Below are 40450 nucleotides of genomic sequence, written 5' to 3'. Positions count from 1 at the left end.
TCGTTATTCCAAATATGAGGATGGACGTTCTGAGGCTCCTTACGAACTGCTCATCAGAATTTCAAAATATTTCAATTTGAGTATTGATCTGCTTCTCACGGTGGATATTAGAAAATACCCACTGAAAGATGTATTAAAACTTCCGGATAACAGAATTGTATTACCAGTTGTAGTAGACCAATTGGGTAATAACAGCATTGAAATTGTTCCACAAAAAGCTTCTATGGGTTATTTATCAGGGTATAGTGACCCTGAATATATTGAAAGTCTGCAAAGAATTTCACTTCCTTTTTTAACCAATGGTAAATACAGAGCATTCCCGGCTCAAGGGGATTCTATGCCCCCATTTAAAGATGGTTCGTATATTATTGGAAAATATCTTGAAAACATTGATGATCTGAAACCAAATAAAAGTTATGTTTTTGTTACGTTAAATGATGGTATTTCTTATAAAAGGTTTACTTCCAGAAATAAGAAATCAATAACTGTAGCCGCTGATAACTCATTCTATAAACCTTATGAAATTCCATTGGGAGAAATCGTTGAAATATGGCAGTATGCTTCAGGAATTTTCCCAGAGGACTTTGAACCAGATCGTCTTGAAAACTATAATCTAAAAGAAATGTTCTTAGAAATCAGAAAAGATATTCAGGGACTTGATGAAAAAATTTCAAAAAACAATTAAAAAATCCACATCCTGTTATGATTATCTCTTATTATGATTTTCAAAATTTACCAGACCGTCAAACGCAATATGACTATGTTCTTTCTCACGGACATTTAATCAGTGAAAGAACCGTTTCTCAATCAAAATATGTTTTGTACGAAATTTCAAATTTTTCTGTAGAATTGATTTACAATATTTCTCTTGATAAAATACTAGGTATGAATATATTTGAGAACAAATCTATTTATTTGGACAAAAGATAAAAATCCTGTTTTCTAATATAAAAACAGGATTCTAAACACAAATGATGAAAAAAATGTCTCTAAGATGAGACAAGATAAAATTAATTATTTTTTGCATAATAGTTATACAAAAATTATTAATAATCATGATTCTATATTCTAACTCTGCTTTTTAGTATAACATAACTATCTCTCCGATATTAAAAAATCCTGTCTTATTATTTATAAGACAGGATCCCAAATTATGTAAGAGCCTCTTGATTGAGGTATTCTAAATTAGTAATTTTTCCAGATCATTAAAAAAATTAAAAAATTTTATAATTGTTTTCTTTTTTTCGGATACTACTCCTGAAAGACTAAGCCAAATTCTTCCTTTCAATACCTTCATTATGGTATCTTAATTATACCATCTATCTTCGATACTAAATAAACATTTAGCATCATGGAAAATATTACTAATACTCAAAATCCAGATCCTTCCTTAATCAATATTTTACTGGTTTTAAACCCCAAAACCAACAAGATTGAGGCGGTAAAAACTATTGACGAAAAAGGTGACTTAAAAACAGTCCCCAACACAGAAAAAAATCAGAATCAATTTTTAAAAATTGATAAACATGGAGATATGTTCTCTAATTTTTTCTCCAACTTCTTAAGCCAGCTCAAAAACCCGACCCTATTCAATTTCTTTAAATCTCCCCTTAAAGAGTCTGAAAATATTGGAAAACAAATCCAGCACCACCTTAAAAATCCCAGTACTGAAGGGGAAGAATTTCTAAATACCTACAAAATATTAAACCCAAACACCAATATTATGAGTACAAATCCATTATCAGAAAAAGAATATCAATATTCTGCAGATCAGATTGACTGGAATATGATGTCAAAATTTGGCTTAACCCAAGAAAAATTAGAAAAAGTAAATGCTTTAGACCCCATGTTAAGAGGGTTTAAAACCAATGGCCTTGTTCCTGTTACCATTAATCTCGGAACAGCACTAACACGCATGGATGCACGACTTTCACTGAACACCAACGATGCCGGCGAGGTAATGGTTAATATCCACGGAATCAGAAAAGAACCGAATTTTAACTTTAAGTTTCTGGGACATGAATTTACTACTGAAGACAAAAAGAATTTAATAGAAAACGGTAATATGGGGCGTGTGGTAGATCTTATCAATCCAAAGACTGATGAAATCACTCCTTCCCTTATCAGCAGAGATCGATTGACTAATGAGCTTGTTGCATACAAAGTAGAGAACATTAAAATTCCAGATGAAATTAAGGGTATCAAACTAGATGACGCACAAAAGCAAACGCTTATAGAAGGTAGAGCCTTATACCTTGAGGGAATGATTTCTTCCAAAGGCGAACCTTTCAATGCCTCCGTTCAGTTTAACGCTGATAAAAAATATGTTGAATTTCTGTTTGATCATCAACAGAGCCTTCAACAATCCCCATCATCGGAAATTCCAAAAACATTCAGAGGTAAGGAATTAAATGATGAACAATATAATCAATTTAAAGCCGGGCAAACCATCTATCTTGATGGACTATTGGATAAAAAGGATCAACCCTACCAAGGGTATATCACCCTTAATCAGGAAACCGGAAAAATCGATTTCTCATTTAGCAATCCCAACCAACTAAAGGAACAGGCAAAACCTACAGAAGAGCACAAAACACAAACAGCAGTTAATTCAGAAGGTAAAACCAATGAAGCCACTAAAAATGTAAAGGAATCATTACATAAAGGCCAGCAATCTCCTAAAGACCATATTCAGCAGGCAAAGCATGACAAACCTAAAGGACGCACAAAAGGACGCAGTATATAATAATACTGACCAATCAATATTAAATTAATATGAAAGTAGTATTAGCAGAAAAACCGAGTGTTGCCAGAGAAATTGCTATGGTTTTGGGAGCAACAGAAAGGAAAGATGGATATATAACGGGTAATGGCTATGCCGTTACCTGGGCTTTTGGTCATTTAATCGTCTTGGGAATGCCGGAAGATTATGGAATTTCAACTTTTAACAAACAAGCTTTACCGATTATACCTGCCCCTTTTAAATTAGTAATCAGAAAAGTAAAAAAAGGTAAACGATTGGAAACTGAAACAGGGGCATTCAAACAATTGAAAACAATCGAAAAATTGTTTGCTGCATGCGAGAGCATTATCGTAGCTACGGATGCCGGAAGAGAAGGTGAACTGATTTTTAGATACATCTATGAATATTTAAACTGTAAAAAACCATTTGAAAGATTATGGATCAGTTCTTTAACTGAAAAAGCTATTAAGCAAGGTTTTCAAAACTTAAAACCGGGATATCAATATGATGAATTGTTCCAATCTGCTCAATGTCGTAGCAGAGCTGATTGGTTATTAGGTATCAATACCACACAGGCATTAACTATAGCAGCAGATGATGGTGTGTATTCACTAGGAAGAGTTCAGACTCCGACATTGGCTTTAATCTGCCAGCGTTATCAGGAAAACAGAGACTTTACCAGTCAGCAATACTGGCAAATCGAACTGATGCATCAAAAAGATTTTATTGAATTCAAAAGTCTTGGACAACTAAGATTCACAGAAAAAAAACAAGCGGAAGACCTTGTAAAATCGTTTGAAAGAAACCGAACTACAGCAACGGTCAATTCAATTCATTCAGAAACTGTAACAGAATACGCTCCTCTTCTATTTGATTTGACAAGCTTGCAAAAGGAGGCCAACAAGAAACTGAACTTTAGCGCCGAGGAAACCCTGAATATAGCGCAAAGCCTCTATGAAAAAAAATTCATCACCTATCCACGGACAGGCAGTCAGTACATTCCGGAAGATGTATGGCCGGAAATCCCAGCCCTCCTTAGAATTTTACAGCAAAAAGAACTTTATAAAAAGGCGGCAAGCATAATTCCTTGGGGAAACTTCAATAAAAAAATCGTGAATAATGGTGAAGTTACTGATCATCACGGATTACTCCCTACTGAAAAAATTCCTTCAGTGCTTACTGCAAAAGAAAATGCCATATATGATCTAATTGCTTTCCGGTTGCTTGAGGTTGTTTCCCAGCCTTGTATTAAAGAAATCACAACGATCCGGTTACAGATGCTTCACTACGATTTTTTTGCAAAAGGAGCTAAGATATTACAAATGGGATGGCGAGCTATCCATGGTATTTTTTCAAATATCTCCGAAATGGTTCAGGAGTTTCCAGAATTAAGAGAAGGAGTAGAATTAAAAATTAAAACGATTAGTATTCTTGAAAAGAAAACCTCTGCCCCAAGTCTTTATACAGAAGGAAGCTTACTGTCTGTTATGGAAAACGCAGGAAAAAAAATTGAAAAAGAAGACGAACGAAACATCTTAAAAAATATAGGAATCGGCACTCCGTCAACGCGGGCATCCATTATCGAGACCTTAGTTCACAGAGAGTATATCAAAAGAGAAAAAAAATTACTTATTCCCACAACCATAGGCTTACAAGTATATGATCTGGTAAAAGATAAAAAAATAGCTAATGTTTCTTTGACTGCCGAATGGGAACTGGCTATGCAGGATATAGAGAGCAATACATTGAGTGCAGCAGAATTTCAAAAACACATTGAAAACTATACACAATCTGTCACGAAAGAATTACTGCAAATTCACATTGAAAAACCTCATCTGCCCGACCTTCTCTGTCCTCAATGCAAAATTCAGTATTTGATGATTCGAGAAAACATCGTACAATGTCCTGACCAACTTTGCAATTGGCTACAGCTACGAAATATTTGTGGCATTCACATTTCAGTAACAGACATCGAAAACCTAATCAATAAGGGGAAGACATCATTACTTAAGGGGATGAAAAGTAAATCTGGAAAAAGTTTTAATGCTTATATAATATGTAAGGACAAAGGTGAATGCTTATTTGAATTCGAAAGAAACGAGAAATAAGTTGAAATGATTTTCTATGCTATCGTATGATAAAACAAACATAATTTATAAAGCTCATAGATGCTGTAAATAGGAAAACACCATCATTTGTTTTAAATTTGTACCCGATTCTCATGTTTAATTTGAGTTTTCATGGTTATTAGTTTTTATCCCCGTACATCGGGGATTTTTAATTTATAATTTATTCCTTTGGTATTAAATGCTGCAACGCTGGATTAGCCTTAATACGTTTCATTTCATGATCAACAACCTGAACAATATCCTTCTTAATCCGCAGGTAGTTTTCTTCAACTTCCTGCTTCATAATGTCCTCTCCATTCTCATTAATAAAAGATAAAATTTCCGGTATCTTATGATAATTTTTTGTTTCTGCTAAAACGCTTTCATTATCAACGATAATTTCAGCATGAAACATTTTCTGTTCAATCCGTTCATCAAAATTATCAGATACCGCTCCTACAAAGATTCCTTGACTTAATGTTGATATTTTAGAAGCTGGTATTAGACTGTCCAGTTGAGTAGATATAGAAGTGGATTTATCATTTCTGTTAATGGTCATGCTTTGTCTCTTTTGTAAAACCTTTCCAAAACGTTCTGAAAGGCTTTTTGCGGTCTCGCCTACTACCTGTCCACTAAAAATATTACCCACGGTGTTCTGAATCACCTTACTTTCTTTATCACCATAATCTCTTGTCAGCTGAGAGAAATCCTGAAACCCCAAACATACCGCTACTTTATTACTTCTTGCCGTTGCAATCAGATTATCCAATCCTCTGAAATAAATGGTCGGAAGTTCATCAATAATCACAGAACTTTTCAGCTTTCCTTTTTTATTAATCAACTTTACGATACGGGAATTATATAATCCCAATGCAGCCGAATAAATATTTTGTCTGTCGGGATTATTTCCCACACATAAAATCTTAGGTTCTTTTGGATTATTAATATCCAATGAAAAGTCATCACCGGTCATCACCCAATACAGTTGTGGAGAAATCATTCTGGATAAAGGAATTTTAGCTGATGCAATTTGTCCCTGTAATTGATCCTGTGCTCCACCCTGCCAGGCATCCATAAAAGGAGAAAGGTAATTTTCAAGATCAGGATAAGAAGTTAAAATAGTAAAAACATCGGAATACTTTTTATTCAGCAGTTCAATGGCATGAGGAAAAGTACAGTATTTACCATCTTCATAAATTTTTAAAAACCAAATTATTGCGGCTAATAGAATAATTGGTGACTCTACAAAAAAGTCTCCTTGTTTCTGTATCCAACTGCGGTTTAGGTTCAGCATTATAGTGTATGCGGCTTCATAAGCATCAGATATATCTGTCATGAAATTAGGATCTAAGGGATTACAACGATGACTTTGCTTCGGATCATCAAAATTAATTACGTAAAACTTTGGTTTAACCTTATACTTATCGTAATGTTTTAATAAGTGATTATAAGCAATAGTCGAAAGATCATCAAACTTAAAATCATAGATGTACATGGAAAAGCCTTTCTCAATCTGCTGCTTAATAAAATTGTTAACAATGGCGTAGGATTTTCCCGATCCCGGTGTTCCTAAAACAATAGTGGCTCTGAAAGGATTAACAATATTGATCCATCCCTGATTCCATTTTCCGTTGTAATAAAACTTAGTGGGTAAATTAACGGAGTATTCATTTTCCATTAACTTCGTTTCCTGCATAAAGCTTTCATTCTCATTATTGAACACATCTTCCATTAAGTTATTGGTCAATAGTCTGTGCATCCATAATCCGCCCACCATGAGAAAAATGTATCCGCCAGAAATTGAAATGAAGTAAAGAACTGTCCCTAGAAACAAATTTAGCTTCAATAAAGGAAAATTGAAAAAATACAACAGAAAACCAATGATTAATACTTTAGTAATTTTTGCCCATGTAATTTTCTCATCTTTCACTCCTTTGGTTCCAAGACAGCTTAAAACCAATAATACTAAGGCAAAAACTTTGGTATAGATTGGGTAAGAAAACAATCCTGTAGTCTTTTGAAAATTAGTCAGTATTGTATTGACAATTTCCAATGTCCAACCTTGTTCTACAAAAGCGTGATAACAGTACCAGTATAGATGCATAAGTACAATTACAATGCTTACAGCTCTCATAAATCCCATGATTTTAGCAAGCCCCCTTAAGTCGTCTTCACCCTGCATATGATACAATTTTAAGTTCAGGAATGAATGTAGAAGTCATCAGTTCATGAAAATATCAAAGGCTGTTCTTGGCATCATTTGACTATTAATGACATCGTTTAAAACATAATTTAGACACTCTCTGATGACCTGCTCTTTATTGAAAATATTTACATTTGTCATTACAACAAATCAAGATGAATACGCTACAATCAAATTATAATAATCTACTTGACAGCATTGGTTCAACTATAGAAACGGCAAGGCAAAATGCTGTGCGAGCCATCAACAGTGAATTGGTGAAATCCAATTGGGAAATCGGCAGGCACATTGTGGAGTATGAACAACATGGTGAGGAACGAGCTGAATACGGAAGTAATTTATTAGCAGTACTTTCCAAAGATTTGAAACAGCGGTATGGCAAAGGATTTGGCAGGCGTAATATACTTGATATGCGCCGCTTTTATCTGGCTTATCCAAAATGGCAGGCAGTGCCTGCCAAATTAAGTTGGACCCACATCATCACATTGTTAGCTATTTCAGATGAAAATTCCAGAAAATTCTATGAAAAACAGGCAATAATTGAAAACTGGGGTTACAGAGAACTTGACCGTCAGATCAAGTCTTCGCTGTATGAACGCCTTGCCTTGAGTAAAGATAAAAAAGGAGTCCTGAAGCTTTCTGAACATGGGCATATTGTTACCGATGTAGAAGAGGCTGTAAAAGACCCTTATATTCTTGATTTTTTAAAGATTTCACAAGAAAATATGGTTACTGAAAAAGCATTGGAACAGAAAATTATTGATAATCTTCAATTGTTCCTTCTTGAATTAGGAAAAGGATTTACGTTTGTTGGCAGACAATACAAAATATCGTTAGGGAAAAGGCATTTTTATATTGATTTGGTATTTTATCACCGTATTCTAAAATGTTTTATTCTTATTGATTTAAAAATCAAGGAGGTCGAGCATCATGATATTGGTCAAATGAACCTTTACCTAAACTACTTCAAATCAGAAGAAAATGTAGTGGACGACAATGAACCTATAGGAATTATTCTTTCTGCAGAAAAAGATGAAGTCTTGGTAGAATATGCAACGGGTGGAATTTCTAATAAAATATTTGTTTCAAAATACCAGCTATACTTACCAGACAAAAAAGAATTGCAGCGAAAAGTACAGGCTCTAATAGCAAAAGAAGGATAGATTTATTTACCATTTTACCGTTTTCTTCTCTTTTTCCGCTTCATCATTTGTTGTGCAAAAATTTCGTTCTCGTGATCCTCTCCTTGTACCAATGGTAAAAGTCCAGGGAATGAATTTTCATTGCTATAGATGTCATTATTATTTTCACCACTCAAGAACCCAAATAAAGAATGGATTTCAGTAGAAAAGGACTTCTCTTTCAGAGCAGCTTGACATTCCTGCAGTTTTAAATCGGAAGTTTTTCTATGGTTTTGTTGATTCTTCCAAAGATCATTAAATACGTTGGCTGAATACTGTTTTCCGAGACTTGATCCATTCCAGACGGTTCTGAAATTATGGTCTATAAATGTAATGCCATATATTCTTCCCGTTTCATTTCTTCGTATCACAGTATTAATACCTTTGGATTTCATTTTCTCAATAAAAGCCCTTTCATTATTACTCGATTTCAAAGCATAATCAATAATAGCACTTATTTCAGATTTATTAGAGGAGTTTAGCACAAGTTCTTTACTTTTCAAAAAATGTGATTCCAAGGCGTTCAGTCCAGCCATTTTACCGATGATTGAAGCCTTAAAGGGATGCCCAATCTTTTGCTTATTTTTATCTAATGCAAAATAGACTAAACCTCGCTGTAGTTTTCCATGCAATTCACCCTCAATTTTTTCAGCATTAATATTAAAAAGTGAAAGCAAAGCGTTGTACTCTCCAAGCGTTTTAAATGAATAATAATCAGCGACATTTCGAATTACAGAAGCTATTTGATTTTTACTATTTCCTGCCCGGTAATCAACAGGACTAAAAATCAGCTTATTTTCAGATTCTTTTCGCTGTGTTGCTGATAGTAAATTATAACTTTTTTCCAGCTTTCTACATATCTCCATTGATCTTTTTTTCTCAAATTTATCTGAGATTTTTTTACCATATTCATCCACACCTACTGAAACTATGTGAATGTGGGTTCGGTCAATATCGGTATGTTTAAATACGATATAGGGTTGTTTTCCATAGCCCATTTCATTCATGTAATCTTCTGCCATCTTTACAAAATCAGTATCGCTTACTCTATCATTCGGATCTGGATTAAGTGATATGTGCAGTGTGTGTTTTTCTGTGTTTTTATTGGCCGCTAAATAAGGTTCAAAAGATTCAATCAGCTTTGGAATTGTATATTTATTGTCTGGAGTTTCAATCATATTATTGGTAAATAATATTTTTGCATTTCCCTGATCAACTTTAAGATGATTGTAAGCCAATGCACCATATAACTTGCTGCTTCGTCCAATTTTAGCGATCATTTTCTTTCAATTTTCTATGATGAATTGAGTTAAATTCATTTGCCAATTCAATGATTTTTCGACATAAAATAGTAAGTTCAACAGTTTGTTTTTCCAATCGATATAAAAATGCAGCGGCTTTTTTTTCGGTAAAATGAGTATATAATAATTTGACAACCTGATTATAATTAACGCCTACTGCTCTGAATTGAGAATAAAAGGATGTAAGTCTCATATAAAAATCAACAGATCCTTTGTCAATCTTTACCGTTTTAATCTCTTTGGAAAATAGTACAGAAGTAATAAATCGAGCTTTATTATCCATTCCCGAAGCTTCAAAAAGAGACAAAAATTTGTTATTTTCATCATCATTCAAACGAAAAACATAACGATGAATAGAGGGATCAAGCTTAGGTTTTCTTCCTCCTTTATTTCTATTGTTTTTTTCCTGACTATCCATTAGATTTCTATTTAACAGTTATAAACCTTGACTTTGGAGAGTGTTTTAAAGCTCCCGGCAGGGCAAGTTGTTTTGAGGCACAAAAAACAGTTATGAGGCACTCAAAACACAACTTGCCGTGTTCAGGTGAACACTATTAACATAGCAGATAAAACTGCTTAAGCAGTTTACATTACATTTTAGATTACCTGGCAAAAACCAGTGGGCTCTCCTATTTATCTATACTGCAATTTAGATCCTATTTGCTCCACTTCATAACTTCCATAGTTTCCAAATAGCGCCATAAACTACCGGATAATGCATACAGTAACCCATTGATCTCAAAAGGTATTTTATTTACGGTATTATTTAAAACAAGCGGTAAAAAAAGCAAGAAATAAAAATGTAAAGTTTTAAAAATGTAAAAGCATTTTTAAATATTTAAAAACAACAGTACCACTTACAAAACCTGAGTTCATACAGACAATTAACAATATTTCAAAGTATACAAATAAGTTTATAACAGGTAAAAAAACAGACCTACTAAGAAATAATAAACGTATAGAAACAAGCAATAAAGAAAATAACAATAAAATTTCACAAAATGGAAACAATAAAGAAAACATTGAAAATAAGTTTTTCTACACAAAAGGGAGGTGTTGGAAAATCAACTATCACAACCCTCCTGGCGAGTATGCTTCACTACCGTTTAGGGTATAATATACTGGTTATAGATTGTGATTTTCCACAATATAGTTTAAGTAATATGAGAGAGCGTGATAAAAAGACAATCATGGTGAATGATTATTACAAAAAGGTAGCAATGAAGCAGTTTCAACACCTTAACAAAAAAGCATATCCTATTATTAGAACAAAAGCAGATACAGCACTAGAATCCGCATCAGATTATTTACAACAAACGACTATTGTTCCTGATGTTATTTTTTTTGATCTTCCTGGAACTGCTAACACAAAGGGTGTCCTCAGTACATTAAAAGCTATGGACTTTATCTTTGCTCCTTTAACTGCTGACCGTCTGGTTGTAGAAAGCACTTTAGGCTTTACTAAAGCCTTTTTAGGATTACCACAAACAGAAAATGACAGTAGGCAGCAATCCATCTGGTTGTTCTGGAATCAGACTGATGGACGTGAAAAAACAGGATTATATGATATTTATGAAAAGGTAATTATAGAACTCCAGCTTAACATCATGAATACTAGGATTATGGACAGCAAAAAATTCCGTAAAGAATCTGATGATATGAATAACAGTATTTTCAGATCCAGCTTGTTACCGGCAGAATCACATCTTTTAAAAGCTACAAAAATGAATTTGTTTATTGAAGAGTTTTTACAAATCATACAATTATAAAAGGAGAATGATGGCTACAAATAAAGAAAGTACAGAGCATGAAAACCCTCATGTAGACGAAGATTATTTAATGCAGGTCATCAGTGGTGAAGAACCTGCAACGTTACAACCAACACATCAAAAAAAAGAACCACCTATTCAAAAATCTAAGGAAAAATCAAAAATTAATTCAACCAAAAAAGGAACCTATGAAGATACATTCTTGATCAATCGATTTCCTTCAGGTCGTAATGGCAAAGTGGTCTACATAAGACCTGAATACCATGAAAGACTGTTGAGAATTGTTCAGATTACAAGAGAAGACCGAACGACGCTTTACTCTTATATTGATAATATTCTGGAACAACATTTCTTGGATTATGGAAATGACATCACCGATTATTTTAACCAACATTTTAAACCAATACTGTAAATCATGGAAATTATCATTTTTATATGCTTAGTCATCATAATCCTGTTACTTCTACATGATAAAATTATTATTAAGCCAGCCTCGACCCCTTCAAAAGAGAATAAGAGAGCCCCATACAACACTCATAACATCATGGGAGAAACTAAAACAATTCCAAGTCACGAGCTGCCAACCTCTCTTATCGAAAAACAAAAAAAAGAATTGGAGATTGATCCATCTACTTTAGACATAGAATATGATGTCAACGAAAACAGCTATGTTCAAAATCTAAAGGAAGAACCAGAAAAAAATCTTAATAGCGAATCTGATTTTATTGAAGAGGAAGAAGAATGGAAAAAATATAGAATTATCGATAAGGACAATGGTTTTGCGCAAGGGGTTACCTTCGAAGAATTGAGTACTACAAAAATAATCTTACAACAGGAAGTTTGTGATACATCTGAAAAGGAAACAGCAGTAGCTATAGTTCAGAAAATATATGGGACCGATTTATACACCTTAATAGAGAACTCTATAGAAAATGCTTCCCATAAAATAGCCGAACTTTTAGAGAAAAGTTTTGATGATGAATATGAAAACAGTACTCCTTTTTTGCGGAATGATAATATTAGGGAATTTGACATTGAAAAGTTCATTTGATAACAAATAGTAAAAAGCAAAAAATTAACGCTCTATAACTCTAATTATGATATTTTAAGAACAGTTAGGCATTCTTATTGTTTCTAAGAGAAACAATTCTCATGTTTAATTGAGTTTTCATGGTTATTAGTTTTACCTAGCTTCGGCTAGGTTTTTTTATGATGTTTATTTAGTATTAGTTATTTGTTCTTCTTTCCTCTTTAAAGAATGAATTTTGCTGTAGAACATTTTCGTCATTAAAATGAAGAACGTCATAAATATTTAACCTCCCGCTCCAACTTCTAAAATTCCCCCCTATTGTTAACTTCTCTCCCATAGATGTCCAAACGATGTCTAAATCATTTTTTTCTAAGGCTTCAAGCAAATCTTTCTTTCTAACTAAAAGCGATGAAATGGTGGATGTTGTAGTATTTGGATCAAAACAAATTACCTCATCACTATCATTCACATAAACTCCCTCCTTAGATGAATATTTAAGTTTAAGAATATCGAACAAAAAAGAAGTTGGTCGATGAAATGAAAGTGGTTGCGTTTTAGATGCATCAAATTCCTCTTCCCAATTATAGAAGATAGTTGTTTTTGCTAAAGAACCAATTTTATCATAAGGTGCTTCCCTATCATTTAATTCTGTCCAAGTCTCACCATGATAGTAAGGTATAGAGAATGTCTGCTCTGCGATAGACCAATAATATTCTCTACTGAAAATCTCGTATCGACTCGATACTTCAGGAATACCACTTCCTGCTAATTCTCTATTTTGCAAATAATCCAATAACTGTTGTTTTTCAGATTTTTCTATAATATAACTGCTTAGCATAAAAAATAATCTTTTTCTTTCACTGTCATATTCTTCTTCTCCTCGTTCAGAAGGTTCAGTCCAATCTGGATAAGATTCTAAAACAAACCATTCAACATCATTTTCATCAGTAACTTGTACAATATCTTTTAAACTTGGAAGATCTGTTCTATCAAAAATCCATTCATCCAAAGTTTGATTATCAGTATAACTATAATTAACCGGATTCCACCAAAAAACCTTTTGTTTATCATCCGGATTATCTTTCATTATTATTGTTGGATCTATATCGCGAACATAAGGACTCCATGGCCCTTCATAGTTAATAGGTTCAGCATCTGTCGAATAATAATTTTCATAAAGATCATAATGATCTGAAACGATAGCCAAAATTTCATAAAATGCAATCCATTGATATTTCTTTCCAATACGTTCTGTACGGTGATCATGTCTCCCTGAAGAATCAATATCATTATCAAAATATCCGTGCTTGTTAACATCATACCCATATTTTTCAAAAATCCATTGTACAGCCAAATTGCTCCAATCATTTTCATCAACTCTCCATCTACTTAAGCCGCTTTGGAAAACATATCTTCCAAAGTCACCGTATCCTCCTGTTGATCTGCCATACTCTGTTATCATTGATTTAAGAATTTGATTTTGGCTTCGATGATGCTGTTTATATCCCGTGTCATCATATTCAAATTTATATTGATCAATCTCTTCATTTGTTGGAAAAATTTCTGGTAAGACACTCTTATACGGAGGTCTTACTTTTGCAATATCAAAATCAAAATCATTTCCATTATATAACGCAAATTCTATAACTCCTCTTGCATAATCTCGCAAAAGAATGTCAGGGATTATATTTTCTTTAGAAAAAATATTTTCATAAACACGTTCCCCTAAATCTTTAAGCTGTTCTTTTTGAATTGTTCTTAAGGCACAACCATATGCTACAGCATATATTCTCTGTAAAATATAAGGATCATTAACATCACCAAATTTATTGATTACATTTATTAAAACAGGGATTCTATTTTCCAACAAACATACTAATGCTTTTGTTGCAGAATCCCTCAGAACTCTGTTTGAGCTTCCTAATAACCAAATTATTGTTTGACTTAACAGTAGAATAGATTCATCAGAAACAAAGTCCTTCGGATACTCGTTCCACGACCAATTAATTAGCCTCTTTATCTGCGGTTGTTTCATGTAATAATCTTCAAAATGCTCATTAGTGAAACGTATCCACCAAGAATCTCTATCCGCCATACTCAGCTTTGAGAGCTTATGATGAAGAAAGTCACTGTTAAAATGATTTTTAGGATTTGCACAAACTTGTAATATCGTAGAAAAAAATTGATTATAATGAATAACCCCGTTTTTAACAGTTTCATTAATGTAATCCTCCGTCGTTTTACTTATTGTATCAGCTCTTCTCCATATTATACTTTGTAATAAAGAATCAGCTACTGAACTAAATTTTTTAACTTGCCTAGGAACTAAATCATATAATTCTCGTCCGATAACTTCAGGTAGCTGTATAGATAACGCTTCAATAATCCCTTTTCTATCGTCTGCAGAATATTCATCTTTTACGAGTTCAAATAGTTTTTTTGGAGCAAACTTAATTCCTAACTTTTCTCCTATTTTTTTTAAGCCTTTAACTGAATTAGAATCTTCGATAAAGGACGATTGGGGATTTTTTCTATTTAAATACTTTTCAATATAGTACTTTGCTATCAAATGATCGCTGAATCTTTCATAAGAAATATAGACACAATCAAAATGTTCTGAATTTTGATAGAAAACGTTTTCTGTTAAAACTCCTTCAGAAATAATATCCTGAAAAAATTGCGATTTATCCTGAACAGCATTGCACTCTTTTGCCTGTGTAACAAAATTAAAAGCATGGTCAAGACGCAAGAAAGAATTATTGGTTTCCATAATTTCTTCTGCAATTTTTTGAACCACTTTTTGAACCACATTTAATTTTACAGGTATATTATGTTTATCCGATATTTTCTCATTTACTGCATCTAAAAAAAAGGCCAAAATTTCACTGATTCCTTCATACCCATCAGGAATTTCCTGCAATCCTTTTTTCCGTAATCCTTCACAAAACAGTCTTAGAAATAACGGGTTAGAAAATTCAGGATGAAGAAGGGGTATGCTTGGTTCTTTGATATTATAATTCCTAAAATATATTTTTGTTGCATCATACTCGTGATTAGCAAAACCGTAATGCTCTAAACGTAAAGCAATATTTTCCTGATATATCGTTTTAGAAACAAGTAATCTTTCATATGATTTCCGAACACTGAGAACAACACCCAGATTTGGAAACCTTGAAAAACTATCTAAAAAATTTAATAGATTATTTTTCCAGACAGTCTTACCAAATCCTTCATTAATTGCGTCAATAAATACAATAAGCCTTGAATCAGTACTTTCAGCTTTTGCATTTAAAGCACCTAAAAATTCGTTTATGCTACCAGATAAATCCAGCAGCTTCTTAATCTGAGACCAGGGATCTTCCTCAGTTGAAAAAAGTTGTCCAAGTAACAAAATAGAATATTGCTCCCTTTTTTCTCTATTCTTAGCAATGTCTGCAAGAAGATGAGATTTCCCTACTCCTGCCTCTCCTGATAAAATTAATTTAGGTGTATTTGATAAAAAAACAGTAGGACTATTTAAAAAACTGTAAAATTCATCAATAGCTGAAAGTAAATTGTTACAATCTCTAATTTCACTATGATAGGTGTTCGTATGTGAAGTGTATTGATTCTTTACTTTCCTTTTTTCTTTGGCATTGTAATCAGATTCATAAAAGTTCCTAATTAAATCTTTTACAAATTCTTCACATATACTAAGACTTTCTGTTATTTCATCATGATTAATACAAGTAATTTCGTCAAAATCAATAGCATCAACTTGACGTATTATATTCAATCCAGTGGATTGAATTTTTTCAGACAACTCTAATGCAGTCACATCAACTTTCAACGAAGAAATTTTGTTTAATTTTTTTATAAAATCATGGTAGTAAACATCAAACTGTTCTTTGAAAAAGGTATCTCTTGCAAGCCCATCAAATATTTTTGCAATAGGTAAATCAACATTATTGTCAGGTGTGTACCTCTTTTCAAGATTTAATATACTGTGATTGAGCTTTTCCTTAAACCATGAGTCTGAAAATTCATCTTTTTGAAACCAAAATTTTATTTTACCCTCATTCACCGGTTTCGCTAAACTGTCAAAAATTTCAGAATTGCCCCAATAGATAAATTCGACAGATTTACCCAAAGAGTTTGCGTGATCTGTCCATTCTTGTACATAATCATTCCATCGATCCATGAACCACTTTTGTTCTTCTAATCTTGGATCTTGCCTATCTAAAGGTATACAAATATAATATCTTGTAAGGTTAGGGTGCTTTTCTATAGCCTTTTTAAATGATTTTGTCAATTGTTTCCACTGACTATCAGCCATCGATGAAAAATACTTTGCCTGCCAACCATATTCATCCCCATTATCTAAAATACAATATGATTCTACACCTCCATCTGGAGCTGCAACTCTAATGAATTTTTTTCGATTTTGAATTTCTTCTGTTCGTGCTAATTGGCAAACCAATTCTTCGAAACCATTTTTTATATCCCCATTAAAAGGTCTTAAGTTAAGCCATTCAGTATTCATCAGTGATATTTTAATTTAACTCTCTTAATAGAGATTTTTATGTAAAAATATTAAAAAATACAATCTTAAAAAATTAAATATTTCGCTATAACAATATTCCATTGATTGCCAAACAAAGGCTACCAAAGTCATATCCTAATTTCTCATAAGCTTACAATGATCTTTGTTTCCATAGCCCACAGACAGTGGGTAATCGTAACAATTTAATCTGTATACATTATGGAAAAACAAAGAAAAAAGATGTTGATTTCAGCATTGGTTTTTATCATTACCATCCCAATAGCTGCCCAAGGAAACGGTTCTGCAGGAATCACTGAAGCAACGCAGATGGTTACTTCGTATTTTGATCCTGCAACGAAACTGATCTACGCCATTGGTGCGGTGGTCGGCTTGATTGGCGGGGTCAAGGTTTACAACAAATTCAGCAGTGGCGATCCTGATACCAGTAAAACTGCTGCCAGTTGGTTTGGAGCTTGTATCTTTTTAATTGTTGCAGCTACCATCCTACGTTCATTCTTCCTTTAAAATCATTGATGATGAATACCTATCATATCAACAAGGGAATCGGAAGAACGGTTGAGTTCAAAGGATTGAAAGCACAGTACCTGTTCATTTTTGCAGGAGGATTATTGGGAATACTCGTATTCATCATGATCATGTATATGGCTGGTGTCAATACCTATTTCTGCTTACTTCTTGGAGGAACTACTTCTGGTCTTCTCATTTGGAAGACCTTTTCTCTTAACAGAAAGTATGGAGAACATGGATTAATGAAATTGGGAGCAAAAAAGAAGCATCCAAAGTACATCATCAGCCGAAAATCCATTTTCAGGTATATCAAGGTACACTCTAAAAAAACTGTAGCATGAGAAATCAATCCAAAGCGGCAACGCTGGAAAGTAGATTTCCACTGCTGGCTGTCGAAGAGAACTGCATTATTTCAAAAGATGCTGATGTTACGGTTTGTTTCAAAGTAGGGCTTCCCGAATTATTTACTGTCGCATCAGCTGAGTATGAAGCTATCCATTCGGCTTGGTTCAAAGCCATAAAGACTTTACCTGATTACAGTATTGTTCATAAACAGGACTGGTTTATCAAAGAGAATTACTGCCCTGATTTATCCAATGACGGTCAAAGCTTTTTATCAAAGTCTTTTAATAGACACTTTAATGAAAGACCTTTCTTGAATCATTACTGCTACCTCTTTATTACGAAGACTAGTAAGGAAAGAATGAGGATGCAGAGTAATTTCTCATCGCTTTGCAAAGGAGTCTTGATTCCAAAAGAAATCAGGGATAAGGAAATGATGAGTCGATTTATGGAAGCAGTTGATCAGTTTGAAAGAATCATGAACGACAGCGGATCTATTTTCTTAGAAAAGATGACCACCGATGAAATTACAGGAACTGAAAAACAATCAGGTCTTCTTGAACAATATCTGACCTTATCCAGAGAAATCAATCCTTCTCTTCAGGATTTGAATCTAGGAGCAGAAGAAATGCGTATCGGTAACAACCGTATCACTATGCACACCTTGTCAGATACCGACGATCTTCCAGGAGCAGTCTCCTCCCATAGTCGATATGAGAAACTGAGTACCGACCGAAGTGACTGCCTGCTTTCATTTGCTTCTCCGGTAGGACTTTTGCTCAATTGTAATCATATCTACAATCAGTATTTGTTTATTGATAACAGTGATGACAATCTGAACAAGTTTGAAAAATCCACCAGAAATATGCATTCATTGGCAAGATACAGCAGAGCCAATCAGATCAATAAGGAATGGATTGAGAAATACCTCAACGAAGCTCATTCTTTTGGATTGCAATCCATCCGTGCTCATTTTAATGTGATGTCATGGTCTGACAATCCCCATGAATTGAAGCAACTTAAGAATGACACAGGAAGTGCTTTGGCACTCATGGAATGTAAGCCACGACACAATACAACAGATACAGCAACATTGTACTGGGCTGGTATTCCTGGAAATGCCGGAGACTTTCCAAGTGAGGAAAGCTTTTATACGTTTATTGAACCAGCATTGTGTTTTTTCACTGAGGAAACCAATTATCAGAATTCACCCTCTCCATTTGGGATCAAAATGGCAGATAGACTGACGGGAAAACCTATTCACCTGGATATTTCAGATCTTCCAATGAAACAGGGAATCATTACCAACCGAAACAAGTTCATTTTGGGACCTTCGGGAAGTGGGAAGTCATTCTTTACTAACCATATGGTGAGGCAATATTATGAACAGGGAGCCCATGTTCTGTTAGTTGATACCGGAAATTCTTACCAGGGTTTATGTGAACTGATCAAAGGGAAAACAAAGGGTGAAGATGGTGTGTATTTTACCTATACAGAAGATAATCCGATAGCTTTTAATCCATTTTACACAGATGACGGAATCTTTGACATTGAGAAAAGAGAAAGTATAAAAACGTTAATTCTTACACTGTGGAAAAGAGATGATGAACCGCCAACCCGCTCCGAAGAAGTGGCATTATCCAATGCAGTTAGCGGATATATCGAGAAGATCAAAAACCATGATCAGCATCCCTCTTTTAATAGATTTTATGAATATGTCAAAGAAGATTATCAGAAAGTGCTGGAGGAAAAAAAGGTCAGGGAAAAGGATTTTGACATTGCTAATTTTCTGAATGTTTTAGAACCGTATTACAAAGGCGGAGAATATGATTATTTACTGAATTCAGAAAAGCAGTTAGATCTTTTATCAAAGCGATTCATTGTTTTTGAGATTGATGCCATTAAAGATCATAAAATCCTGTTTCCTATTGTAACCATAATCATTATGGAGGTCTTCATTAATAAAATGCGAAGACTAAAGGGAATTCGAAAGCTTATCCTGATCGAAGAGGCCTGGAAGGCAATTGCTAAAGAAGGAATGGCTGAGTATATCAAATATCTCTTCAAGACCGTCAGAAAATTCTTTGGAGAAGCCATAGTGGTTACACAGGAGGTGGATGACATTATTCAGTCTCCTATCGTTAAGGAAAGCATCATCAACAATTCAGACTGTAAGATTCTTTTGGATCAGCGGAAATACATGAACAAGTTTGATGACATTCAGGCAATGCTGGGTCTTACAGACAAAGAAAAAGCGCAGGTTCTTTCAATCAATATGAATAATGATCCGAAAAGACTTTATAAGGAGGTATGGATCGGATTAGGAGGAACGCACTCTGCAGTATATGCTACGGAAGTTTCCACAGAGGAATATCTGGCCTATACCACAGAAGAAACAGAAAAAATGGAAGTCATGCATCTCGCTTCTGAACTTGACGGCAATGTAGAGCATGCTATCAAAAGGATTTCCCTTAGGAGAATCAAATCGAACACAAAAGAAACTTAAATCATTTAAAATTTTATACCAATGAAAAATCTAATCATTACAAGCGTTATGGTTATTGTATTAGCTATAACATCATTTGCAAAAGCACAATTTGTGGTTACGGACCCGGCTAATCTGGCTTCAGGAATACTCAACTCTGCGAATGAAATCGTACAGACCTCATCTACAGTATCGAATGTAGTTAAGAATTTCAATGAAGTTAAAAAGGTGTATGAGCAGGGTAAGGAATATTATGACCAATTAAAAGCAGTTAATAATCTGGTGAAAGATGCCCGCAAAGTTCAGCAGACTGTTTTACTGGTGGGTGACGTTTCCGAAATGTATGTCAATAATTTCGGAAAGATGCTAAATGATCCCAATTTCAATACGCAGGAATTAACAGCAATAGCCAATGGTTATTCAACACTATTGAACGAAAGCACTGAACTGCTTAAAGAACTAAAGCAGATTGTCACTTCTACCAATCTATCACTCAATGATAAGGAAAGAATGGAAATCATTGACAGAGTATATAAAGAGGTGAAAGATTATCACAATCTGGTAAGATATTACACCAATAAGAATATCTCTGTGAGTTATCTGAGAGCCAAAAAGCAGAACAATACGCAGAGAGTTCTCAACCTGTATGGTACCGTTAATCAAAAATACTGGTAAGATGGAACCTACTAATTTACATGAGGTACTTCGTTCCGTGTATGAAGAGATGATGCCGATGTGTTCTGACATGGCAGCAGTTGCAAAAGGTGTTGCTGGATTGGGTGCATTATTCTATGTAGCCGTAAAGGTTTGGCAGGCATTAAGTCGTGCCGAACCTATCGATCTCTTTCCTATGCTGAGACCTTTTGCCATTGGTATCTGCATTATGTTCTTTTCAACAATTGTCTTGGGCAGTATCAACGGAGTATTAAGTCCGGTCGTTCAAGGTAGCCACTCGATGCTGGAGGGTCAGGTATTAGACCTTAATGAACTCCTGCAAAAAAAAGATCTGCTGGAAAGAGAAGCTATGCTTCGAAATCCTGAAATGGCTTATCTCATTTCTGATGAAGAATTTGACAAAAAATTGGAAGAACTGGGATGGTCACCTTCTGATTTGGTAACGATGTCGGGAATGTATATTGAAAGGGAAATGTTTGCCATTAAAAAAGATATCAGAGACGGTTTCAGAGAGTTTCTGGAAATACTCTTTCAGGCAGCGGCTTTGGTTATCGATACAATCAGAACTTTCTTTCTCATTGTACTTTCGATCCTTGGTCCCATCGCATTTGCCATATCGGTCTGGGATGGCTTCCAATCAACACTTACCCAATGGCTGACCAGATACATCAGTGTATATTTATGGCTTCCTGTTGCTGATATGTTCAGTGCTATCCTGGCAAAGATTCAATCTCTCATTATCGAAAGGGACATCGAAATGCTGGCAGATCCCAACTTTATTCCTGATACTTCCAATACGGTGTACATTATCTATATGATCATTGGAATCATTGGCTATTTCACTGTGCCTACCGTTACAGGCTGGATCATTCAGGCGGGCGGAGCGGGAAACTTTATGCGTAATGTTACGCAGATGGCACAAAAGTCAGGAAATGTTGCTGGTGCTACTGCGGGTGCAGCGGCAGGTAATATATCAGGACAACTCCTTAAATAATCAAAAAACAAAAAAATGGAATTTAAAACCTTAAGAAATATAGAGAACAGTTTTAAGCAAATCAGATTGTTCACTTTTGTTTTTGCAATCCTTTGTTTTGGAGTTGTAGGCATTGTTGTGTATAAATCTTACAGTTTTGCAGAAGAACAAAGACAAAAGATCTATGTCCTTGACAATGGTAAATCATTGATGGTTGCCTTATCCCAGGATATGTCTATCAACAGACCTGTAGAAGCCAGAGAACATGTAAGGCGTTTTCACGAACTCTTCTTTACAGTGGCTCCTGATAAAAATGCTATTGAGAGCAATGTGAAAAGAGCTTTTAATATGGCTGACCAATCTGCATTCAATTACTATAAGGATCTCTCTGAGAAAGGGTATTACAACAGGATTATCAGCGGAAATATTCAACAGCGAATTGAAATTGACAGTGTGGTTGCCGATTTTAACAACTACCCCTATGCTGTAAAGACGTATGGAAAGCAATTCATTATACGCTCAAGTAATTTAACGATACGAAATCTTGTTACAAACTGTCAACTGGTCAATTCTGTCAGATCAGACAGCAACCCTCAGGGGTTTACGATTGAAAAATTCAATGTCATTGAGAACAAAGATGTTGAAACTGTTAACCGATAAAAACAGTCATATGAAAAAATTTAGAATAAGAATCGAGGAATATGTTGAAAAAGCAGAACAGAAATGGAAGTCCTTACCTAGCAAACAACAGCGCTCGTTAACCAAGGTATTTTTCATTCTTTATGCCATACTAATGCTTTTAACTGTATTTCAACTATGGTCAAATAGTTCGACTCGTAGTAATGGGCTTTCAGTTGGACATATCAATAACATTCCAAAGGATATAAAGATGCAACATCAGCCGATTGAAAACCCAGCAAATAATTCACCTTATAAAACATCACCATGAAAGATAAAGGTACTATTAAAATCACTGAAGGAAGTAGCCATTCCTCAGACGAAAATAATCCTTTGGATTGTAAGCCAAGGTGGGAAAAATTTAAAAAGCCGATCATTTACTTTTTGATGTTCATCGCTTGTATGGGATGCCTTTATTTGATTTTTAAACCTAAAGATGGTAAAAAAGCAATTGAAGACGCAGGTTTAAATGCTGAAGTGCCACAAGCTGCTGATGACAAATTACAAGCTGATAAGCAGAAGGCATATGAGCTAGAGTTACTGGAGCAGAAAAATGAAGAAAAAAGAAATGCAATGACAAGCCTGTCAGATTATTGGAATGAATCAAACGGCTCGAATCAGCTGACTACTCTATCTCCAGAATCTTATAACAATGCTCAAGCAGATCAGAATGCTTTGAACAGCTACCGCAATGCACAACAAACATTGGGTTCATTTTACAGCAGAGATGAGCATGAGGTTATCCAATTAAAAAAGGAAATTAACAGGCTTAAGAATGAAATTTCACAAAAGGATGCAGTTCCGAGTACGGGAGGAATTAATGATCAGTTAGAATTGATGGAAAAGTCTTATCAGATGGCTGCAAAATATCTACCTGCACCCAAACAACAGGAAGAACCTGAGCCAAAGAAAACTTCTGAGGCAGCGCCTGAAGAAAACAAAATCAAAATAACGGCAGTACATCTTCAAAAACGCAACGTCGTATCCAGCTTGTATCGAGAACCTTCAGACAGTACTTTTTTAGCATCCATCAATCATAACCGATTTTCGGGGTTACAGAATGAACAGGAAATTACTGTATCGCAAAATCACAGCAGTATCCATGCAGTAATACATGAAACCATGACATTGGTAAATGAAAGTATTGTGCCCTTAAGGTTAACACAAGGTTTGCTCCTTGGAAAGATAACCATTCCTTCAGGTACGGTGTTAAAAGCAGCAGGAAAGCTTCAGGGAGGAAGACTGTTATTAAAAATTTCAAGCATTGAATATAAAGGAACCATTACCCCTGTCGACATTAATATTCATGATAACGACGGGCAGTTGGGGCTTTATATTCCCTATTCTTCAGAACAGACCGCTATCAAGGATATAGCATCCAACATGAGCCAGAATTCCGGCACCAATATTATGATGACCCAATCGGCAGGACAACAGGTTGCTGCCGATCTCACCAGAGGTCTGGTTCAGGGAATTTCGGGATACTTTCAAAAGAAGGTAAGACAGCCTAAAGTCACTGTTAAAGCAGGGCATCAGGTACTTTTAGTTTCAAAAAATAATTAACCTTTAAATTAAAATTAATGAAAATACGATGTAATATATTTTTCTCAGTTTTGTTAGTACTCTTCGGTATCTGCAGATTAGCAGCTCAAGAAAATTCAGGTTTCGCATCGCTTTCTCAGGCCAAACTGGAACCTTACAAGATGGAAGTTACGTACAATAAAACCACGCATTTATTATTTCCATCCCCGATACGATACGTGGATTTAGGAAGCGAAAATTTGATTGCCAATAAAGCGGAAGATGTAGCGAATGTTCTCAGAATAAAATCCTCAGTAAGGGATTTCGAGGAAGAAACAAACTTTTCGGTTATTACTCAGGATGGTAAGTTTTACAATTTTGATGTTTTTTACAGTTCTTATCCAGACACTCTTAATTATGACCTTCTGAAATTACAGCGAAATCAGGAAAAAGAATACTCAACAGATGTTCTGTTTGAAGAACTTAAAGGAGAATCTTCATCATTGACCGAGCTTTTGATAAGAACTTTGTACCAGCTTCCTAAAAGAACAGTAAAGCATATTGGTTCAAAAAGTTTTGGAATTCAGTTTCTGTTAAAATCTCTCTATGTCCACGAAGGAAAGTTTTATTTTATTTTTCAAATTAAAAACAAGAGCAGTATTTCCTTTGACGTTGATTTTGTGACTTTCAAAATTACCGACAAAAAGAATCTAAAACGGACAGCCGTTCAGGATAAAGTATTATCCCCTCTCCGGACTTATTCTCCTAACCCTACCGTGAACTACCAATCCGATGGTGAATTCCTTTATCTCATAGATCAGTTTACGCTTTTAGAAGATCAGGTACTAGAGATTGACATAACAGAAAAGGCAGGAGGCAGACATCAAAAAATCAAGATCAACAATTCTGATTTGATTGCGGCAAAGGTTGTCAAGGACTTGAAGTTAAGACTTAAATAACCTAGTAAAAGTAATACGATAAAATTTCAACAGCATCATTTATTAACATGAAGATTGTATCTTTTTGCATACAATCTTCATATTTGATTTAAAACGATTACTTAACTTTATATGAATCCCAAAGATCAGTATTATCTTTCACTTCTTTCATTTGACTCATAAATATTTCTGATCCATTACATCTTAAATTAATCATTCCAAAAAGAATTTTTTCTTTTTTTATATCAGTTGAACGTGCCAATTCAGTAGAATATACTAATGGTCTCTTACTTTTAGAATACTTTCCTGCACATCCGATCGCATCTGCTCTTGGATGGCTGTGACCTTCATTGTCACCGGAAGATATTACTGTTGCATATGGATTTACCAGCGCCATAAAATCTTCTGAAAAATCCGAAGAACCGTGATGACAAGATTTAGCAACATCCACTTCAAAAGGATTATGCCCTTCATACTTTGCAATCAAATATTTTTGAGATTCTGTATTTAAATCTCCTCCAAGTAAAAATGTCCGACTTCCAAATGTAAATTTTAGTACAAGGCTATGCCCGTTTATGGTAATTCCGTCATCTTTCCAATAAGGAAAAACATTTCCTTTAGATGTATGTTCTGTAATAGGTGCTAACACTTCAATACTAAAGGGCTTCTGTTCAATACTCTCATTCAGTATAAAATCACCCTTCTGACATCTGCGTGATGTAGAGACTCTCCCTTCATCATTTGCATATTTAAGTGCTCTAAGAAAAGGAGTGATATCTCTATTAAATTCCTTATCCTCATTGATATTTAATAAATCATCATATATATTTAGAAGATATTTCTGCCCACCTTCCTCAATAACGTCACCTAAGCCGGTAGAATACTCATTATCTTTTTTCGCAAATTTTAGTATTCCAGGATGTATGATCTCTCCAAAAGTAAATTGAGTATCATTAATTATTTCTGTAATTCCTTTGTAATGATCAATATCAAAATGGCTTATAATGACATAGTCTATATGTATTTTTTTCTCTTCCTTTAGTAAATAGCTGTATTGATATTTTGTCAGATAATTGTACATATTGGAACCAGGGCCTGCATCAACTAGAATTTTATATTTCCCAACCTCAATCAATACTCCATCTCCTTGTCCTACATCTAAAAAAAACACCTTTATTCCCATATTGTCTGATAAATCACTCTTATGAATCCATCCATTGGGACCAGCAGTAATTACATGATACCAATCACCATCTTCTGCTGTAGCATTAACGTACGTTCCCATCAAAATTTTATTTATTGCATGGGAACCTTTGTTGGCAATAATTTTTTCATAAATTGTTGCTTCATTTTTAGAAGAATACATGTAAGTCATAGTATATTAGTTTATTACATTAAATATATTAAAAAAAATAATGCCTGAATCAAAGAGATGATAAAAATAATTAAGTAGAAAGTCGATCATCCATTGTAAGCTATTTTTAACCACTTCATCAAAAATCTACGAACAATTTCACCTTTCTATTTGAAATAAAATACGATCATTTTGCAACATTTTTTAAAATATGATAATCAAAATTTATTTTATTTTGAAAGTTGTTGCGCCTCATAAATCGCAAAAAGAAGGTTCCTACGAACGTAGGTATTATCTTTTTGCCAAAAATTTAATAAACAGCAATTCCGGAATTACCGTTTATTTGATTATAAAAAGAATAATTTACAATTTTCCTTCTTCTGCAAAAGATATATGATTCTCAGAAGTCAGTATACAATGATCTAACAAATGAATATTTAGAAATTTTGAAGCTTCTTTTATATCACGTGTAATTTTTAAATCTTCCACTGAAGGGGTAAGATTTCCCGATGGATGATTATGGGCAAGAATAATTCCTGATGCATTACACAAAAGCGCTGTCTGCATAATAATCCTTACATCAACAAGTGTAGAAGAGATCCCTGATTCGGAAATTCTTTTAATACCCAACACTTTATTGGCCTGATTAAGATATAAAGTAAAAAATGATTCTCTATAATCCATTTGTTCACTGTCAAAATGTTCACGAAAAACTTTAACCGCGTCTTTAGAGTTTGTAATAACTCTTTCAGAATTTCCTTTTCTTGAATAAATTAATTTTATTTCATTAACAATATCAAATTTCATCTTGGTCGCTCTGAATACGGCAGAGACTCTATTTTTCCCGCACTTATAGCTTTAATTAATTTCGTTCTTTACAATCAGCACTTATTTCTAAGATTATTAATCTCAAAAACTTTTCGATCTTTTAGCGGTCTTACTTTAAAAATTTCTATGAACTTTTCTGAATATTTTTCAAAAGAAAAACCGGAAAAAAGAAAGCAGATAATCTTATAGGACAATAGAAAAAGCCAAAAGGAAACGGAATAATTGGAGGGTACCTTTAGGGAGGAAACCGTTTATGCCGTAGTCTTTTGACTGGATTAAGCAAGGGCTGAACTATATACCTTAGCTGCCTTTTTACCGGTTTATTGAGAAAATATATTTATCTATTAAAATTTAGCATTGTTTAAATGTACAACTGATATTTATCCTACTGAATTCGACACACCCTTTACTACAGCTTTAAACCTACAAGAAAATCTTCCAGTTTTCAGTTCACATAAGAGCCTTGGGAAATTGTTAATAGTAAAGATGGCCAACAATAGACATTAATATCCAAAAAAAGCAATTTTCACCTTTTACGCTGTCAATACTTATAATTTAAGTCAGAATAAAAATGAATACTGTCGATATCTCTACAAACACATAAAATTCATGAAGAGAAATCACCATATAAAGACAAGAAAGGGTACTTCTGTTACTAAAGAATTACCACAATCTTTACATCGGTACAATGGTATTCAAAAGCTTTCATTCGAAAAGTCAAAAAAAATACTTTCAGATTCTGGCTTCAAATTAACAGATGAAGAAGTAAAGGAAATCTCTGATATTATGCATAAGATTGCAGAACTTATAATAAAAGAATTCATTTCTAAATAATTCATATATTGCACTGATTACTATCACTTTGAATAAAAACAGAAAGATTATGCAGATAGCAGATTTATATATAAGAGTGTCTACTGATGAACAGGCTGACAAAGGCTATTCTCAACGTGATCAGCATGAAAGATTGGAAAGATATTGTCATCAAAATCAAATTACGATTGGACAAGTAATCTTTGAAGATCATTCAGCTAAAAACTTCAATCGCCCCGAGTGGACTAAATATATCAATTATATCAAAAAAAGAAATCTAAAATCCAATTTAGTTTTATTTACAAAATGGGATCGTTTTAGTAGAAATGCAGGTGATGCCTATCAAATGATAAAATTACTCTTAAGTAATAATATTTCACCTCAAGCTATAGAACAGCCATTGGATATGTCTATACCGGAAAACAAAATGATGCTTGCTATTTATTTAGCGGCTCCGGAGGTAGAAAATGATCGAAGAGCGCTTAATACATTCTATGGGATGAGAAGAGCTCAAAAAGAAGGAAGACTGATGGGCACCGCATCTTATGGCTATATTAACAAATGTACTGAAGATGGAAGAAAGTTTGTAGCCTTAAAAGAACCTGAGGCTTCAAATATGCGATGGGCATTTAATGAAATTGCTAAGGGTAAATATGCGACCAACCAGATAAGACTTAAAATGAATAAGATGGAAGGCGCAAAAATTAGCAGTACTTCTTTTTACAGAGCAATAAAAAATCCGGTTTATATTGGTAAAATATATATTAAAGCATACAAAGACGAGGATGCCTGTATTGTTGAGGCCAATCATGAAAGTTTGATATCAGAAAGTCTATTTTATAAAGTCCAAAATGTTTTAAGTGGAAAAACCTTAGCTGAAAGACCCAAAGGTAAAATTATCGCTGCAAATGAATTTCCACTGAGAGGCTTTTTAAAATGTCCACGATGTGGAGGACATATTTCGGGTAGTGGATCTAGAGGCAAGAAAAATGTTTATTATTACTATCACTGTAATTCTAAGTGCGGCTATAGACATAGCTCAAATAAAGTTAATTCTGCATTTGAAAAGGAATTAATAAAATATGATTACCACAAAGGCATAAATAGCTTATTAAAAGAAATAATTTTAAGCAATTTTAAATATATACAAGAAAATATTGATGGAAAGAAAAAGGAACTTTCCGAACAGATTGTTAATTTAACCAATCGACTGGATAGCGCCAGAGAAAAATATCTCGAAGACCGATTAGATTTTGAAGATTATCAGATTATTAAAAATGAAAGTAAGAAAAAAATTGATGAACTTGAAATAGAACTTCATAATCAAAAGCTATCGCGTAAAAATATAGATATTCGAGCGAAACTTGACCAGGTACTAAATATTTTACCAAACCTTTCTCAACTGTACATTAAAGGCGATAATGAGACAAAAAATTCTATCCTTTGTTCGATTTTGGCCGAAAAACTTGAATTTCAAGAAAATGCTTTTCGAACACCTAAATTAAATTCCACACTTGCTCAAATAATACTGATTAACAATCAGTTACAAAGTAAAAAAAAAGAAAAGAGCACTTCTAAAAGTGCTCTTTCCCGCAGAGTGACTTCGGAGGGGTTCGAACCCCCAACCCTCGGAGCCGAAATCCGATATTCTATCCAGTTGAACTACGAAGCCAGTTTTATATAATTGATAAATGATAATTTACAAGTGATAGAATAATCATTCATCAATTATCATTTATCAAAAATGTTTAGAATGTAATTTTCACCCCTCCCAAAATCTGAGCACCAAGAACTTTATATCCTTTGTACGTTTGATATTTTGAGCTTAGAAGGTTATTTCCGAGTGCGAAAATACTGAAATTTTTGTGAATTTTATACTCTGCCGAAAGGTTTAAATCTGCATAGCCACCTACTTTGTCATTGATATTCTCAGTAGATTGATACATCATCGGACTTCCAACTCCCTCAAGCATAAATGAATTCGTTGTTCTGTCGCTTGCAAAAATCCCTTTGAAACCTAGTAATAATTTTTGGTCAAGCATCGTATATTTTGCACCGATTGTTGCTGTTAACAACGGAACATTATAGATATCCGAATAGTTTTTCAAGTCAAACTTTGTGAATTTAGCTTCAGCATCCAAGACTAAATTAGCCAATGGGAAGTACTGTAAGCTACCTTTGATGTCACTTACATTTCCGTCATCATAAACTGCCGAGAATGTATTCGCGAAGTTATAAGCAGAACGGTTTAAAGTATAGTCGTTATCGAATAAACTATTTGCCTTAAAGAACATAATATCTCTCATTTTTCCATATCCTGCAGAAACATCATATTTAAAAGTTTCATCGATGTCTCCTCTCAACCCAACATAGAAGTGATATTTGGTTTCTGTTGGTTTCAAATACTGATCTGAAACAATGAAAGGGTTTTGCTGTAATAAATCTGCGTACGTGTTCAGTTTCAGACCTCCGTCAACTCCCCCATAGAATTTAAATCCGTTGATCGCAGCATATTGAAACTCCGCTTTAGGAAACCAGTATGTTTTATTGTTTTTCAGCTGTTCAGACATGAGATCATTTGAATTTTTCGCATTTAAAAACTCAAATGAAGAACCTAACATTAAATAAGAATCTCCTTTTCTGAACGTTACTTTTGGAGCTAAATTGGTATTGAAAAAGTTTGCCGAGTTTTTATCTCTTATCGCAAATTCACTTTTTACCGCTTCTAAGCCTACTCCTAAATCAGCATTCAGATTGATCCCAGATTTACCGATCTCAACAGCATGTTTAGAAAGATTCGCCAATACGGAAACCTGATTCTCCTGTGCATCAAAATGATCTTTTAAGAAAGAAGATTTCACTCTGATATCATTCAGAATTTCATTGGAATAGAAGTCGTAATATCCATTTACTTTAAACTGATTTACTCGCTGATCCAAATCTACATCTCCCGGTTCTAATGCGTAGATTCCGTAATAGTTATAGCTGTTTAAATTATATTCAGCATTTAAATTGAATTTTCCTTTGTCTCCGTAAGAATTAAGAAAAGCTCCAAGAGTCGTAGCACTTTGTTTGGAATCCCAAACATATTCTTTTTTCAGTCCCTGAGTAGAAAGAAAATGAGCATCTGCACCTACTTCGATCTTATTTTCTAAGGTCTTCGAAATATTGGCATCACCTAAAATTTTCCCGAAATTCCCCATTCCGAACTGGATATAATTGTTCTGAGCCGTTCCGTCAAATTTAGGCGTTACATCTGCTCCCTGAATGGTTGAAGTTTTGAAATCCGAAACCGCAGGAACATCTGTAATCATATATTTTACAGGATTCTGAGATTTCTCTTCCGGTGGATAGTTTTTAATGGTCTCCACAGAAGTTTTCTTTTTTTCGATCTTCTTTACTTCCGGTTCTCTTTTTTTATTAAGAATCAGTTTTTCTTCTTTGATCTGGGAAAACGCCACAGACGAAAACCCTAAAAATATGATGGATAATAATTGAATTCTTTTATTCATTACTTTTTGTATTTAAGTATTTGTGTAAAAAGTATTAATGATTTTTCAGTTATATAAATACATTCTACGTAATACATTAGTACACTTTTTTACTTTTTAATCGACTTCTTTACTTCTTTTGCTTCTGCTACAATTTCAGGGAAATCTTTATAGTTTTCAATAATCTGATCACATGTATAACTTGCCTGATAATTGTCTTTTAATCCCAGATAATTTTTCGCCATCAATACCAATGCTTTTGCGCCCCAATATTCTTCGGAAGCGTAGTTATTAGCCAATTTAAAGATGGTTTCATTAGAAGATTTGAACGCCTTTCCTTTGTTCTGATAGAAAGCTTTTGCATAAAGCGATTCTGCTGCAACCGAAGTATTTGAAGATTTTTCAAGAGAAGCATAAGCTGCTTGTGCATCTTTATCTTTTCCTGAATTCATCAAACTTCTTGCCTTAATCACTTTAGCTGTTTCAATCACAGCTGCTGAGTTTTTGGTATTTGCGATTACTGCATCTGCCAATTTTTCAGCCTGAGAGAAATTCTTTTCATCTGCGTAAATTTTCATTAATTCTACATTCGCATAGTTCTTAATGTTTACGTTTGATGAATTTTTAATGTTTTCCAGATACTTCTTAGCCTCTTGAGTATCACCTTGTGTTACATAAATCTGTGCTAAACGGGTTTGTGCATCATCCTGATAATCATTTTGAACATTCGCAACTTCCTGTAAAACAAGCAATGCTTTTGTTGTATTATTGGTTTGATAATAACTTTCTCCTAATTCATATTTCGCCTGATAAAGCCCTTCTCCTATTGGATTCTGCGTTAAATATTTCTCGTAATAAGAAATCGCATTCTTATAATCTTTCTTCGTGAAATACTGTTTTGCCGTAGATAGGTTGATCTCGTCAATTTCTGCAGCATCTACATTAATTCCGATATTTTTTGCAAAGCTTTCATATCCTGCAACATCACCATTTTTCGTAAAAATAGGTTTTGCCGCCTGAACAATTTTCTCAGCATAAGGAGTGTTTTTATATTGCTCTCCAAGAGATCTTAATTCTGATAACGCTTTATCATTCTGATTTTGGTCTATATAATTCTGTGCTCTGTAAATAGAAGCATTGGCCACCAAGTCTTTATCAGAAGAAGTTTTTATTACTTTATTAAAGAAATCATTTGAATTATTAAAATCATCCTGAGCTGCATATGCTGTTCCGATTTCATATTGTGCATCATCATAATATTCAGAACCCGGATATTTTGATAATAGACTGTTCAGGTTGGTAATTTTCGCCTGAGTATCTCCTTTAAATCCTAAAGCCATCGCTTTTTGATATAAAGTATAATCTGTAGCGTCTTCGTTCTTATCGTAAATGGCAATCGCTTCATTCAGGTCGTTATTTGCATAATGAATATCTGCCAAACGAAGTTCTGCATCATTTTTAAACTCAGGTTTTGGATTCGTTAAGTATTGTTTAAAATACGTTGCTGCCTGATCGAATTTTTTAGATTTAAAATAAGCATATCCTAAATCATAAGGAAGTTGTTGTTTTTCAGGGAAAGTTTCGTTCAGCAATTTTTCATAACGTACAATTGCAGAAGGATAATTTTCTTTTTGATAATATACCTGACCTAGCCAATAAAGTGCTCTGCTGTGGAATTCTTTATTAATATCAAATTCTAAGCTTCTCAACAAATACTTTTCTGCTTCATCATAGTTTCCTTTATTAAATTCCTCTGTTCCCAATAAATAAGAAACTTCCTGATCTACTTTATCAATATCGGGAGACGAACTTTGAAGTTTGTCAATCGCGTTCAATGTCTCCTTAAAGTTTCCGGAATACAGATAAGATTTCACCAAAAGCGATCTCATTTCTGAAGCATTTCCGGCATTTTGATTTTCATTGATATAGTTCTGGATAACTGTAGAAGGACTTTCAAACGGGTTACCAATATCGTAGCTTAATTTCGCGTATTGTTCGTGAGCCAGTTTTTTCACCTTCGAATCATAATTCATCTGGTAAGATGAACGGAATGCAGAAAGTGCTTCCTGCTTTTTATCAACTGCCAAATAAGCATTTCCAAGCTGATAGTAAGCATTCTGAGCCAATGCAGAATTACTGTTCAGTAATTGATTGTAATAAGAAACCGCTTCATCATATTTTTTAAGTTGAGCCGCAACAAATCCCATTTCATACAAATCATTCTCAGATGGATTCTGTTGAACACTCAGATAATCTTTTAAATGTGGATACGCAGAATTATAATCATTCTTCATGAAATAACTTTCACCAATGATCTTGTGAACTTCTGCTTTATAAGAATCTGAAATATCTTCATTTAATAAAGCATTACCTTCCGTAATTGCCTTATCATAATCTTTATCATTATAATACATCTGTACATAATACGGACGCACCAATTTAGAATATTTAGGTTGGTCTTTTACAGAATCAAAATACTGGAATGCTTTATCATTCTGTCTGTTCGAATAATAAAGGTGTCCCAACATATAAGCAATATCTCCTTTTTGAGAAGCATCTGCAGTTTTATAAGCTTCTTCCAGAGCATCTGTTGCTCCTTTAGAATCGCCTAACATGAATTTAGCATATCCTAGTTTTAGAATATACTGAGTATTTTCTTCTTTTGAAAGCTGGTACTGATTTACCTTTTTCAGAGTTTCCAGCGCTTTTTCAAAATCTTTTTTAGCCAAATAATAGTCTGCCAAAGGAAGATTTGCCTGTGCAAAATAAGCCGAATTAGGATACTCTTTCATAAAAGCTGTCAATCCTTCTTCCGCATGATTTTTCTGAAGAATCACCCCAATAATATTATCAAAAAACTGTGCAGCTTCTTTTCTTGATCTTGACAGGTTTTGATTATAAAAATATTGTCTCGCATACTCAAATTGCGAGGCATTATATATTTTGGTCTGATAAAGGTTTTCAGCGAGATTAAATCTGTAATTTTCTTTTTGTGTAAAATATTGGGACTGCTGAGCCTCGGAAATTCCGAAATACACCACCGCAGCCGCTAGAAGTATTTTTTTTGATTTCATTAATATCAAATTTTAAAATGTTTAGGCCCTGAAACTTGGCTGAATATTTTAAATTGAAAGTGAATTTTATCCACAATTCATCAACGAAAATATTGAAAAGATATTGTATAAACAAGCGTTTTAACATATTGTTAAAATGTGGATTATTTTTTAATACTTCTTAACTTTTCGGACAAGAAGTATTAAGAAAATCAAAATTATTTCAGAGAAATAATTACATTTGCTTTTTTCAAATCAAATATAAGATTGGATGAGTCAACTTTTTAGAAGGAAAATCTATTCAGAATCAGATACATCGACTAACCTTTTAAGGGTTTTAGGAGTTTGGGATATTGTATTCTTTGGTATTGCCGCCATTATCGGCGCAGGAAGTTTCAGCAGTTTGGGAGAGGCTGTTTTCAGAGGAGGTCCCGGTGTTATTTTATTATATTTGATCTGCGGTTTTGCCTGTGGTTTTACAGCACTTTGCTATGCAGAGTTTGCGAGTAGAATTCCTACTGCCGGTTCCGCTTACACTTATGCTTATGCCAGTTTCGGGGAATTAATCGCCTGGATCATCGGTTGGGCTTTAATCATGGAATATTCTTTCGGAAATATTTATGTCGCCTTTTCATGGTCAGATTATTTCACAAGTTTTCTGGAACGTTTGGGAATGCATATTCCGGATTATTTAACCTGTAGCTACACTGAAGCTAGTAAAGCTTTTAAAAACGGTTCTGAAAACAAAGAATTGCTTAACGCTTGGAATACAGCTCCGTTATTAGGGAGTTTAAAATTTATCGTTGATGTTCCCGCATTGGTTATTAACGGATTGATAACTTGGTTATGCTACGTTGGAGTAAAAGAAAGTAAAAACTTCAACAATTCATTAGTCATCTTAAAACTAGCCGTAATTGTTTTAGTAATTTTAGTAGGTTTCTCTTACATTAATACTGAAAACTGGACTCCAATAAGTCCTACAACTGGAACTCCTTCTTTTATGCCAAATGGTTTTGTAGGAGTTATGAGTGCTGTTTCCGGAGTTTTCTTTGCCTATATTGGTTTTGATGCATTAAGTGTACTTTCTGAAGAGACAAAAGACCCTCAGAAAACATTGCCAAAAGGAATGATTATTTCTTTGGTTCTTTGTACGGTTATTTATATCGCTTTAACTCTAGTATTAACCGGAATGGTAGATTATAAAAAGTTTGACGGTGTAGGAGATCCCCTTTCGTTCATCTTTGAAAAAGGAAATGCCAATGTTGCCTGGATGGAACTTACGGTTTCATTTATAGCCATTGTTGCCATTACAACGGTACTTTTAGTTTTCCAGATGGGGCAGCCAAGAATCTGGTATGCAATGAGCCGTGACGGATTGATGCCGCAAAAATTTCAAGATGTTCATCCTAAATACAAGACTCCTGCTTTTGCTACGATTGTAACGGGTATTGTAGTAGGAATTCCTATTTTATTTACAGATAAAACATTCATCTTAGACTTTACAAGTATCGGAACTATTTTCGCGTTTGTATTGGTTTGTGCAGGAGTTTTAATGCTTCCTGCAAAAGAAAAAATAAAAGGAAGATTTCACTTACCGTATGTAAATGGTAAAATCATTTTCCCTGTTATTTTCATCGGAGGGCTGATTGCTTTTTATTACTGGCAACCGGAATTCTTCCAGAATTTAATGGACTGGAAAGATCCTAAAGAAGGTGAATTCAGAGCTTCAATTTTCTTTTTTATCTTGGTTAATTTGATTCTTTGCGTCTGGACTTTCGTTAAAAATTTATCTTTAATTCCTTTAATCGGATTGAGTTCTTGTCTTTATCTTTTAACAGGAATGAGCCACGAAAACTGGTTCTGGTTCGGGCTTTGGTTTGCCATCGGATTAGTTATTTATTTCTGCTACGGCTACAAAAACAGTAAATTAGGAAAATCTTAATTTCCAAAAAAATACAACTCAAAAAAGCAAAACTGTATATAGTTTTGCTTTTTTGTTTTTAATCCTTTATCACATTGGCGAACTTATTGCTGTCATCTTTTACAAACCTTAATACCATGTCTGAAAGAATTAAAACCTTCAAGGAGTTTTACCAGTTTTACCTTACCGAACACAGTAAAACAGGAACACGGATTTTCCATTTCATGGGAACACTTCTCATATTTGTAGTTATTGGCTACGTCATCAGTTCCGGAAAAGAAAGGTTCCTCTGGTATATTCCTATTTTTGGATATGGTTTTGCGTGGCTTAGTCATGCCCTGATTGAGAAAAACCAACCTGCCACTTTTAAATATCCGATATGGTCACTTATTTCAGACTTCAGATTGTTTTTTGAATTATTAATCGGAAAGCAAAAGTTCATCAGGTAATTTCATCTTATAATTCTATTATTTAAAGAATTTATTTCGGCATAAAACTTGTCTAACAAAGCACAAAATTCGAAATTATGACTATAAAATCAATCGTATTAAAAGGAGCATTGGCTTCTTCAGTATTGCTAGGAACACTACAGTGTACAACTTCTTCCTCCGTTAATTCGAGTGAGAATGAAAAAACGTTTATCATAGCTTCCGAAACTGCAGACTGTACAGGAGTAGCTCCTATGAAATGTTTACAGATCAAAGAAAAACCAACTGACAACTGGAGCTTTTTCTATAGTAATATTGAGGGTTTCACCTACGAGCCGGGTTATGAATATGTACTAAAAGTAAAAACAGAAAAACGAGAAAATGTACCTGCAGATGCTTCTTCAATTAAGTACACTTTGATTAAGCAGGTCTCAAAAACGAAAAAATAATAAAAAAACTCCGAAAAATATTTCGGAGTTTTTTTATTTATGTATTATTTGATCTATTATGATCGTGATCTTTCGGGGGTGGCGGATAGTTTCCTTTGTTAGCTTCTCCTATCGTATTTGCAGTAGTCATGGCGGCAACCAGATCATTCAACATTCCACTTGCAGCAGTAGGTGAATTCGGTAGTAAAACCAAATTACTTCTATTACTTGCTCCCACGGAATGTAAAGTATCATAATGCTGTGTAACAACGATTAATGCAGAAGCTTCATGAGAATTAATATCTACATTATTCAGCATTCTTACCGATTCTTCAAGACCTTTTGCAATCTCTCTTCTTTGGTCTGCAATACCTTGTCCCTGTAATTTTTTAGATTCTGCTTCTGCTTTTGCAACCGCCACAATTCTGATTCTTTGTGCTTCAGATTCGTATTCTGCAGCCGTTTTTTCTCTTTCAGCTGCGTTGATTCTGTTCATGGCATGTTTTACCTGCTCATCCGGATCAATATCCGTTACCAAAGCTTTGATAATATCATAACCATAACTGTTCATTGCTTCCTGAAGTTCTCCTTTTACTGCGATAGCAACATCATCTTTTCTTACAAAAACATCGTCCAGTTTCAGTTTGGGAACTTCTGCTCTTACTACGTCAAATACAAAAGAGGTAATCTGGTTTTCAGGATTTTCTAAACGATAATACGCATCTCCAACCTGAGTTCTGATCACCTGATATTGCACAGAAACTTTCATTTTGATAAAAACATTATCCAATGTTTTGGTATCAATAATTACGTCTAATTGTTGAATTCTTAAATTCAATCTCTTCGCAATCTGATCAATAATAGGAAGTTTAAGATGCAATCCGGAATGCTTTACAGCCTGGAATTTTCCAAACCGTTCAATAATTGCTGCAGTTTCCTGTTTTACCACAAAAAACGAAGCAAATAAAATAATTAATCCGAAAAAAATAACGGGGGCTAAAAAAAGACTCATAGTGTTTTAATTTTATTAATATGTCGCAATAGAATGTGTTGTGTTTCATTAAATATAATAAAAATTATTGAGGTAAGGAAGTAGGTGCTAAAAGTTGGAGGAAATTGAGGCGAAAACAAATACATCTCGTCATTCAGGAAACTTTCATCATTCACCTTCCTACTTCCAACCAATTATTATTAATTTTGATTTATAAAATTCTCCGTCATGGTTGATACTAAAGAAATATTAAAAGAGCATATTTCCAAATTCTCCTCTCTTTCTGATGAGCAGTTTGATTATGTTTTCGGACATTTTAATCTGATTCATCTAAAGAAAGGGCAAAGTCTTATCTCGGAAGGCGATTTTGTAGATCATGAATATTTCGTTTTAGACGGCTGTCTGAAAGCATTTTACCTCAACGATACGATGAAGATGTTTATTCTTCAATTTGCTATGCCGACTTGGTGGGTAACTGATTTTGATGCTCTTTACAGTAAAAACAGAGCAACAATTAATGTGGATTGTATCACAAACGCCAGTATTTTATCGATTTCTAATGAAGACCGTGAAAAGATTTGCAATGAAATTCATGAAGTGGAACATTTTTTCAGATGGCGAACAAATAAAGGGTATGTTGCCACTCAAAAACGTCTTCTTTCATTGATGAATAATGATGCAAAATTCAGGTATGAAGAACTTTTGGCAATGTATCCACAATTGTATAATCTTGTTCCAAAACATTTGATTGCGGCTTATTTAGGAGTTACAAGAGAGACTTTGAGTCGACTTCATCAATAGTTTTTCTATTATATTTAATTCTAAATTACATACATTTTAACGCTATGTTCACTAAGGTTTTTATTTTTTTATAATCTTATTTTTTGCTAGCAAGGGACACTTCGTTCAGCAAATGATAGCAATAAAAATGAAACTACGAACATTTTAATGATCTTAAAAATCCATCCTTAAACTTTCCAATATTTCGTGATGTAGCTCACATAACTTTTTCTACAAATCGGCTGAACTTTGTCCTATAATTTAAAACCAATTAGAAATGGACAAAAAAAAATTTAAAGTAAACAGCGAAAAAAGTTTAGTTGAATGGATCGGAAGAAAAGTAACTGGAGCACACAACGGAACCATTGAAGTGAAAGAAGGAAATTTCACTTTTGAAAACAAAAATCTTCTTGCAGGAAAATTTGTAATCAACACAAGATCAATTACAATCCTTGATGTAGAAGATGAAGAAACAAACGCACAATTTGCAAGCCATTTGGCTTCTGATGATTTCTTTAATTCAGATCAATATCCTGAAGCAGTTTTTGAAATTACACACACAGAACCAAGCGACAACAACCTTTACTATGTAAAAGGAGATCTTACCATCAAAGGAATTACGCATTCAATTGATACGACTTTACAGATTGTAAGAACAGATAATGTTGCAGTTTTAGACGCTAAAATTGTGATCGACAGAACAAAATTCAACATCAAATTCAGATCCGCAAATTTCTTTGCCAACCTTGGTGACACGTTGATCTACAACAATTTTGATTTGAACGTACACTTAGTTGCAGAAAGCATTTAATCAAAAATTCATTTTAACCTAAAAAATTCAACATCATGCCATTCATTACAATAGATGTTTTACGCGATGATATTAACCGCGAAACAAAAAAAGAACTCATCAGAAAAATAAGTGAAGTTGTCACTACAGTTTTAAATAAAGATCCTCATTTGACACACATTATGATCAACGAAATCGAAGATGATAATTGGGGATACGCCGGAGAACAGGTTTCCGTATTGAAAGAACAAGGATTTTCAACAGCACCAAAAAAGTAATTTAAAAATGAAAAAACAAACAGTAATTGTAACAGGAGCATCATCGGGAATTGGTTTAGAAGTTGCTCGATATTTCTTAAACAGAGGTGATAATGTGGTAATTAATTCACAAACAGAATCAAAATTAAAAGATATTTACAACGAATTGGGAGCCGGAGAAAATTTGGCGATGGTTGCAGGAGATGTTTCAAAAAAATCGACAGGAGAAGCTTTAGCAAAAGTTGCCCTTGAACAATTCGGTTCGATCGATGTCCTTGTAAATAACGCCGGAATCTACGATAACAAACCGTTTTTGGAT

Annotated in this window: 34 protein-coding genes, 1 tRNA gene and 1 pseudogene (1 of these 36 running past the window's edge); 26 read left to right on the top strand and 10 right to left on the bottom strand. The window is 34.0% G+C overall.

Going from position 1 to position 40450, the window contains the following annotated elements:
- From RM51_RS17710 to RM51_RS17695, 4 genes are all read left to right on the top strand, one after another.
- On the top strand, positions 1-685 hold a 685-nt coding region (locus tag RM51_RS17710; RefSeq protein WP_039372720.1), incomplete at its 5' end, for an XRE family transcriptional regulator.
- 17 nt (positions 686-702) lie between these two features.
- The gene (locus RM51_RS17705; protein WP_039372718.1) at positions 703-930 is read left to right on the top strand and encodes a hypothetical protein; all 228 of its coding nucleotides are present in this window, start codon (positions 703-705) and stop codon (positions 928-930) included.
- 421 nt (positions 931-1351) lie between these two features.
- Positions 1352-2746, top strand: a complete 1395-nt coding sequence (locus RM51_RS17700; protein WP_052248554.1) for a DUF3945 domain-containing protein — start codon at positions 1352-1354, stop codon at positions 2744-2746.
- A gap of 29 nt (positions 2747-2775) precedes the next feature.
- Positions 2776-4851 (top strand): type IA DNA topoisomerase, encoded by a 2076-nt coding sequence (locus tag RM51_RS17695; RefSeq protein ID WP_039372716.1) that lies wholly within the window; start codon positions 2776-2778, stop codon positions 4849-4851.
- Between the two features lie 181 nt (positions 4852-5032).
- Here RM51_RS17695 and mobC read toward each other — a convergent pair whose 3' ends face one another.
- Positions 5033-7033, bottom strand: a complete 2001-nt coding sequence (gene mobC / locus RM51_RS17690; protein WP_039372713.1) for a conjugal transfer protein MobC — start codon at positions 7031-7033, stop codon at positions 5033-5035.
- 176 nt (positions 7034-7209) lie between these two features.
- On the opposite strand from mobC, the gene RM51_RS17685 reads away from it, so the two are divergent.
- Positions 7210-8217 (top strand): PDDEXK nuclease domain-containing protein, encoded by a 1008-nt coding sequence (locus RM51_RS17685; RefSeq protein ID WP_039372710.1) that lies wholly within the window; start codon positions 7210-7212, stop codon positions 8215-8217.
- Positions 8218-8231: 14 nt separating this feature from the next.
- Here the strand turns inward: RM51_RS17685 and mobB are convergent, their stop codons facing one another.
- Both mobB and mobA read right to left on the bottom strand, forming a co-directional pair.
- Positions 8232-9515 carry a conjugal transfer protein MobB gene (gene mobB, locus RM51_RS17680; RefSeq protein WP_039372708.1) on the bottom strand — a complete coding sequence of 428 codons (1284 nt, stop codon included), beginning with the start codon at positions 9513-9515 and terminating at the stop codon, positions 8232-8234.
- Positions 9505-9954, bottom strand: a complete 450-nt coding sequence (mobA, locus tag RM51_RS17675; RefSeq protein WP_039372705.1) for a conjugal transfer protein MobA — start codon at positions 9952-9954, stop codon at positions 9505-9507. Before mobA ends, mobB begins: the two co-directional genes overlap by 11 nt.
- A gap of 583 nt (positions 9955-10537) precedes the next feature.
- On the opposite strand from mobA, the gene RM51_RS17670 reads away from it, so the two are divergent.
- The 3 genes from RM51_RS17670 (at position 10538) to RM51_RS17660 (ending at position 12356) form a co-directional block, all read left to right on the top strand.
- Positions 10538-11305: a ParA family protein gene (locus RM51_RS17670; protein WP_039372703.1), complete on the top strand. Its 768-nt coding sequence runs from the start codon at positions 10538-10540 to the stop codon at positions 11303-11305.
- Positions 11306-11315: 10 nt separating this feature from the next.
- Entirely contained in the window at positions 11316-11717 is a 402-nt protein-coding gene (locus tag RM51_RS17665) for a DUF3408 domain-containing protein (RefSeq protein WP_039372736.1), read from the top strand.
- 132 nt (positions 11718-11849) lie between these two features.
- The gene (locus RM51_RS17660; protein ID WP_228375830.1) at positions 11850-12356 is read left to right on the top strand and encodes a conjugal transfer protein TraD; all 507 of its coding nucleotides are present in this window, start codon (positions 11850-11852) and stop codon (positions 12354-12356) included.
- A 175-nt stretch (positions 12357-12531) separates the two neighbouring features.
- Here the strand turns inward: RM51_RS17660 and RM51_RS17655 are convergent, their stop codons facing one another.
- Complete coding sequence (locus RM51_RS17655; RefSeq protein ID WP_039372698.1) at positions 12532-16857, bottom strand: NACHT domain-containing protein; 4326 nt, start codon at positions 16855-16857, stop codon at positions 12532-12534.
- A 219-nt stretch (positions 16858-17076) separates the two neighbouring features.
- On the opposite strand from RM51_RS17655, the gene RM51_RS17650 reads away from it, so the two are divergent.
- The 9 genes from RM51_RS17650 to traN are packed head-to-tail and all read left to right on the top strand — an operon-like array spanning position 17077 to position 25018.
- Positions 17077-17382: a DUF4134 domain-containing protein gene (locus RM51_RS17650; protein ID WP_039372695.1), complete on the top strand. Its 306-nt coding sequence runs from the start codon at positions 17077-17079 to the stop codon at positions 17380-17382.
- An 11-nt stretch (positions 17383-17393) separates the two neighbouring features.
- Positions 17394-17726 (top strand): DUF4133 domain-containing protein, encoded by a 333-nt coding sequence (locus tag RM51_RS17645; RefSeq protein WP_039372693.1) that lies wholly within the window; start codon positions 17394-17396, stop codon positions 17724-17726.
- A complete protein-coding gene (locus tag RM51_RS17640) occupies positions 17723-20233 on the top strand; it encodes a TraG family conjugative transposon ATPase (protein WP_039372690.1) in 2511 nt (836 codons plus the stop codon). The genes RM51_RS17645 and RM51_RS17640 overlap by 4 nt, the downstream gene beginning before the upstream one ends.
- 21 nt (positions 20234-20254) lie before the next feature.
- The gene (locus tag RM51_RS17635; protein ID WP_039372688.1) at positions 20255-20887 is read left to right on the top strand and encodes a DUF4141 domain-containing protein; all 633 of its coding nucleotides are present in this window, start codon (positions 20255-20257) and stop codon (positions 20885-20887) included.
- A gap of 1 nt (position 20888) precedes the next feature.
- Positions 20889-21881 (top strand): conjugative transposon protein TraJ, encoded by a 993-nt coding sequence (gene traJ, locus RM51_RS17630; RefSeq protein WP_039372734.1) that lies wholly within the window; start codon positions 20889-20891, stop codon positions 21879-21881.
- Positions 21882-21896: 15 nt separating this feature from the next.
- Positions 21897-22520, top strand: a complete 624-nt coding sequence (gene traK, locus RM51_RS17625; RefSeq protein ID WP_039372685.1) for a conjugative transposon protein TraK — start codon at positions 21897-21899, stop codon at positions 22518-22520.
- 10 nt (positions 22521-22530) lie between these two features.
- Entirely contained in the window at positions 22531-22809 is a 279-nt protein-coding gene (locus RM51_RS17620; protein WP_131667095.1) for a hypothetical protein, read from the top strand.
- Positions 22806-24101, top strand: a complete 1296-nt coding sequence (gene traM, locus RM51_RS17615) for a conjugative transposon protein TraM (RefSeq protein WP_039372681.1) — start codon at positions 22806-22808, stop codon at positions 24099-24101. The genes RM51_RS17620 and traM overlap by 4 nt, the downstream gene beginning before the upstream one ends.
- 17 nt (positions 24102-24118) lie before the next feature.
- A complete protein-coding gene (gene traN, locus RM51_RS17610) occupies positions 24119-25018 on the top strand; it encodes a conjugative transposon protein TraN (protein ID WP_039372679.1) in 900 nt (299 codons plus the stop codon).
- 97 nt (positions 25019-25115) lie between these two features.
- On the opposite strand, the gene RM51_RS17605 is transcribed toward traN, so the two are convergent.
- Together RM51_RS17605 and RM51_RS17595 are read right to left on the bottom strand one after the other, a co-directional pair.
- Positions 25116-26372 (bottom strand): MBL fold metallo-hydrolase, encoded by a 1257-nt coding sequence (locus tag RM51_RS17605; protein WP_039372676.1) that lies wholly within the window; start codon positions 26370-26372, stop codon positions 25116-25118.
- Positions 26373-26714: 342 nt separating this feature from the next.
- Complete coding sequence (locus tag RM51_RS17595) at positions 26715-27158, bottom strand: JAB domain-containing protein (RefSeq protein ID WP_039372673.1); 444 nt, start codon at positions 27156-27158, stop codon at positions 26715-26717.
- Positions 27159-27788: 630 nt separating this feature from the next.
- On the opposite strand from RM51_RS17595, the gene RM51_RS17590 reads away from it, so the two are divergent.
- Positions 27789-28013, top strand: coding sequence for a hypothetical protein (locus RM51_RS17590; RefSeq protein WP_039372671.1), 225 nt, complete (start codon positions 27789-27791; stop codon positions 28011-28013).
- Between the two features lie 49 nt (positions 28014-28062).
- Positions 28063-29013 (top strand): annotated as a pseudogene (locus tag RM51_RS19700) (recombinase family protein); the annotation flags it as partial.
- Between the two features lie 577 nt (positions 29014-29590).
- Here the strand turns inward: RM51_RS19700 and RM51_RS17585 are convergent.
- The 3 genes from RM51_RS17585 to RM51_RS17575 all read right to left on the bottom strand — a co-directional run bounded on the left by RM51_RS17585 (position 29591) and on the right by RM51_RS17575 (position 34557).
- Positions 29591-29664, bottom strand: a tRNA-Arg gene (locus tag RM51_RS17585).
- 76 nt (positions 29665-29740) lie between these two features.
- Positions 29741-31504: a TonB-dependent receptor gene (locus tag RM51_RS17580; protein ID WP_039372669.1), complete on the bottom strand. Its 1764-nt coding sequence runs from the start codon at positions 31502-31504 to the stop codon at positions 29741-29743.
- An 89-nt stretch (positions 31505-31593) separates the two neighbouring features.
- Positions 31594-34557, bottom strand: a complete 2964-nt coding sequence (locus RM51_RS17575; RefSeq protein ID WP_039372667.1) for a tetratricopeptide repeat protein — start codon at positions 34555-34557, stop codon at positions 31594-31596.
- Between the two features lie 250 nt (positions 34558-34807).
- Between RM51_RS17575 and RM51_RS17570 the strand changes: the two genes are divergently transcribed.
- From RM51_RS17570 to RM51_RS17560, 3 genes are all read left to right on the top strand, one after another.
- Positions 34808-36478 (top strand): APC family permease, encoded by a 1671-nt coding sequence (locus tag RM51_RS17570; RefSeq protein ID WP_039372665.1) that lies wholly within the window; start codon positions 34808-34810, stop codon positions 36476-36478.
- A 116-nt stretch (positions 36479-36594) separates the two neighbouring features.
- The gene (locus RM51_RS17565) at positions 36595-36906 is read left to right on the top strand and encodes a DUF962 domain-containing protein (protein ID WP_039372663.1); all 312 of its coding nucleotides are present in this window, start codon (positions 36595-36597) and stop codon (positions 36904-36906) included.
- A gap of 77 nt (positions 36907-36983) precedes the next feature.
- A complete protein-coding gene (locus tag RM51_RS17560) occupies positions 36984-37334 on the top strand; it encodes a DUF4377 domain-containing protein (RefSeq protein ID WP_052248553.1) in 351 nt (116 codons plus the stop codon).
- 37 nt (positions 37335-37371) lie between these two features.
- Here RM51_RS17560 and RM51_RS17555 read toward each other — a convergent pair whose 3' ends face one another.
- Positions 37372-38325 carry an SPFH domain-containing protein gene (locus RM51_RS17555; protein WP_039372661.1) on the bottom strand — a complete coding sequence of 318 codons (954 nt, stop codon included), beginning with the start codon at positions 38323-38325 and terminating at the stop codon, positions 37372-37374.
- Positions 38326-38532: 207 nt separating this feature from the next.
- On the opposite strand from RM51_RS17555, the gene RM51_RS17550 reads away from it, so the two are divergent.
- The 4 genes from RM51_RS17550 to RM51_RS17535 all read left to right on the top strand — a co-directional run.
- A complete protein-coding gene (locus tag RM51_RS17550; protein ID WP_039372659.1) occupies positions 38533-39105 on the top strand; it encodes a Crp/Fnr family transcriptional regulator in 573 nt (190 codons plus the stop codon).
- 256 nt (positions 39106-39361) lie between these two features.
- Positions 39362-39895: a YceI family protein gene (locus RM51_RS17545; RefSeq protein ID WP_039372658.1), complete on the top strand. Its 534-nt coding sequence runs from the start codon at positions 39362-39364 to the stop codon at positions 39893-39895.
- A gap of 35 nt (positions 39896-39930) precedes the next feature.
- A complete protein-coding gene (locus tag RM51_RS17540) occupies positions 39931-40152 on the top strand; it encodes a tautomerase family protein (protein ID WP_039372657.1) in 222 nt (73 codons plus the stop codon).
- A 7-nt stretch (positions 40153-40159) separates the two neighbouring features.
- A protein-coding gene (locus RM51_RS17535; protein ID WP_039372655.1) for an SDR family NAD(P)-dependent oxidoreductase crosses the window boundary here: on the top strand, positions 40160-40450 show its beginning. The gene runs 441 nt beyond the window's last position; the window shows 291 of its 732 coding nt (coding positions 1-291); it begins with the start codon at positions 40160-40162; its stop codon lies off the right edge, out of view.

Source organism: Chryseobacterium taiwanense, from assembly GCF_000813825.1.
Taxonomy (GTDB): domain Bacteria; phylum Bacteroidota; class Bacteroidia; order Flavobacteriales; family Weeksellaceae; genus Chryseobacterium; species Chryseobacterium taiwanense.
Note: the sequence above shows the minus strand (reverse complement) of the source record. Positions and strands in the feature narration are given on the sequence as shown.

Bases quoted from the DNA above. Each gene is read 5' to 3' on its own strand.
- RM51_RS17685 (WP_039372710.1), top strand. From the start codon at position 7,210: ATGAATACGCTACAATCAAATTATAATAATCTACTTGACAGCATTGGT.
- RM51_RS17580 (WP_039372669.1), bottom strand. From the start codon at position 31,504: ATGAATAAAAGAATTCAATTATTATCCATCATATTTTTAGGGTTTTCG.
- RM51_RS17540 (WP_039372657.1), top strand. From the start codon at position 39,931: ATGCCATTCATTACAATAGATGTTTTACGCGATGATATTAACCGCGAA.
- RM51_RS17570 (WP_039372665.1), top strand. From the start codon at position 34,808: ATGAGTCAACTTTTTAGAAGGAAAATCTATTCAGAATCAGATACATCG.
- RM51_RS17550 (WP_039372659.1), top strand. From the start codon at position 38,533: ATGGTTGATACTAAAGAAATATTAAAAGAGCATATTTCCAAATTCTCC.
- RM51_RS17645 (WP_039372693.1), top strand. From the start codon at position 17,394: ATGAATACCTATCATATCAACAAGGGAATCGGAAGAACGGTTGAGTTC.
- mobB (WP_039372708.1), bottom strand. From the start codon at position 9,515: ATGATCGCTAAAATTGGACGAAGCAGCAAGTTATATGGTGCATTGGCT.
- RM51_RS17590 (WP_039372671.1), top strand. From the start codon at position 27,789: ATGAAGAGAAATCACCATATAAAGACAAGAAAGGGTACTTCTGTTACT.
- RM51_RS17660 (WP_228375830.1), top strand. From the start codon at position 11,850: ATGGGAGAAACTAAAACAATTCCAAGTCACGAGCTGCCAACCTCTCTT.
- mobA (WP_039372705.1), bottom strand. From the start codon at position 9,954: ATGGATAGTCAGGAAAAAAACAATAGAAATAAAGGAGGAAGAAAACCT.
- RM51_RS17695 (WP_039372716.1), top strand. From the start codon at position 2,776: ATGAAAGTAGTATTAGCAGAAAAACCGAGTGTTGCCAGAGAAATTGCT.
- RM51_RS17640 (WP_039372690.1), top strand. From the start codon at position 17,723: ATGAGAAATCAATCCAAAGCGGCAACGCTGGAAAGTAGATTTCCACTG.
- RM51_RS17670 (WP_039372703.1), top strand. From the start codon at position 10,538: ATGGAAACAATAAAGAAAACATTGAAAATAAGTTTTTCTACACAAAAG.
- traK (WP_039372685.1), top strand. From the start codon at position 21,897: ATGGAATTTAAAACCTTAAGAAATATAGAGAACAGTTTTAAGCAAATC.
- RM51_RS17665 (WP_039372736.1), top strand. From the start codon at position 11,316: ATGGCTACAAATAAAGAAAGTACAGAGCATGAAAACCCTCATGTAGAC.
- RM51_RS17705 (WP_039372718.1), top strand. From the start codon at position 703: ATGATTATCTCTTATTATGATTTTCAAAATTTACCAGACCGTCAAACG.
- RM51_RS17605 (WP_039372676.1), bottom strand. From the start codon at position 26,372: ATGACTTACATGTATTCTTCTAAAAATGAAGCAACAATTTATGAAAAA.
- RM51_RS17635 (WP_039372688.1), top strand. From the start codon at position 20,255: ATGAAAAATCTAATCATTACAAGCGTTATGGTTATTGTATTAGCTATA.
- RM51_RS17655 (WP_039372698.1), bottom strand. From the start codon at position 16,857: ATGAATACTGAATGGCTTAACTTAAGACCTTTTAATGGGGATATAAAA.
- RM51_RS17575 (WP_039372667.1), bottom strand. From the start codon at position 34,557: ATGAAATCAAAAAAAATACTTCTAGCGGCTGCGGTGGTGTATTTCGGA.
- traN (WP_039372679.1), top strand. From the start codon at position 24,119: ATGAAAATACGATGTAATATATTTTTCTCAGTTTTGTTAGTACTCTTC.
- RM51_RS17700 (WP_052248554.1), top strand. From the start codon at position 1,352: ATGGAAAATATTACTAATACTCAAAATCCAGATCCTTCCTTAATCAAT.
- RM51_RS17620 (WP_131667095.1), top strand. From the start codon at position 22,531: ATGAAAAAATTTAGAATAAGAATCGAGGAATATGTTGAAAAAGCAGAA.
- RM51_RS17595 (WP_039372673.1), bottom strand. From the start codon at position 27,158: ATGAAATTTGATATTGTTAATGAAATAAAATTAATTTATTCAAGAAAA.
- RM51_RS17555 (WP_039372661.1), bottom strand. From the start codon at position 38,325: ATGAGTCTTTTTTTAGCCCCCGTTATTTTTTTCGGATTAATTATTTTA.
- RM51_RS17650 (WP_039372695.1), top strand. From the start codon at position 17,077: ATGGAAAAACAAAGAAAAAAGATGTTGATTTCAGCATTGGTTTTTATC.
- RM51_RS17545 (WP_039372658.1), top strand. From the start codon at position 39,362: ATGGACAAAAAAAAATTTAAAGTAAACAGCGAAAAAAGTTTAGTTGAA.
- traM (WP_039372681.1), top strand. From the start codon at position 22,806: ATGAAAGATAAAGGTACTATTAAAATCACTGAAGGAAGTAGCCATTCC.
- mobC (WP_039372713.1), bottom strand. From the start codon at position 7,033: ATGCAGGGTGAAGACGACTTAAGGGGGCTTGCTAAAATCATGGGATTT.
- RM51_RS17565 (WP_039372663.1), top strand. From the start codon at position 36,595: ATGTCTGAAAGAATTAAAACCTTCAAGGAGTTTTACCAGTTTTACCTT.
- RM51_RS17560 (WP_052248553.1), top strand. From the start codon at position 36,984: ATGACTATAAAATCAATCGTATTAAAAGGAGCATTGGCTTCTTCAGTA.
- traJ (WP_039372734.1), top strand. From the start codon at position 20,889: ATGGAACCTACTAATTTACATGAGGTACTTCGTTCCGTGTATGAAGAG.